General features: G+C 58.7%; 51 protein-coding genes and 1 pseudogene (1 of these 52 cut by a window edge). 27 read left to right on the forward strand and 25 right to left on the reverse strand.

Annotation, left to right across the window (positions count from 1 at the left end; genetic code table 11):
* The 4 genes from QZ268_RS06400 to QZ268_RS06415 all read right to left on the reverse strand — a co-directional run.
* Nucleotides 1-278, reverse strand: the start of a protein-coding gene (locus tag QZ268_RS06400; protein WP_295449825.1) for an ABC transporter permease subunit. 538 nt of this gene lie to the left of the window's left edge; the window shows 278 of its 816 coding nt (coding positions 1-278); it begins with the start codon at nucleotides 276-278; the stop codon falls past the left edge of the window.
* Nucleotides 275-1,156, reverse strand: coding sequence for an ABC transporter permease subunit (locus tag QZ268_RS06405; protein WP_295449828.1), 882 nt, complete (start codon nucleotides 1,154-1,156; stop codon nucleotides 275-277). Before QZ268_RS06405 ends, QZ268_RS06400 begins: the two co-directional genes overlap by 4 nt.
* On the reverse strand, nucleotides 1,156-2,283 hold the full coding sequence (locus QZ268_RS06410) for an ABC transporter ATP-binding protein (protein WP_295449831.1): 1,128 nt from the start codon (nucleotides 2,281-2,283) through the stop codon (nucleotides 1,156-1,158). The genes QZ268_RS06405 and QZ268_RS06410 overlap by 1 nt, the downstream gene beginning before the upstream one ends.
* Before the next feature lie 115 nt (nucleotides 2,284-2,398).
* On the reverse strand, nucleotides 2,399-3,484 hold the full coding sequence (locus QZ268_RS06415; RefSeq protein WP_295449834.1) for a polyamine ABC transporter substrate-binding protein: 1,086 nt from the start codon (nucleotides 3,482-3,484) through the stop codon (nucleotides 2,399-2,401).
* Between the two features lie 145 nt (nucleotides 3,485-3,629).
* Between QZ268_RS06415 and QZ268_RS06420 the strand changes: the two genes are divergently transcribed.
* From QZ268_RS06420 to QZ268_RS06450, 7 genes and pseudogenes are all read left to right on the forward strand, one after another.
* A complete protein-coding gene (locus QZ268_RS06420; protein WP_295449836.1) occupies nucleotides 3,630-4,319 on the forward strand; it encodes a GntR family transcriptional regulator in 690 nt (229 codons plus the stop codon).
* Between the two features lie 65 nt (nucleotides 4,320-4,384).
* Nucleotides 4,385-5,779, forward strand: a complete 1,395-nt coding sequence (locus QZ268_RS06425; protein WP_295449839.1) for an aspartate aminotransferase family protein — start codon at nucleotides 4,385-4,387, stop codon at nucleotides 5,777-5,779.
* 296 nt (nucleotides 5,780-6,075) lie between these two features.
* Nucleotides 6,076-7,176 carry an ABC transporter ATP-binding protein gene (locus tag QZ268_RS06430; RefSeq protein WP_295449842.1) on the forward strand — a complete coding sequence of 367 codons (1,101 nt, stop codon included), beginning with the start codon at nucleotides 6,076-6,078 and terminating at the stop codon, nucleotides 7,174-7,176.
* Nucleotides 7,177-7,263: 87 nt separating this feature from the next.
* Nucleotides 7,264-8,370: an extracellular solute-binding protein gene (locus tag QZ268_RS06435; protein ID WP_295449845.1), complete on the forward strand. Its 1,107-nt coding sequence runs from the start codon at nucleotides 7,264-7,266 to the stop codon at nucleotides 8,368-8,370.
* Nucleotides 8,371-8,459: 89 nt separating this feature from the next.
* Nucleotides 8,460-9,731 carry an ABC transporter permease gene (locus tag QZ268_RS06440; protein ID WP_295449848.1) on the forward strand — a complete coding sequence of 424 codons (1,272 nt, stop codon included), beginning with the start codon at nucleotides 8,460-8,462 and terminating at the stop codon, nucleotides 9,729-9,731.
* A gap of 15 nt (nucleotides 9,732-9,746) precedes the next feature.
* Nucleotides 9,747-10,592, forward strand: a pseudogene (locus tag QZ268_RS06445) (ABC transporter permease); the annotation flags it as partial.
* 125 nt (nucleotides 10,593-10,717) lie between these two features.
* Nucleotides 10,718-11,140, forward strand: a complete 423-nt coding sequence (locus tag QZ268_RS06450; RefSeq protein ID WP_349386908.1) for a DUF1801 domain-containing protein — start codon at nucleotides 10,718-10,720, stop codon at nucleotides 11,138-11,140.
* A gap of 26 nt (nucleotides 11,141-11,166) precedes the next feature.
* Here QZ268_RS06450 and rnr read toward each other — a convergent pair whose 3' ends face one another.
* The 4 genes from rnr to dapE form a co-directional block, all read right to left on the reverse strand.
* Nucleotides 11,167-13,458, reverse strand: coding sequence for a ribonuclease R (gene rnr, locus QZ268_RS06455; protein WP_295449854.1), 2,292 nt, complete (start codon nucleotides 13,456-13,458; stop codon nucleotides 11,167-11,169).
* 66 nt (nucleotides 13,459-13,524) lie between these two features.
* On the reverse strand, nucleotides 13,525-14,103 hold the full coding sequence (locus QZ268_RS06460; RefSeq protein ID WP_295449857.1) for a TIGR04282 family arsenosugar biosynthesis glycosyltransferase: 579 nt from the start codon (nucleotides 14,101-14,103) through the stop codon (nucleotides 13,525-13,527).
* Nucleotides 14,100-14,525 (reverse strand): GNAT family N-acetyltransferase, encoded by a 426-nt coding sequence (locus QZ268_RS06465; RefSeq protein ID WP_295449860.1) that lies wholly within the window; start codon nucleotides 14,523-14,525, stop codon nucleotides 14,100-14,102. The genes QZ268_RS06460 and QZ268_RS06465 overlap by 4 nt, the downstream gene beginning before the upstream one ends.
* Entirely contained in the window at nucleotides 14,522-15,667 is a 1,146-nt protein-coding gene (dapE, locus tag QZ268_RS06470) for a succinyl-diaminopimelate desuccinylase (protein WP_295449863.1), read from the reverse strand. The genes QZ268_RS06465 and dapE overlap by 4 nt, the downstream gene beginning before the upstream one ends.
* Before the next feature lie 378 nt (nucleotides 15,668-16,045).
* Between dapE and QZ268_RS06475 the strand changes: the two genes are divergently transcribed.
* The 3 genes from QZ268_RS06475 (at nucleotide 16,046) to QZ268_RS06485 (ending at nucleotide 19,861) form a co-directional block, all read left to right on the forward strand.
* On the forward strand, nucleotides 16,046-17,617 hold the full coding sequence (locus QZ268_RS06475) for a Hint domain-containing protein (RefSeq protein ID WP_295449866.1): 1,572 nt from the start codon (nucleotides 16,046-16,048) through the stop codon (nucleotides 17,615-17,617).
* Between the two features lie 4 nt (nucleotides 17,618-17,621).
* Nucleotides 17,622-18,692, forward strand: coding sequence for a Hint domain-containing protein (locus QZ268_RS06480; protein WP_295449868.1), 1,071 nt, complete (start codon nucleotides 17,622-17,624; stop codon nucleotides 18,690-18,692).
* 113 nt (nucleotides 18,693-18,805) lie between these two features.
* Complete coding sequence (locus QZ268_RS06485) at nucleotides 18,806-19,861, forward strand: transporter substrate-binding domain-containing protein (RefSeq protein ID WP_295449871.1); 1,056 nt, start codon at nucleotides 18,806-18,808, stop codon at nucleotides 19,859-19,861.
* Nucleotides 19,862-19,911: 50 nt separating this feature from the next.
* Here the strand turns inward: QZ268_RS06485 and QZ268_RS06490 are convergent, their stop codons facing one another.
* A complete protein-coding gene (locus QZ268_RS06490) occupies nucleotides 19,912-20,259 on the reverse strand; it encodes a hypothetical protein (protein ID WP_027242012.1) in 348 nt (115 codons plus the stop codon).
* A 118-nt stretch (nucleotides 20,260-20,377) separates the two neighbouring features.
* Between QZ268_RS06490 and QZ268_RS06495 the strand changes: the two genes are divergently transcribed.
* Complete coding sequence (locus QZ268_RS06495) at nucleotides 20,378-20,923, forward strand: HutD family protein (RefSeq protein WP_295449876.1); 546 nt, start codon at nucleotides 20,378-20,380, stop codon at nucleotides 20,921-20,923.
* A gap of 110 nt (nucleotides 20,924-21,033) precedes the next feature.
* Here the strand turns inward: QZ268_RS06495 and dapD are convergent, their stop codons facing one another.
* The 3 genes from dapD to QZ268_RS06510 all read right to left on the reverse strand — a co-directional run bounded on the left by dapD (nucleotide 21,034) and on the right by QZ268_RS06510 (nucleotide 23,550).
* Nucleotides 21,034-21,861, reverse strand: coding sequence for a 2,3,4,5-tetrahydropyridine-2,6-dicarboxylate N-succinyltransferase (dapD, locus tag QZ268_RS06500; RefSeq protein ID WP_295449879.1), 828 nt, complete (start codon nucleotides 21,859-21,861; stop codon nucleotides 21,034-21,036).
* Between the two features lie 118 nt (nucleotides 21,862-21,979).
* Entirely contained in the window at nucleotides 21,980-22,579 is a 600-nt protein-coding gene (locus QZ268_RS06505; RefSeq protein WP_295449883.1) for a GntR family transcriptional regulator, read from the reverse strand.
* Between the two features lie 38 nt (nucleotides 22,580-22,617).
* Nucleotides 22,618-23,550 carry a threonine/serine dehydratase gene (locus tag QZ268_RS06510; RefSeq protein ID WP_295449886.1) on the reverse strand — a complete coding sequence of 311 codons (933 nt, stop codon included), beginning with the start codon at nucleotides 23,548-23,550 and terminating at the stop codon, nucleotides 22,618-22,620.
* Nucleotides 23,551-23,722: 172 nt separating this feature from the next.
* Between QZ268_RS06510 and QZ268_RS06515 the strand changes: the two genes are divergently transcribed.
* Entirely contained in the window at nucleotides 23,723-24,571 is an 849-nt protein-coding gene (locus QZ268_RS06515) for a TIGR00730 family Rossman fold protein (protein WP_295449888.1), read from the forward strand.
* A 47-nt stretch (nucleotides 24,572-24,618) separates the two neighbouring features.
* On the opposite strand, the gene QZ268_RS06520 is transcribed toward QZ268_RS06515, so the two are convergent.
* The 4 genes from QZ268_RS06520 to QZ268_RS06535 all read right to left on the reverse strand — a co-directional run bounded on the left by QZ268_RS06520 (nucleotide 24,619) and on the right by QZ268_RS06535 (nucleotide 27,798).
* Nucleotides 24,619-24,840, reverse strand: coding sequence for a hypothetical protein (locus QZ268_RS06520; RefSeq protein ID WP_295449891.1), 222 nt, complete (start codon nucleotides 24,838-24,840; stop codon nucleotides 24,619-24,621).
* A 190-nt stretch (nucleotides 24,841-25,030) separates the two neighbouring features.
* Nucleotides 25,031-26,218 carry a 23S rRNA (adenine(2503)-C(2))-methyltransferase RlmN gene (gene rlmN, locus QZ268_RS06525; RefSeq protein ID WP_295449894.1) on the reverse strand — a complete coding sequence of 396 codons (1,188 nt, stop codon included), beginning with the start codon at nucleotides 26,216-26,218 and terminating at the stop codon, nucleotides 25,031-25,033.
* Between the two features lie 174 nt (nucleotides 26,219-26,392).
* A complete protein-coding gene (locus tag QZ268_RS06530) occupies nucleotides 26,393-26,950 on the reverse strand; it encodes a carboxymuconolactone decarboxylase family protein (RefSeq protein ID WP_295449896.1) in 558 nt (185 codons plus the stop codon).
* Between the two features lie 314 nt (nucleotides 26,951-27,264).
* Nucleotides 27,265-27,798: an invasion associated locus B family protein gene (locus QZ268_RS06535; protein WP_295449899.1), complete on the reverse strand. Its 534-nt coding sequence runs from the start codon at nucleotides 27,796-27,798 to the stop codon at nucleotides 27,265-27,267.
* 171 nt (nucleotides 27,799-27,969) lie between these two features.
* Here QZ268_RS06535 and QZ268_RS06540 point away from each other — a divergent pair, with 171 nt between their 5' ends.
* Nucleotides 27,970-28,968 (forward strand): asparaginase, encoded by a 999-nt coding sequence (locus QZ268_RS06540; protein ID WP_295449901.1) that lies wholly within the window; start codon nucleotides 27,970-27,972, stop codon nucleotides 28,966-28,968.
* 143 nt (nucleotides 28,969-29,111) lie between these two features.
* On the opposite strand, the gene QZ268_RS06545 is transcribed toward QZ268_RS06540, so the two are convergent.
* The 3 genes from QZ268_RS06545 to QZ268_RS06555 all read right to left on the reverse strand — a co-directional run bounded on the left by QZ268_RS06545 (nucleotide 29,112) and on the right by QZ268_RS06555 (nucleotide 31,889).
* On the reverse strand, nucleotides 29,112-29,870 hold the full coding sequence (locus tag QZ268_RS06545; RefSeq protein WP_295449904.1) for a TSUP family transporter: 759 nt from the start codon (nucleotides 29,868-29,870) through the stop codon (nucleotides 29,112-29,114).
* A 6-nt stretch (nucleotides 29,871-29,876) separates the two neighbouring features.
* Nucleotides 29,877-30,752: a phosphoserine phosphatase SerB gene (gene serB, locus QZ268_RS06550; RefSeq protein ID WP_295449907.1), complete on the reverse strand. Its 876-nt coding sequence runs from the start codon at nucleotides 30,750-30,752 to the stop codon at nucleotides 29,877-29,879.
* A gap of 93 nt (nucleotides 30,753-30,845) precedes the next feature.
* On the reverse strand, nucleotides 30,846-31,889 hold the full coding sequence (locus tag QZ268_RS06555) for an AI-2E family transporter (protein ID WP_295449911.1): 1,044 nt from the start codon (nucleotides 31,887-31,889) through the stop codon (nucleotides 30,846-30,848).
* Between the two features lie 255 nt (nucleotides 31,890-32,144).
* Here QZ268_RS06555 and QZ268_RS06560 point away from each other — a divergent pair, with 255 nt between their 5' ends.
* Complete coding sequence (locus QZ268_RS06560) at nucleotides 32,145-33,290, forward strand: phosphoserine transaminase (protein ID WP_295449913.1); 1,146 nt, start codon at nucleotides 32,145-32,147, stop codon at nucleotides 33,288-33,290.
* Nucleotides 33,291-33,405: 115 nt separating this feature from the next.
* Entirely contained in the window at nucleotides 33,406-35,001 is a 1,596-nt protein-coding gene (serA, locus tag QZ268_RS06565) for a phosphoglycerate dehydrogenase (protein WP_295449916.1), read from the forward strand.
* 43 nt (nucleotides 35,002-35,044) lie between these two features.
* Here serA and QZ268_RS06570 read toward each other — a convergent pair whose 3' ends face one another.
* Nucleotides 35,045-35,449 carry a hypothetical protein gene (locus QZ268_RS06570; RefSeq protein ID WP_295449919.1) on the reverse strand — a complete coding sequence of 135 codons (405 nt, stop codon included), beginning with the start codon at nucleotides 35,447-35,449 and terminating at the stop codon, nucleotides 35,045-35,047.
* A 73-nt stretch (nucleotides 35,450-35,522) separates the two neighbouring features.
* Here QZ268_RS06570 and QZ268_RS06575 point away from each other — a divergent pair, with 73 nt between their 5' ends.
* Nucleotides 35,523-36,467 carry a LysR family transcriptional regulator gene (locus QZ268_RS06575; protein ID WP_295449922.1) on the forward strand — a complete coding sequence of 315 codons (945 nt, stop codon included), beginning with the start codon at nucleotides 35,523-35,525 and terminating at the stop codon, nucleotides 36,465-36,467.
* A gap of 78 nt (nucleotides 36,468-36,545) precedes the next feature.
* Nucleotides 36,546-37,277, forward strand: coding sequence for a metallophosphoesterase family protein (locus QZ268_RS06580; protein WP_295449925.1), 732 nt, complete (start codon nucleotides 36,546-36,548; stop codon nucleotides 37,275-37,277).
* A 165-nt stretch (nucleotides 37,278-37,442) separates the two neighbouring features.
* Here the strand turns inward: QZ268_RS06580 and tdh are convergent, their stop codons facing one another.
* From tdh to QZ268_RS06595, 3 genes are all read right to left on the reverse strand, one after another.
* Nucleotides 37,443-38,501 carry an L-threonine 3-dehydrogenase gene (gene tdh / locus QZ268_RS06585; protein WP_295449929.1) on the reverse strand — a complete coding sequence of 353 codons (1,059 nt, stop codon included), beginning with the start codon at nucleotides 38,499-38,501 and terminating at the stop codon, nucleotides 37,443-37,445.
* Entirely contained in the window at nucleotides 38,498-39,685 is a 1,188-nt protein-coding gene (locus tag QZ268_RS06590) for a glycine C-acetyltransferase (RefSeq protein WP_295449932.1), read from the reverse strand. Before QZ268_RS06590 ends, tdh begins: the two co-directional genes overlap by 4 nt.
* 373 nt (nucleotides 39,686-40,058) lie before the next feature.
* A complete protein-coding gene (locus QZ268_RS06595; protein ID WP_295449936.1) occupies nucleotides 40,059-40,625 on the reverse strand; it encodes an XRE family transcriptional regulator in 567 nt (188 codons plus the stop codon).
* A gap of 132 nt (nucleotides 40,626-40,757) precedes the next feature.
* Here QZ268_RS06595 and QZ268_RS06600 point away from each other — a divergent pair, with 132 nt between their 5' ends.
* Nucleotides 40,758-41,933, forward strand: a complete 1,176-nt coding sequence (locus QZ268_RS06600; protein ID WP_295449938.1) for an acetyl-CoA C-acyltransferase family protein — start codon at nucleotides 40,758-40,760, stop codon at nucleotides 41,931-41,933.
* 111 nt (nucleotides 41,934-42,044) lie between these two features.
* On the opposite strand, the gene ubiB is transcribed toward QZ268_RS06600, so the two are convergent.
* Both ubiB and ubiE read right to left on the reverse strand, forming a co-directional pair.
* Nucleotides 42,045-43,574 (reverse strand): 2-polyprenylphenol 6-hydroxylase, encoded by a 1,530-nt coding sequence (gene ubiB, locus QZ268_RS06605; protein WP_295449941.1) that lies wholly within the window; start codon nucleotides 43,572-43,574, stop codon nucleotides 42,045-42,047.
* Between the two features lie 3 nt (nucleotides 43,575-43,577).
* Nucleotides 43,578-44,330 (reverse strand): bifunctional demethylmenaquinone methyltransferase/2-methoxy-6-polyprenyl-1,4-benzoquinol methylase UbiE, encoded by a 753-nt coding sequence (ubiE, locus tag QZ268_RS06610; RefSeq protein WP_295449944.1) that lies wholly within the window; start codon nucleotides 44,328-44,330, stop codon nucleotides 43,578-43,580.
* An 86-nt stretch (nucleotides 44,331-44,416) separates the two neighbouring features.
* Here ubiE and QZ268_RS06615 point away from each other — a divergent pair, with 86 nt between their 5' ends.
* The 9 genes from QZ268_RS06615 to QZ268_RS06655 form a co-directional block, all read left to right on the forward strand.
* Nucleotides 44,417-44,671, forward strand: coding sequence for a hypothetical protein (locus QZ268_RS06615; RefSeq protein ID WP_295449948.1), 255 nt, complete (start codon nucleotides 44,417-44,419; stop codon nucleotides 44,669-44,671).
* Entirely contained in the window at nucleotides 44,664-45,515 is an 852-nt protein-coding gene (mutM, locus tag QZ268_RS06620; protein WP_295449950.1) for a bifunctional DNA-formamidopyrimidine glycosylase/DNA-(apurinic or apyrimidinic site) lyase, read from the forward strand. Before QZ268_RS06615 ends, mutM begins: the two co-directional genes overlap by 8 nt.
* 63 nt (nucleotides 45,516-45,578) lie before the next feature.
* Nucleotides 45,579-46,355 carry an enoyl-CoA hydratase gene (locus tag QZ268_RS06625; protein WP_295449953.1) on the forward strand — a complete coding sequence of 259 codons (777 nt, stop codon included), beginning with the start codon at nucleotides 45,579-45,581 and terminating at the stop codon, nucleotides 46,353-46,355.
* A 271-nt stretch (nucleotides 46,356-46,626) separates the two neighbouring features.
* Nucleotides 46,627-46,890 carry a 30S ribosomal protein S20 gene (gene rpsT, locus QZ268_RS06630; protein WP_295449956.1) on the forward strand — a complete coding sequence of 88 codons (264 nt, stop codon included), beginning with the start codon at nucleotides 46,627-46,629 and terminating at the stop codon, nucleotides 46,888-46,890.
* Between the two features lie 565 nt (nucleotides 46,891-47,455).
* The gene (gene dnaA / locus QZ268_RS06635) at nucleotides 47,456-48,928 is read left to right on the forward strand and encodes a chromosomal replication initiator protein DnaA (RefSeq protein WP_295449958.1); all 1,473 of its coding nucleotides are present in this window, start codon (nucleotides 47,456-47,458) and stop codon (nucleotides 48,926-48,928) included.
* 403 nt (nucleotides 48,929-49,331) lie between these two features.
* Nucleotides 49,332-50,453, forward strand: a complete 1,122-nt coding sequence (gene dnaN / locus QZ268_RS06640) for a DNA polymerase III subunit beta (protein ID WP_295449960.1) — start codon at nucleotides 49,332-49,334, stop codon at nucleotides 50,451-50,453.
* Between the two features lie 45 nt (nucleotides 50,454-50,498).
* Complete coding sequence (gene recF, locus QZ268_RS06645; RefSeq protein WP_295449963.1) at nucleotides 50,499-51,596, forward strand: DNA replication/repair protein RecF; 1,098 nt, start codon at nucleotides 50,499-50,501, stop codon at nucleotides 51,594-51,596.
* Complete coding sequence (locus tag QZ268_RS06650; RefSeq protein ID WP_295449965.1) at nucleotides 51,593-52,213, forward strand: LysE family translocator; 621 nt, start codon at nucleotides 51,593-51,595, stop codon at nucleotides 52,211-52,213. Before recF ends, QZ268_RS06650 begins: the two co-directional genes overlap by 4 nt.
* A 144-nt stretch (nucleotides 52,214-52,357) precedes the next feature.
* On the forward strand, nucleotides 52,358-53,187 hold an 830-nt coding region (locus QZ268_RS06655; protein WP_295449969.1), incomplete at its 3' end, for an ATP-binding protein.

Genomic DNA, 53,187 nt, shown 5'->3' on the forward strand with positions numbered 1-53,187 from the left:
ATAAACCGTCCGCCACGCACCAGAACATAGGCGGCCATGGTGCCCAGAACCGTTGCGATTGTTGACGAGACCACCGCGACTTTGATCGTCACCCATGCGGCGTTGAGAAAGGCCTCGTTCTGCATCAGCTCGCCGTACCATTTGGTCGAGAACCCCGCCCAGACGGTGACCAGTTTGCTTTCGTTGAAACTGTAGATCACCAGAATCAGCATCGGCACATAGAGGAAGGCAAAGCCAAGCGTCAGCGAGACCGTATTGAACCAACTCATGCGTTTCATTGTTCGGCCTCCTGCTGTTTTTGCTGATTGCGCTGGAACAGCACGATGGGAATGATCAAGAGCAGCAACAGCACAACTGCCACTGCAGATGCCACGGGCCAGTCGCGGTTGGAGAAGAACTCTTCCCACAGGACCTTACCGATCATCAGCGTGTCAGATCCGCCCAGCAGCGATGGAATGACGAATTCGCCCAGCACCGGGATGAAGACCAGAAAACAGCCGGCGATGATGCCGTTTTTCGACAGCGGAATGGTCACCAACCAAAAGGCCGACAAGCGCGAGCAGCCCAGATCCTCGGCGGCTTCAATCAGCGATTCGTCCAGCCGTTCAAGGGCGGCATAGATTGGCAGGATCATAAAGGGCAGATAGGTGTAAACGATACCGATATAGACGGCGGTATTGGTGTTGAGGATGGTGAGCGGTTCGGAAATCACCCCGGTCCACAGCAAGAACTGATTGAGAAAGCCTTCGTTCGACAGGATACCCATCCAAGCATAAACCCGGATCAGGAAGCTGGTCCAGAACGGCAGAATCACCAACATCATCAAGGTTGCACGCCATTCTTCGGGCGCGCGTGCCATGGCATAGGCCATCGGATAGCCAACCAAGAGCGTCAGCGTGGTCGAGATCAGGGCGATCTTTAGCGAGCTGAGATAGGCTTTCCAATACAGATCATCCTGGGTCAACCAGGCGAAGTTTTCAAAATCCAGCTCGGAGAGGAAGGCCCAGATGCCGGTCGCCCAATCAAAATGAGGCGTATAGGGCGGACGGGCCAGGGCCACATCGGAAAGCGAGATCTTAAACACGATGACAAAGGGCACCAAAAACAGCGCCAAGAGCCAGAGATACGGGACAGCGATCAGGGTAAAGCGGCGCATTATTCAGCCAACAGAACGCCTGCCGTGGCGGTCCAGGACAGCCAGACAGTGTCTTCCCAAGTGAAAGCACGACGTGAAATGCGGCGGGTGTTGGCGCTTTGCGCCTTGATCACCGCGCCAGAAGGCAGTTCGACATGATAGGTGGAGATATTGCCGAGATACGCGATATCGAGGATCTTTCCCTCCACCGCATTATCGACATCATTGGGTTTGTCAGAAGTAATGGTGACTTTCTCTGGGCGTATCGCCAGATGACAGGGCTGACCGTCGGAGAAAGGGTTTGGCGATTTGACATTCAGGGGCGCTTGCCCGTCCTTCCAGGCAATTGAATAGCTGTCTTCGCCATTTGGGGTGGCGGTCCCGCCGATGATGTTCACCTCGCCGATGAAATCAGCAACATAGACCGAATTGGGCGTTTCATAGATACGGTCCGGGGTCGCGACCTGGATGATCCTGCCGTTGTCCATTACCGCGACGCGGCTGGCGACGGTCATCGCCTCTTCCTGGTCATGGGTCACAATGACAAAGGTGGTGCCGGTCTTTTCCTGAATATCCATCAGCTCAAACTGGGTGTCCTGACGCAGCTTTTTGTCTAACGCACCCAGGGGTTCATCCAGCAGCAGAAGTTTGGGCTTTTTGGCAAGTGAGCGTGCCAGAGCAACCCGCTGACGCTGACCACCCGATATTTGGTGCGGCTTGCGGCTGGCAAATTTCTCCAGCCGGGTCAGGCGCAGCATTTCGTCCACTCGGTTGCTGATCTCGGGCTTGGCCATGCCTTCGCGCTTCAGGCCAAAGGCGATGTTTTCCCAGATGCTCAGATGCGGGAACAGCGCGTAGGACTGAAACATCATATTGGTGGCGCGCTTGTTCGGAGGCACTGGCGCCATGTCTTGACCGGCCAGAAAGATCTTTCCCTCAGAGGGGGTTTCAAACCCGGCAAGCATCCGCATCATGGTGGTCTTGCCGCAGCCCGATGGGCCCAAAAGCGCAAAGAACTCTTTCTCATAGATGCCGATGGTCAGGTCGTCGATCGCCGTGAAATCACCAAATCGTTTTGTGACGTTCTGGAACTGGATCAAAGGCTTGGCCTCTGGATCGTTCCAGGGTTCGAATACAGGAATGGTCAAGCTGCGTCCCCCGCAATTTCTGAAAACGCGGGCTGCAAGCTGCGCAATCAGAGGTTTGTCGCAATTAGGCAAAGGCAGGGCGCGCTGGGCGCCCCGCCGGATCAAGCGTCTGAGATCAGGTGCCTGATTTGATTTTGGTCCACATGCGGGTCACCACACGCTGTACCTTGGGGGCATAGGGGGTGGTGGTGAAGAGATTGGCCAGTGTATCCGCATCGGGGTAGATTGCCGGATCGCCGATCACGTCTTCGGCCAGGAACTCTTGCGAGGCCATGTTGCCGTTGGCGTAATACACATAGTTCGATGCGGCCGCCATATTCTGCGGATCCATGATGAAGTTCAGGAAGGCATGCGCCGCATCCGGGTTTGGTGCATCAACTGGGATGGCCATCTGGTCAAACCACATCTGCGCGCCCTCGACGGCTGCATGATAGGCGATTTCGACGCCATTGTCGGCCTCAGCAGCGCGGTCGCGGGCCTGCAGCACGTCCCCGGACCAGCCAACAGCAACGCAGATATCGCCGTTCGCCAGACCATTGATATACTCGGACGAGTGGAATTTCTGGATATAGGGGCGAATGCCCATGAAGACGGCTTCGGCCTTGGCCAGCACCTCGGGGTCATGGCTGTTGGGGTCTTCGCCGATGTATTTCAGCGCGGCCGGGATCATTTCAGCAGGCGCATCCAGGAAGTGCACGCCGCATTCGCTCAGCTTTTCCATATTGGCGGGGTTAAAGACCAGCTCAAGCGAGTTGATCGGCGCATCCTCGCCCAGCAGTTCTTTGACTTTGCCGATGTTTACGCCGATGCCGGTGGTGCCCCACATGTAGTTGATGGAATAGGCATTGTCCGGGTCATATTGTTCGGTGCGGGTTTCCACGACATCCCACATGTTCTTGTGGTTGGGCAGCTTGGACATGTCCAGCTTTTGGAAAGACCCGGCGATAATCTGACGCTGCAGGAATGTGCCACTGGGCACCACAACGTCATACCCAGATCCACCGGCCAGCATTTTGGTTTCCAGCAGTTCATTGCTGTCAAAGACATCGTAGATCAGTTCGATACCGGTTTCAGTCTCGAACTTTTCCAGCAGTGCTTCATCAATATAGTCGGACCAGTTGTAGACGCGTACTTCGTCTGCCATGGCGACCGAGCCGAGCAAGGCGACGGCGGTGGTGGTTGTGAGCATTTTGAGTGTCATGGAAATCTCCCTGTGGGTACCGGTGTGAGCCCGGCTGAACTAGATTTGATCAAGTTTTACCTCATTCGGCAATACTGTTTATGTTTCCACCGGGCAGAACTTCGTGCAAGCTGCTCAAAATTTAGGAGGATAATCGCAAGTGTCGGTGACCAAATTAGCATCTCACGCAGACCAGGCCGCCCCGGATGATAGGCCAAAACTGCCCGCCCATGAGACCGTCTATCAAAAGATGCGCGCGCAAATTCTCTTTGGCGAGCTGGCCCCCGGGCAGGCGGTCACCATCCAGGGGCTGACCGAGTCATTGGGGGCGGGCATGACCCCGGTACGTGAGGCCATTCGCCGGTTGATTTCCGATGGGGCTTTGATGTTTCAGGGCAACCGCCGGGTCTCGGTTCCCTTGCTGCGGTCTGAGGATATAGATGAGCTAATTTTCGTAAGAAAAACAATAGAATCTGAGCTTGCACGCCGGGCTGCTCTGCGCATATCTGCCGATCAGATCGCCCGTTTGGAAGCCATTGATACCGCCCTGGATCAGGCGATTTCTGCGGGGGATGTCACCGGCTATTTGGTGCAGAACTACAGCTTCCATTCCGAACTCTATGCCTGCGCCGACGCGCCGATCATGTCGGATTTGGCAGACCGGCTGTGGCTGCGCTTTGGTCCTTCGCTGCGGGTGGTCTGCGGTCGCTTTGGAACCCAGAGTTTCCCGGACCGCCATAAGGACATCATCGAGGCCATGCGTCGGGGGGAGGCAGAAAAAGTGGCGCTGGCGATGGAAAAAGACGTCGAACAGGGCATGGAACAAGTGAGTCAGGGGCTGGTCAGCGCCAACTGATTCGATTGACAAGGAGAAATTTGATCATATTCTAGGGCCAATCTCTCATTGACGGAGTCTGCCTGATGAACGCGATCACCAATCACATGCCCACGGCCGAATTGCAGGCTTTGGATGCTGCCCACCATATGCACCCCTTTACCGCCAACGGCGAATTGGCCGAAAAGGGCAGCCGCATCATTACCCGTGCGACGGGTGTTACCCTGACCGATAGTGAGGGGAATGAGATCCTAGACGCCATGGCGGGCCTGTGGTGTGTCAACATTGGCTATGGCCGCGATGAGCTGGCCGATGTGGCTGCGCGCCAGATGCGGGAACTGCCCTATTACAACACCTTTTTTCAAACCACCCATGTGCCGGTGATTGCACTGGCCGCCAAAATTGCTGAGCTGGCACCAGGTGATTTGAACCACGTGTTTTTTGCGGGTTCAGGATCTGAGGCCAATGACACCAATATCCGTATGGTGCGGCACTATTGGGCGCTGAAGGGTAAGCCAACAAAATCGGTCATTATCAGTCGCCATAATGCCTATCACGGCTCTTCTGTGGGCAGTGGCTCGCTGGGCGGTATGAGCGGGATGCACGCGCAGGGCGGGCTGCCGATCCCGGATATTCACCACATCAACCAGCCCCATTGGTGGGCCGAAGGTGGCGACACCTCCGAGGATGATTTTGGTTTGGCACGGGCGCAGGAGCTGGAAGCCGCGATTCTGGAACTGGGCGAAGATCGGGTTGCCGCCTTTATCGCTGAACCTGTCCAGGGCGCTGGCGGTGTTATCGTGCCGCCTGCCACCTATTGGCCTGAGATCCAGCGCATCTGCGACAAATATGAAATCCTGCTGATCGCGGATGAAGTGATCTGTGGGTTTGGTCGCACCGGCAATTGGTTTGGCTCGCAAACCATGGGAATTCGTCCGGATATCATGACCATCGCCAAGGGGTTGTCGTCCGGCTATGCGCCCATCGGCGGCTCAATTGTCAGCGATGAGGTTGCAGCGGTCATTGGCTCGGATGAGTTTAACCATGGCTATACCTATTCCGGCCATCCCGTGGCCTCGGCTGTGGCGCTGGAAAACCTGCGTATTCTCGAAGAAGAGAATGTCGTTGGTCATGTTCAGGATGTTGCGGCGCCCTATTTGAAAGAGAAATGGGAAGCGCTGGCAGATCACCCGCTGGTAGGCGAAGCCAAGATCGTCGGCATGATGGGGTCGATTGCGCTGGTTCCGAACAAAGACAGCCGGGCGGGCTTTGCGGCCGAGGCGGGAACTGTTGGGTTTATCTGCCGCGAGCGCTGCTTTGCCAATAACCTTGTTATGCGGCATGTGGGCGATCGGATGATTATTTCACCACCACTGGTGATCACCCCTGAGGAGATTGATGTCCTGATCGCGCGGGCCCGGAGCTCGCTGGATGAGTGTTATGCAATTCTGCAGGAAAAGGATCTGCTGCACAGCGCCTGACCCTGCGCGGCAAAGAACAACCTGGCCAAAGCACCACAGGCCTTGCACCCCATCAGGTGCGAGGCCTTTCTGTTTATGGTGAACAAGAGTTCCCCAGTGTTAGCGGAAACTGCACAAATCTGTCGCAAATCTGTCGTTGGGGGGCGCTGTGAGTCCAAAGTGTCTATCGTTGCGGCCTAAGCTGGTCTGATAATTATTAATGGATGATGCGGTTGCATCCCCCGGCAAGGGTATGCTTACATCACGTCAGAAGCGCAGAACCAATCTGCCGATTATAAAAAAACGGGGAGCCTGCTTTGGCTGATGCGTCTAATACTGACGCGTTCGTAGAATTCGAACGCGTGCAAAAGAGCTACGATGGTGAAAATCTTGTCGTAAAAGACCTGAACCTCATTATGCCCAGAGGTGAGTTCCTCACCATGTTGGGCCCCTCGGGTTCCGGTAAAACCACCTGCTTGATGATGTTGGCTGGATTTGAGACGGCAACCCACGGCGATATTCGCCTTGGTGGCACCTCGATCAACAACATCCCGCCGCATAAACGTGGCATCGGCATGGTGTTTCAGAATTATGCCCTGTTCCCGCACATGACCATTGCCGAAAACCTCTCCTTCCCGCTGGAAGTCCGCAAGATGGGCAAATCCGAGCGTGAGGAAAAGGTAAAGCGCGCGTTGGATATGGTGGAAATGGGCAGCTTTGGTGGCCGTCGTCCTTCGCAGCTTTCTGGTGGACAGCAGCAGCGTATCGCCCTGGCGCGGGCGCTGGTGTTTGAACCCGAGCTGGTTTTGATGGATGAACCGCTTGGCGCGCTGGACAAACAGCTGCGGGAAAAGATGCAGTTTGAAATCACCCACCTGGCGCACCGCCTGGGCATTACTGTGGTCTATGTGACCCATGACCAGACCGAAGCCCTGACGATGTCGGACCGGGTTGCGGTGTTTGAAGATGGCCGCATTCAGCAGCTGGCGCCGCCAGACAAGCTGTATGAAGAACCGCAGAACAGCTTTGTTGCGCAGTTCATCGGCGAAAACAACACGCTCGAAGGCACCGTCAAAGAGATCAACAACGGTGTCGCGCTGGTGCAGCTGGACGGTGGTGAGCTGATCGACTGTCGGCCCGTCAACGTCAGCAAGCCGGGCGAGCGGACGCGTGTTTCGATTCGCCCAGAGCGCGTTGAATACAACAAGGATCGTCTTGCCGAAGGGGTCCATACCCTGAAGGCAGAAGTGCTTGAATTCATCTACATGGGTGACATCTTTCGCACCCGCCTGCGCGTTGCAGGCAACGATGAATTTGTGATCAAGACACGGAATGCGCCTGATCAGGTCCGTCTTAAACCCGGTCAGCAGATCGAAATTGGCTGGTTGCCCGACGACTGCCACGCCTTGGACGCCTGATCCATACCGTACACAAGCACAACTCCCGGCGAGTATGACCGGGAGGGTAAATATTAACGAACGAAATACAACAAGGAGTGACTTCTCATGAAGATGACAAAACTGTCAGCATTGGCTATGACCACGGCGCTGATCGCGCCGGCGGCCTTTGCCGAAAACATGGCAAACGAACTGACCCTGGTATCCTGGGGCGGTGCCTATCAGGACAGCCAGAACAAAGCCTATGTTGAGCCCTACCTGGCGGCAAACGATGGCGTTAGCGCCGTCTGGGACGAAAGCTCGGCTGAAGCGGTTGCCAAGCTGCGCGCCATGAACGAAGCCGGCAATGTGACCTGGGATCTGGTCGACGTTGTTGCGTCTGACGCCATGCGCCTGTGTGACGAAGGTCTCGCTGCAGAGCTGGACCACGACGCAGATCTGGCCGCGGCTCCCGATGGCACACCTGCCTCGGAAGACTTTGGCGACCTGCTGGTTTCTGACTGCTTTGTGCCTCAGATCGTTTATTCGACCACCTTTGGCTACCGCACCGACCTGGTTGGCGCCGAGGCACCTACCTCTGTTTGCGACATCTTTGACCTGGCGAAATTCCCAGGCAAACGCTCGCTGCAGAAGCGCCCAATCGACAACATGGAATGGGCTCTGTATTGCGACGGCGTTGCCAAGGACGACATCTATGACGTGCTGGGCACCGACGAAGGTGTAACACAGGCCCTGGCCAAGCTCGACACCATCAAGGACAGCGTTGTCTGGTGGTCTGCTGGTGCGGAAACACCACAGCTGTTGGCCGATGGCGAAGTGATCATGGGCTCGACCTACAACGGTCGTCTGTTCTCGGCGATTGCCGAGCAGGATCAGCCAATTGGTATGCTCTGGGACATGCAGTCCTTTGACCTGGACGGCTGGATCGTTCCCGCCGGTCTGCCAGCGGACCGCAAAGCCCGCGCAATGGACTTCCTGAAGTTCGCCACCGACACTCAGCGTCTTGCTGATCAGGCGGCGTATATCTCTTACGGTCCTGCACGTGCCTCCTCGGCACCGCTGGTTGGTAAGCACGCAGTGCTGGGCATCGAAATGGCGCCTCACATGCCAACAGATCCTGCCAACTCTGGCAATGTGCACACCTATGACTATGAGTGGTGGGCAGACAACCGTGATGATCTGGACGCAAAATTCCAGGCCTGGTTGCTCCAATAATCTGACCTCGTTGTGATAACGGGAAAGGGCCCGGCATTGTCTGGGCCCTTTCTCCACCAATCAAAAAAGACCCGACGGGGATCCCCACCATGAGTGACACCACCCAAAATGGCCCTGTGCTGGCCGCTGATGGCACGCCGCTAAAGCGTAGCCTCGCGAAGGCACTGCGGCTGCAGAAGCTCAGGGCTTTGATGCTGATTGCACCGCTGCTCCTGTTTATCCTTGTGACCTTCATCCTGCCTGTTGGCGATATGCTGTACCGTTCGGTAGACAACCGAATCGTTCAGGAAATCCTGCCCAAAACGGTGACAGCGCTCGAATCCTGGGATCCCGCCTCATCGGAATTGCCAGACGAAGCGGTTTTTGCCGCGCTGGCGGTGGATCTAAAGGCCGCGGCAGAGATCAAGGTGCACACAAAAGTGGCAAAGCGCCTGAACTACGAGAACCCAGGCCTGTCCTCGGTGTTTCGTAAATCCGGCCGCAAGATCAGAAAATGGGATGTTGAAAACGAAGGCCCCTACAAGGAGCGCCTGATCGAACTCAACGATGGCTGGGCTGATATCGAGCTGTGGCGCACCATCAAGACATATTCCGGGACCCATACCGTGGGGTATTTCCTCAATGCGGTAGACATGAAACTGGGCGCTGATGGTGCCGAGATCCGTCCCGAGACAGAACGCATTTACAACACCATGTTGATCCGAACCATGCGGATGTCGCTGATCATCACCTTCAGCTGCATTATGCTGGGCTATCCGGTTGCTTGGCTGCTGGCCAATATCACCACCCGCAATGCCAACATGTTGCTGATCCTGGTGCTGCTGCCATTCTGGACCTCGCTGCTGGTACGGACATCATCCTGGAAAATCCTGCTGCAGCAACAAGGTGTTATCAATGACGTGCTGGTCTGGATAGGGCTGGTTGGTGATGACAATCGACTTGTGTTGATCAACAACGAACTGGGCACCATCATTGCGATGACCCATATCCTGCTGCCCTTTATGATCCTGCCGATGTATTCGGTGATGCAGACGATCCAGCCCACCTATCTGCGGGCGGCCAAGTCGCTGGGCGCCACCAACTGGACAGCCTTCTGGCGGGTTTATTTCCCTCAGTCCATTCCAGGCATTGGCGCGGGGTCGATCCTCGTCTTCATCCTGGCGGTTGGCTACTACATCACGCCTGCCCTGGTGGGTGGTACCAAAGGGACCTTCATCTCCAACCTGATTGCCTATCATATCTCGACATCGGGCAACTGGGGTCTGGGCGCGGCACTGGGCGCGATCCTTCTGGCGGTGGTGCTGCTGCTGTACTGGGTCTATGACAAGATTGTCGGCATCGACAACGTGAAGCTGGGGTAACCGACAATGAGTGCACTTCCTCCATATGCGACCACTGGCCAACGGGTCTGGTACTATTCCTTCCGGGTAATCTGCGGGCTTATCTTCTTCTTTCTGATTGCTCCGATCGTGGTGATCATCCCGCTGAGCTTTAACGCGCAGGACTTCTTTACCTTCACGCCGGAAATGTTGCGGCTGGATCCTGAAGGGTTTTCGCTGAAACACTATCGCGATTTCTTTGGCAACGATTCTTGGCAAAGCGCGATGTGGAACTCGCTGAAGATTGCCCCCATGGCTACGCTTGTCTCTGTGACCTTCGGAACCTTGGCGGCGATCGGCCTCAGCCAACCCCATGTGCCGTTCCGTCGGGCCATCATGGCGATTCTGATTTCGCCAATGATCGTACCGCTGATCATTTCCGCTGCGGGCATGTATTTCTTCTACAGCCGTATTGGCCTGCAGGGGACATATCTCGGGGTGGTTTTGGCCCACGCGGCCTTGGGTATTCCCTTTGTGATCATCACCGTGACGGCAACGCTGGTGGGTTTTGACCGCTCGCTGACCCGTGCGGCGGCAAATATGGGCGCGGATCCGGTGACCACCTTCTTCCGCATTCAGATGCCTTTGATCTTGCCTGGTGTGATTTCTGGCGGCCTGTTTGCCTTCATCACCTCATTTGACGAGGTCGTGGTGGTTCTCTTTGTCGGCTCGGCTGGTCAGAAAACCCTGCCCTGGCAGATGTTCATCGGCCTGCGTGAGCAGATCTCCCCCACCATTCTGGCGGTGGCGACGATCCTGGTCGCGATCTCTATCGTGTTGCTTGCAACCGTGGAAATGCTGCGGCGACGTTCGGAACGTCTGCGGGGCATGAGCCCAAGCTAAACGCAGCAATTAAAACAATAGTATTAAGGAGGCCCCAGCGATCTTGGGCCTCCTTTTCTATTGGGGTTTCGTGACTTGGGCCAAAGCGCCTATGCTGATCAAACAGATCCAAAACGCGAACTGAGATGATGAAATACCCTTTTTCAAGCCCAGAAGTCGAAGCGGCATATCGCCTGCCGGACGAGACCGCCCGTGAGGGGCTCTTGCTGCTGCGCGACATGATTTTTGACATTGCTCGGGCTCGGCCAGAGATTGGGCAGATCGAAGAATCGCTGCGCTGGGGCCAACCGGCCTATCTGACACCGCAGACCAAGGCCGGAACAACACTCCGCCTGGGCGTGCCAAAATCCGCAGGGTTTGCTCTGTTTGTGCATTGCCAAAGCCGCCTGATACCCGAGTATCTGACAGCCTATCCGATGTGGGATCGGGTGGATGGAACCCGCGCAGTTCTGTTTGATCAGGTCACAGATATAGATCCGCTGCGCCATGGTTGGCTAATCGAACAGGCTCTGACCTATCGGCTGCGCAAAAAGACGGCAGCAAAATAGCAGGTCCCAAGGTCAGCGGCCCAGGGTCAGCGGCGTTTGCGGTCTACCTTGCGTTTGACTTTTGCCGCCTTGTGTTTGGACCTGCTGCTTTTGCGTTTTGCAGTATGCCCTGCGGGGCTGCGTCGACGACCGCCGCCCTTTCCGCCCCCGCCTGCATAGCCGCCTCTGGGCAGGGCTTCCTCTTCGATTGACAACAGTTCCAGCTCAAGCCCGCCAGTGACTGGCGCCGCCTGTGTCAGGCGAACGGTGACGCGCTGGCCAATCGAGATGGTGAATCCGGTATCGGCCCCCATCAAGGTGCCGGCCTCGGCGTCAAAGTGAAAGAACTCCCGCCCAATGGTGCGGACCGGCACCAGGCCATCGGCGCCGGTCTCATCCATTTTCACAAAGGCACCAAAGCGGGCGATGCCGCTGATCCGACCGGTGAACTCACTGCCGACCCGTTCGGACAGATAAGCGGCCAGGTAGCGGTCGGTGGTGTCGCGTTCCGCAATCATCGAGCGACGCTCGGTTTCGGAAATATGAGTGGCGGTTTCTTCCAGGCGGTCGATCTCTGCCGGTTGCAGGCCATCGTCGCCCCAGCCATGGGCGGAGATCAGCGAGCGATGCACAATCAGGTCAGCGTAGCGCCGAATGGGCGAGGTGAAATGCGCGTAGTTGCGCAGGGCCAGGCCAAAATGGCCAAAGTTTTCAGGTGTGTAATAGGCTTGCTGCATCGACCGCAGGGTCGAGATATTGATCAGCTCGGCGTCATCGGTGCCCGCCGCGCCATTGAGCAAGGCATTCAGGTGCTTGGTCTGCAAGACCTGGCCCTTGGCCAACGGAAAGCCAGCAGCCATGGCCGTTTCCCGCAGGGACTCCAGCTTTTCTGGGGCCGGTTCTTCGTGCACCCGGAACAGCAGCGGTGAGCGCTTTTTGATCAGGGTCTCGGCGGCGGCCACATTTGCGAGGATCATGAATTCCTCAATCAACTTATGCGCGTCCAACCGGTCACGAAAGGCCACCGAGGTGACCTGACCATTGTCGTTCAGCACAATTTTGCGTTCAGGCAGGTCCAGATCCAGCGGCTCGCGCCGGGCACGGGCCTTTTTCAGCGCAGTGTAGGCGGCATAAAGCGGTTTGATCACCAGCTCCAAAAAGCGCTCGGTGCGCTCCGTCACCTGACCATCCATGGCGTCCTGGACCTCGGCGTAATGCAGCGAGGCAGCAGACCGCATCAGCCCGCGCGCAAAGCGGTGCGAGATCTTGTTGCCATCGGCATCGATTTGCATGCGCACTGCTAGACAGGGGCGCGGTACGCCCTCGTGCAGCGAGCACAGATCGCCCGACAGCCGGTCAGGCAGCATCGGCACCACGCGGTCCGGGAAATACGAGGAATTGCCGCGTTTGCGCGCCTCGCGATCCAGCTCGCCGCCGGTTTTGACATAGGCGGCAACATCGGCGATGGCGACCCAGATGATATGGCCACCGGGGTTCTGAGGATCGGTATCCGCTTCGGCGTAGCAGGCGTCATCGTGGTCGCGGGCATCGGCCGGGTCGATGGTGATCAGCGGCATGTCACGCAGATCTTCGCGCCCCGATAGCCCCATGGGTTTGGCGGCATCTGCCTCGGCCACCACCGCATTGGGAAAATCATCGGGAATACCATGCTGATGAATGGCAATCAGCGACACCGCCTTGGGGGCAGAGGGATCGCCCAGCCGGTTGATCACGCGGGCGCGGGGCAGGCCCATGCGGCCCTTGGGGCCAGCCTGCTCGGCCTCGACCAGCTCACCATCACGGGCGCCCTGCATGGCGTCCTCAAGCACGATCCATTCATTGGAGGAGGACTTTTCAATCGGCACAATGCGGCCGCCCTCAGCGCCCTTACGGAAGATGCCGATAACCCGTTTGGGGTTCACGCCAATGCGGCGGATGATGCGGGCCTCGTAGTGATGATCGGATCCATCCACCTTACTCAACCGGGCCAGAATGCGGTCACCCTGTCCCAGGGCAGGGCCTGCGGGCGTGGTTACCACCAGCACGATCGGTTCTACCCCTTCGCCGTGCCACTCCAGCGGTTGGGCATAAAGATCGCCATTCTCGTCCGGCGCCTTGACCAGCAGCACCGTCACCGGGGGCAATTGCTCGGGGTCGCGATAGGTTTTGTTGCGCTTTTGCAAATGCCCTTCGGCCTCCAGCTCCTTCAGCAGGCGCTTGAGATCAATCCGGTCGGCGCCCTTGATGCCAAAAGCCTTGGCAATGTCGCGTTTCGATGTCTGGGTCGGGTGGGCGCTGATCCAATCGAGGATCTCGGCCTTGGAGGGAATACGGGTCATATACCCCGCCTAGCATGGCTGGGAGGAGAGGTCATGGGCAAAAGCGCTGCGTCAGATGCAAGCCTGCTATCGGTGGTCGGGCAGATCCGCCGCAGTGTCGACATCCCTAAGCTGATCAGTGAGCGCAATGCGATAGCCGGGCAGGCTGCGCAAGCTGTCCGCCAGCGCCTGTTCGCTGGACCAGCGCACATTGCGAAACAGGCTGCGGGGCAGACGTTTGGGGTGCTTGGCCCCGACCAGCCAATAGCCGCCATCCAGTGCGGGGCCAAAGACTGCGTCATGACCCCCGAGCGCAGCATAGGCGCGGGCAATATGGGCGCGGGTCACGCCGGGGATATCGGCGCCAATCAGGCAGACCGGTCCGGGACCAAATTTGCGCAGCATTGCCCCCATGCGCTGTCCCAGATCCCCCCGCCCCTGCGGCTGACGGGCCACATCGCCAGGCCAGACGCGTGAGGAGACGGCCAGATCTGGCGCAACGGCCAGAACGAGCTCCCAGCGGGGATCACGCAGGCGGCGGATCAGCCGGGCAGATTGATGGCGAAACCACCAGGTGGCGGCAATTTTGCCAATGTCACGCCCAAGCCGGGTTTTGACCCGGCCGGGGCGTGGCTCTTTCACCATGATGATCAGAACCGGCCTCACGCCAGCTCCAACACCATATCGCGGTGATCAATGCCAGCATCATCATAGATGGGTCCAAAGGCCTGAAAGCCGAGTTTTGTGTAGAACCCCAGCGCGTGGATCTGGGCGCCGAGTTTGACGCGGGCGATGCCGGGTGTCTTTTTTGCAATTTCGATGGCTGCGCGGATAATATCCGCCCCGAGGCCAGTGCCACGAGCGCTTTGCAGCACACAGACCCGACCGACCTTTGCCACATCACCCTGAAACAGGATGCGCGCGGTGCCAACCGGGGTGCTGCCGTCCTGTGCCAACAGATGGGTTGCGACTGCGTCAAACGCGTCCTGTTCTTCCGCGACTGGCACGCCTTGTTCTTTGACAAAAACGGTGTGGCGCAGGGCAAGGCAGGTGGCAAAATCCCGGGTCTCGGCGATTGTGATGCTCATGCAAAATAGTCTTTCAGGATACGGGCATAGATGGATTTCAGCTGGGTGATCTGTTCAACCGGCACACATTCATCAACCTGATGCATCGTCTTTCCGACCAGGCCAAACTCAACCACCGGGCAGTGATGTTTGACAAAGCGCGCATCCGAGGTGCCGCCGGTGGTTGACAGCTCGGGTTTGATCCCCGTCTCGGCCTCCACGGCACTTGCAACCAGATCCGAAAGAGCACCGGGCGGGGTGAGAAAGCTCTCACCGGAGATTTTTATCTTCATCTCGATTGAGACGCCAAATTCTGCCGTGACCCGGTCCACCTCGCTCTGCAACCAGCTGCTGAGACTGGCGCCACTGTGGCTGTTGTTGAAGCGGATGTTTACCGTTGCGCGGCTTTGGGCCGGGATCACATTGGTCGCGGGGTTGCCGGTGTCGATGGTCACAACCGCCAGGGTCGAGGCATCAAAATGATCGGTGCCCTGATCCAATTGGTGGCTGGCCAGGCGGTCCACCAGCCGGGCCATGGCGTTGAGCGGGTTATTGGCACGGTGGGGATAGGCGGAGTGCCCCTGCTTGCCGGTCACGGTGAACCAGGCGGACATCGAACCGCGGCGGCCCACCTTGATCATCTCGCCCATGGTTGTGGGGCAGGTGGGTTCACCAACCAGACAGACGTCCATCTTTTCCCCGGTTGCCGCCATATGGTCGAGCAAGGCAGTGGTGCCGTCGATGGCATCGCCTTCCTCATCGCCGGTGATGGTCAGGATCACCGCGCCGTCGGGTGGGGTGTCGGTGACAAAATCAATGGCAGCGGCGGCAAAGGCCGCAACGCCAGATTTCATGTCGGTTGCCCCCCGGCCATACATCACCCCGTCTTTTATCTCAGCGCCAAAGGGCGGCATGGTCCAGGCGGCCTCATCCCCCAGGGGCACCACATCGGTATGGCCATTAAAGCCAAAGCTGCGCCCATGGCCCTTGTCCCCCCAGCGGGCAAAGAGGTTGGAAATGCCACCACGATCCACCCTTGTGCAGGTAAACCCAGCTTGCGACAGCAGCTCTTGCAACATCTGCAGCGCGCCACCTTCTACAGGGGTTACAGAGGGGCAGCGGATCAAATCCGCAGTCAGACGAACCGGGTCGATGGGGGCCATGTGGGTGCTCCTGTGCGGCGTGCGGGGGCACGCCCAAAATAAGGTTTTGAGTGATTTAACGCGCTTTTGGAGCCCGTGCAAACAGAGCCAGATCACGCTGGAAGGCGCAGCCCAACGCCGTCGCGGCCTGTCTGGGGCCTTGTGGCGCAAAAGCTGCGCCCTGATCTAGGGAAAACTTACTAGCTGACACCTCGTAAAAGTGCGTGGTATAGAACAGTTAATAAAAAAGACCAGAGGCAGGTCACCAGCGAGCGGAACCACAAAAATGTGGATTTTGCCAATATATAAAGGGCCAAAAAGGTCCAGGCAGCGCAGCGGATCTTTCGCTGTGGCGTGACGGGTGAGTTGTCTCTCCAATTGAGGATTGGAGCAAGGCAAATGGCGACAGCATCAGAGCTGGGATACGATACAGGTGCGTCTGCGACCGAGATGGCCGAAACGATTTTTGGCGACGGTGTCACCGTGGTCAGTGCCGATTACAGCGGCGACAGCCGATCATCGGCGATCTATTCAAACGGGGACGCCTTGGCCCCCGGCGCCACCCCCGGGGATAGCGGCGTGATCCTGTCAACGGGACGGGCCAGCAGCTACACCAACTCTAGAGGTGATCCCAACCGGGCGACTGACACCTCGCGCAATACCAGTGGCGAAAACAACAACTCGGATTTCAATGCTGCGGCTGGTGCCAGAACCTATGACGCCTCCTACCTGGATGTGAGCTTTATTCCCGACGCTTCGGTCATGACCGTGGAGTTTGTGTTTTCCTCCGAAGAGTTCCCGGAATATCAGGGCTCGATCTATCAGGATGTGGTGGCCGTGTGGGTCAATGGCTCGGTGGTCGAAATGGACGTCGGCGGTGGCGCCGCAAATCCGGGCAATGTCAGTGCCTCGATCAATGAAAATCTCTACCTTGATAACACCGGTGATGACTTCAACACCGAGATGGACGGCCTGACCATCACCATGACGTTGACCATGTATGTCAATCCCGGCGAGGTAAATGACATCCGCTTTGGCATCGCGGATGTGGGAGACAGCAGCTACGATAGTAATCTGTTGATCGCAGCTGACTCGGTGCAGACCGATCTGGTGGCGCTGACCGATGAGGTCCATGTGGCAGCGGATGGCAGCAAGGTTGTCGATGTGCTGGCCAATGACGTCAGCCCCTCGGGCGGGGTGTTGACGGTCACCCATGTCAACGGGGTGGAGGTCTCCGCTGGGTCTGTGGTGACGCTGCCGACGGGGCAGCAGGTCGAGGTGAATGCAGATGGCACCCTGACGCTTCACGGTGACGGGGATATTGAAGATTTCAACTTTACTTATACCGCCAGCAATGGGGACAACAGCGATACCGGCTTTGTAAAAGCCAGCTCGATTCCGTGCTTTGTGGCCGGGACGTTGATCCGCACCCCGGAGGGGGACGTGCCGGTTGAGACCCTGCAGCCCGGCGATCTGGTGACAACCAGAGACCAGGGGCCGCAACCGTTGCGTTGGATCGGATCCCGCAGTGTCCGTGCTGAGGGCGAGTTTGCGCCGATCCTCATCCGTGCGGGCAGCTTTGGCACCCACCGCGACCTGATGGTTTCGCCGCAACACCGCATTTTGCTGCGTGACGCCTATGCAGAGCTGTTGTTCGGTGAGGGCGAGGTGCTGGTTGCAGCAAAGGATCTGCTGAATGGTGGCAGTATTTCCCGCCAGTTTGGCGGTGACGTCACCTATGTGCATCTGTTGTTTGACCAGCATCAGGTGATCTATTCTGAAGGGCTGACAACCGAAAGCTTTTTACCCGGCCCGCAAACGGCTGAGCTGTTTGAACAGCCGGTCCTGCAAGAGATCTATGCGCTGTTCCCCGAACTCGACCCGGAAACCGGCTGTGGCTATGGCGCGTCTGCCCGGCCTGGGTTGAAGGGATTTGAGGGCAGGCTGCTTGCGGCAGTGCAGGCCGCCTGATCTGATGTGCTGGCTGGGCATCATCGATTTTGCGCGAGGGTGTTCGGACCTGTCCGGGCTGGTTCAGGCCCTGCGGGCTGAGGGTGGTGGCGACGCCTTGATGCTGCGCGGCACCCTGGTGGTTGAAATGTCGATCCCAGACAGTCCCCGACTTGAGCCCCTGTTGCAATTTTCCCAGGATGGCGACTGGCCGATCTCCCTGGCGATCCAGGCAGTGCCGGGCGGCGGCGTCAGCCTGATCTTGCAGCAGAGCGGCCGTCTCTCCCATGCGGCGCTCAATCCCAGCGGGGCAGGGCACACCGGACAGGTCAGGCTGACCTATGCCTGGGACAGTCTGGCAGGATACGCGCGCCTTGCCCTGGAATGCGCCGACAGTGATCGGGTACAGATCGCCTTGCTGCCGCCGCCATGCCCCTGGCGCTATCAGGATCTTAAAACTCTGGTCTCCCCGGGACCGTTGCGCTTCACCTCGGCGGCGCTGACCTATTTGGCAGTGTCCAACGCGCTGGAGCCCGTAGGACCGATGCCAGGTCTTGCTCCAGAGACGCCGGTGGCGACACCGCAGGGGTATCGCCCGGTTGACACCCTGCAGCGCGGCGATCTGGTCCTCAGCGAGTCCGGTGACAGCCTGCCGGTTTTGCATGTCTTGCGCCGCGAAGTGCCAGCCATGGGGATTTTTCGCCCGGTTGTCCTGCGAGCTCCTTTCTTTGGATTGCAGCAGGCGATTCAGGTTTCGGCCTCGCAACGGCTGGTGCTGAGCGGCAGTGAGGTGGAATATCTGTTTGGACGGCCCGCAGTTCTGGTACCGACGCGCCATTTAATGGGGACATCGGTGGCAACAGCTGTGGCAGTACCGGATCACTTCAGGGGCAAGGGGATGACCATCTGTTATACGCAGCTGATCTTGCCGGATCACGCGCCGTTGCTGGCTGCGGGCGCGGTTCTTGAAAGCCTGTACCTGGGCAGCCTGCGGCGTGATGCAACGCGTCTCAAAGCCAGCCAGTTGGCGGCAGTGGATCGCACCACGCTGCCGGAACATGGCCCCCCCCAGGTATCCGGTTCTGGGTGCTTTTGATGCTGCGGTTCTTGCAGAACGACGGGTGGCCTGAGGGGTTCAAGCTTGCTTGAACCTGTTGAACCACCTAAGACTTATTCAAAAAGTGACGTATCCTGTTCTGAGGTATTGATTTGCGCGCTCTTCGCTTTATCCTCCCGTTTCTGCTCCTTCTTTGGGGAAATGCGCTGGCGGCGCAGGTGGTCGATGTCAATACGGTGACCCGTCCACCCTTTTCAATGATTGAAAACGGGCGTGAGACCGGCTTTGCCATCGAGCTACTGCAGGAAATTGCCCACCGTCAGGGCTGGGACCTTGCCGTTCACCGCAAGGACACCTTTGCCGAGATGCTGACGGGGGTTCGCGACGCAGAGGTGGATCTGGCTGCGGCAAATATCTCGATTACCTCGGCCCGTGAAGCAGAAATGGATTTCAGTCAGCCGGTGTTTGAAAGCGGGCTACAGATTCTGGTGCAGGCTGCGGACGTGCGGGAACCATCGTTGATGAAAGCGCTGCTGTCCTGGGATCTGGCCCTGGCGATCGGGCTGGCGTTTTTGTTGCTTCTGGTTGGCGGCATGTTCATGTGGGCCCTGGAGCGTCGTGCCCAACCCTATTTTGACCGTCCCCTGAAAGAAGCCTGGTTTCCGTCTTTTTGGTGGGCGCTCAATCTGGTGGTAAACGGCGGCTTTGAAGAACGGGTGCCGCGCACTGCTATTGGGCGGATGTTTGGCGTGATGCTGGTGCTGTCTTCCCTGTTTATCGTGTCGATCTTCGTTGCCAAAATCACTGCGGTGATGACGGTTGACGCCATCAGCGGTTCGATCTCCTCTGTAAATGACCTTTACGGCAAACGCACCGGCACCATTGAGGGGTCCACCGCCGCTGGTTTCTTGCAGCGCCGTGACATCGACTATCAGGGCTTTGAAACCCTGGATGAGATGCTGGCGGCCTTTGAGGCAGGGGATATTCGTGTCGTGGTTTTTGATGCACCAGTTCTGAACTATTATGTGCAGCATGGCGGCAGCGAATATGGCCGCACCATCGGATCAGTCTTCCTGCGTGAATACTACGGTTTTGTTTTCCCACAGGGATCTGAATTGACCGAGCAGGCCAACCGGAGCCTGTTGGAAATGCAGGAAGATGGCAGCTATGAAGCGCTGTATCGCAGCTGGTTTGGTCGATTGAACTAACGGTATCCCCGGCCAGAGCCTATCTCTGGCTTTTTCGCTTTGCGTAGCCGCTAGTGGAAAACGGGTTCTTCGCCCTCAAAGAAGGGGGTCATCTGGGCCACGATCACGGCGTTTTCTTCCAGCGCACGCTGCATCAGCGCATGTTCTTCCTCACCAATCTCGTGGCCTTCTTCCTGACGTTCGGCAAGGGTGCCATAGCCGGTGACATCCAGCGGTGCAGTGTCGGCCTGTTTCAGGATGGCGACAGTCTCGCGGACGGCCTCTGCCTCATCCACGCCAGAGGCATAGATCATCAGGGCTGCCCCGGTTGCGCCTTCGGGCAGACCATCGCCTTCTTTGCGACCGATCTGAACCAGGAGCGTATAGACCTGTTGGCGGGATATCTTCTTTTTTTCCATATCGTCGCCATAGCCCTGTCGGCGCCTTGGGGTCAATCGAATTCAGATTGTTCAGGCTTGCGGCAGGCCTGCAAAGGTTTCAAACCTATAAAACCCGTGGTCAGCTACAGGAGATCCCATGCGGTTTTCGCTTTCACAGATTTCGCCCCAGGTTTGGAAAAACGGTGGTGGCTCTACGCGGGAACTGGCCCGCGAAGACACCGCCAAGGGGCACATGATCTGGCGCGCCAGCCTGGCGCGGATCGACCGGGACGGGGCGTTTTCTAATTTCCCCGGCCTGTCGCGTATTCATTGCATCGTTTCAGGCGCTGGGTTGCAGCTGTCCAACGCCGATGTGCAGCTAGTGGCGGACCCCCTAAAGCCGTTGCATTTTGATGGCGGGCTGGATCTCACCGCGCGGCTGAGGCAGGGCGCCTGCGAGGCCTTTAACCTGATCTATGACCCAGACCGCATGAGCGCCGAGATGAAAATCTGCGACGCGGGCCGACACCACTTTGACGATGGAACCCAACTGATTTTTGTTCTGGAGGGTTCCCTGCGGCTGGAGACTTCTGCAGGTGTTGAGCAGCTCAGCAGCGGCGAGGGATGGCAGGGTGTCGCTGGTGGTTTCGTGGATATTGCGCAGGATGGTAGGGCGGTGCTGCTGCGCTTGGGACACCTTTAGACAGGTCAGTAGGTAGTCACAAATGTCCGACTAAAATAGCCGCTCAAAACAAAATGCGCGCCCCCTTGGGATCAAGGAGACGCGCAGCATGGAACCTCAGCGCGGCGGGATCAGTCGCGCAGCAATTCGTTGATACCGGTTTTTGAACGGGTCTGTGCATCGACGCGTTTGACGATCACCGCACAATACAGGCTGACGTTGTTCTTTGATGGCATCGAGCCAGAGACAACCACCGAATAGGGCGGCACTTCGCCATACATCACTTCGCCGGTCTCGCGGTCGACGATCTTGGTCGACTTGCCGATATAGACGCCCATGCCCAGGACCGAGCCTTCGCGCACGATGCAGCCTTCGACCACCTCGGAACGGGCACCGATAAAGCAGTTGTCCTCGATGATGGTGGGGCCGGCCTGCATGGGTTCCAGCACGCCGCCAATGCCAACGCCACCCGACAGGTGTACGTTTTTACCGATCTGGGCGCAGGAGCCAACGGTGGCCCAGGTGTCAACCATGGTGCCTTCGTCCACATAGGCGCCGAGGTTCACAAACGAGGGCATCAGTACCACGCCGGGGGCGACATAGGCGCTTTTGCGCACGATGCAGTTGGGAACGGCGCGGAAACCGGCCTCTTTCCACTCGGCATCGCCCCAGCCCATGAATTTGCTGTCGACCTTGTCCCACCAGCTGGACCCCTGCGGACCCCCGGACTGCATTTCCATATCCTTGATACGGAAGCCCAGCAGTACGGCCTTTTTGGCCCACTGGTTGACGTGCCAGTCGCCGCTGTCCAGTTTTTCGGCAACCCGCAGCGACCCGGAGTCCAGCGCCTGCAATGTGGCCTCGATGGCTTCGCGCTGTTCACCTGTGGTGGCGGGGGTGATGCTGTCACGGGCCTCCCAGGCGGCTTCGATCGCGGTTTCCAGCTGAGCGTTGGACATTGGGGGGTACTCCGGCATGTGTGTAAAATTAGGATTCGCAGCTTTCTAACGGCAATCTGCGCGCAGGTCATGCCCGGATTACGGCCAAAATGACGCCCTACCCGGCGTTTTGACCTCTTTAGCGTACCCGGCGCAGGTGGCGGCGCAGGATTTCGCAGGCGGCAGGGGCATCCTGGCGCTGCATCGCCTGCACAATGGCGGCGTGATCCTGATCTATGCGGGGGCGCCACTGGTGCCGCCAATTGGCAAACAGATGCCGCGCCGAGGCAATGTGCAGATCATCAATCGAGGCCAGCAACCGGGGCATCTGGCAGGGGGTCAGAATGATGCGGTGGAAAGCCCGGTTGCAGCGCTCCCAAGTGGCCATGTCCTCTGCTTCGTCGCAGGCCAGGCGGGCCGCCTCTGCGGCATCCAGATCCGCCTTGGTGATCCGGGCAAACCCATGGGTGAGCGCCAGGATTTCCAGAGCAACCCGCATTTCGATCACTTCGCGGATCTCACTGGGGTTCAACGCGCTGACACGGGTGCCACGTCGGGGTTCGGAAATCGCCAGCCCGTGGGCTTCGAGCCGCAACAGTGCCTCGCGCACCGGCACGTGGCTGGTGTCAAATTCGCGGGCAATATGGTCCTGTCGCAGCTTTTCCCCCGCCTTCAGCGCGCCGGTAACGATCTGCTCGCTCAGGGCCTGATAGATTGTATCTGCGATTGTTGCGGTCATGACAGGTCGATAGGGCGGCTGCGATGGTGGTGCAAGGCTCAGGCCAGCGGATCCGGGGCAATATTGCCGCCACAGAGCAACACCGCCACTCTTTCGCCCGCGGCGGGCTGATAGGCGCCCGAAATCAGCGCTGCCAGGGCGGTGGCGCCGGCGGGTTCGACCAGCAGCCGGCGCTCGCGCCACAGGGCGGTCTGGGCCGCGGTGATAGCCGCATCCGTGACGGTGAGCGAGGTCAGGTGCCCGGCCTGGCGCTGCTGCTGTGCCAGATCAAAACAGATCGAACCGATCCGCCGCGCCCCCAGCGCATTTGCGGCGACGCCGGAAACCTCTACATCCACTGGCGCCCCAGCCGCCAGGGCCGCATGCAGGGCACAGGAGGTTTCGGGTTCCACCGCGATGATCTTTTTGGCGCCCTGGAACCAGGCCATGGCGCCGGCGATCAATCCACCGCCGCCAACTGCGATGATTACCGTATCAGCCGCCAGACCCTGGTCCTGCCATTCGGCAAAACAGGTGCCCTGACCTGCGACGGTGCCGGGGGCATCATAGGCATGCACCTGTCCGGCGCCGGTGTCCTGCTCATAGGCCTGGGCCTGTTCCAGCGCATTGGCATAGGCGCCAGAGACCACCTGCAGATCAGCACCGGTGTTGCGGATCAGGGCGATCTTGGCGGGGCCTGCCATTTCCGGCACATAGATCCGCGCCTTGTGGCCCAGCTTATGGGCGGCATAGCCGACGGCGGCACCGTGATTGCCCCCGGATGCGGCGACCAGACCGGCGGCTGGCACATCCTGGCTCAGCAATGTGTTAAAGGCACCGCGCGCCTTGAAACTGCCGGTGTGCTGCATGTGCTCCAGCTTCATCTCGATGGGATAGCCCAGGCCAAACCCCAGCGTCTGCATTACCGGTGTGATCTGAATATGGCCTGCGATGCGGCCAGCGGCGGCTTTGATTTCGGTGGTCCAGTCCATGTGCAGTCTCCCCTGGCTGTGCGGGCCAGACCTTAGCGATTGTCGAAGGTGATACAAGCCTTTGCAGTGGGCTACCAATTCTGTTCAAACTGCGACCAGCGAGGCTGGTGCCTGTCACCCCAGGGAGGCTAAGCTGAACCGCAATAGTTCAAATAGGATTGCCTGATACACCATGAGTGATGATCGCCATAGCCGCTTCCCGGATGCCCATTCAGACCGAGATCGCGCCGAACATGTAGAACTGACACCGCAGTCCGCCTCGCGGGCCTATAGTTTGGCCTTTGCGGATGAAGAGTTCCTGTGCCGCGAGGAGCTGCGCCCGGTCCGCCTTCAGTTGGAACTGCTCAAAGCGCAGCTGATGCTGGACGAACAGGGCATTGACAGCACTATCGTCATGTTTGGCGGCGCCCGCATTCCCAGCCCGGCCAACAAGGAAAGCGCCCGGACACAGACGTTGGCGGATCTGTCTCATTTCTACGATGAAGCGCGCGACTTTGCGCGCATGATGACCGAGAGCTCAATGAAGACCGGCGGGCGCAAGAATGTGATCGTCACGGGCGGTGGCCCGGGAGTGATGGAAGCAGGCAATCGCGGTGCGCTGGATGCGGGGGGGAAATCGGTGGGTCTGTCCATCGTGCTGCCCCACGAGCAGGCTCCCAATGGCTATGTCACACCCGAGCTGAGCTTCAACTTTCACTATTTTGCCATCCGCAAGATGCATTTCCTGATGCGGGCGGCGGCGATCACCGTGTTTCCGGGTGGCTTTGGCACCCTGGATGAGCTGTTTGAAAGCCTGACCCTGATTCAGACGGGCCGGATGGAGCGGGTGCCGTTTATTTTGTTTGGTCGGGCCTTTTGGGAGAAGATCATAAACTGGGATGCGCTGGCGGATGCCGGCACGATTTCTGAGCAGGATCTTGAGCTGTTTAAATTTGTCGAAACCGCCGAAGAGGCGGCCGAGATCATTCATAACTGGTCGCCCGAACCTGCCCGCGACAGCCTGCCTGGTCGCGAGCGTTAGGGTCCAATCATGGTCGGTGTTTCCCTCGATCGGAGGGAGGCGCCGGACTAGGCGAATTCTGCTGGCAGAACGCCAATCTCGATGCCCTTGGGCAGGCTGGTCACGATCCGGGCGCCATCGACATCTTTGATCGCATAGCCATAGCCGCGCAGGCGGAACTGCCATTCGCGGGGGCTCAGCGCTTTTTCGCGCTCTTCGCGGATCAGGTCGAGCACATAGGGCTCAAGATTGCTGTTGGCGGCCTGCGGTACCTGTGTTTCCAGTTTCATGCTCAGTCCTCATGGATTCTTTTGATTGTTCCTGAGGGTGAAACTGTCGGTCGGCTGTGGCCGGAATATATCCGGTTTGAGGAAAGAATGTGGCAGGGCGGCAGTGTCGCCGGAAGGCCACATAAAAACGCCTCGGGCGTAAGACCCCGAGGCGTCAGTGTATCAGGACTGCGCGGGGCAGGTTCGGCGTTTAGGATTTTACGCCTGTCTCTGCCTCGATCTGCTTACGGCTTTTGCGGGCGCGTTCGGTTGCGGATTTCAGCTGACCACAGGCGGCCATGATGTCTTCGCCGCGGGGTTTGCGGATCGGCGAGGCATAGCCAGCATCGTGGATGATATCGGAAAAGGCGTGAATGCGATTGCCAGAGGAACGTTTGTAGGGCGCGCCGGGCCATTCATTAAACGGAATGAGATTGATCTTGGCCGGAATGCCTTCGATCAGCTTGACCAGACGGTGGGCGTCTTCCTTGCTGTCGTTTACATGATCCAGCATCACATATTCAAAAGTGATGCGTTCGGAATTTGCCAGCCGGGGATAGGCGCGCAGGGCCTCCAGCAGAGTCTCAATGTTCCAGCGTTTGTTGATCGGCACCAGCTTGTCGCGGACCTCATCCGTCGTGGCGTGGAACGACACCGCCAGTAGGCAGCCGATTTCCTCCGCTGTGCGGGCGATTTCCGGCACCACGCCTGATGTCGACAGGGTGATGCGGCGACGGCTGAGCTGGATGCCTTCGGGATCCATGGCGATCTTCATCGCGTCGCGGACATTGTCAAAGTTATACAAGGGCTCGCCCATGCCCATCAGCACGATGTTTGACAGCAGGCGGGCCTCTTCGGTGTTGCGGGTGCCGGGCACGGGCCATTCGTCCAGATCGTCGCGCGCCATCATCACCTGACCGATGATTTCGGCGGCTGTCAGGTTGCGCACCAGTTTCTGGGTGCCAGTGTGACAAAAGGAGCAGGTCAGGGTGCAGCCCACCTGGCTGGAAATGCACAGGGTGCCGCGATCGGTTTCGGGGATATAGACCACCTCAACCTCGTGACCGCCGACAATGCGCACCAGATATTTGCGGGTACCATCCTCAGAGACCTGTTTGCTGACCACCTCGGGGATGGCGATCTCAAACCCGTCTTCCAGCTGAGCGCGCAGAGCCTTGGAGAGATTGGTCATCTCGGCAAAATCACGTTTGCCCCACTGGTAGATCCACTGCCAGATCTGGCCGACTCGCATTTTTGCCTGCTTTTCAGGGATGCCAATATCAATCAGCGCCTGGCGCATTTTCTCGCGGGTCATGCCGACGAGATTGGTCTTGCCGCCCTCGGGCAGCTTGCGGGGCAGGGTCAGAACGTCTTGGGTGATCGGCGCGTTGGCGGTCATGGCAGCGTGACTCTAAATCAGGAGGGTGGATGCGGCTCTATATAGGAATTTGTTCAAAGATCAAAAGGAATCCGATGTCGGTTTCGGCACTGGGGCAAAGCTGCAGGCGGCAAAAAGGCCGCCCAGCGGGTGCGGGGCGGCCTGATCTTAGCGCTGAATTTGATATTTCAGGCCCTATTCTGTGGCCGGTTCCCAGGCAAAGACCTGAAACGGCGCGTCCACTGGGGTGTCAAACAGCGAGTTGGTGAAATTCGACAGGATTTTCTGGGCATAGATCACCAGGAGGTCCATCATCGCCTTGTTGTCGTATCCGGCCTTGATGAAACGCGAGGTTGCGGCCTCGCTCGGGTGACCATGTGTTTCACGGATGGCCAGCGCAAAGCTGCGCAAGGCTTCCAGTCGGTCGCTTGGCAGTGGGGTTTCATCGCGCAATGCATCAATGATTGCAGTGTCGATTTTCTCGGCCTGCGCGATCATCGTATGGGCTGGCACGCAGTAGTGACATTGGTTGGCAACATTGATTGTCAGCCAGACGACTGTGCGTTCTTCCGGGCTGAAGCCGGAGGCCTCTGCCAGTCGGTGGAGCTGAAAATACCCTTCCAGCAGGGAGGGGCTTTCGGCCATGACGGCATAGAGGTTTGGAACCATGCCATAGGTCTTGATGGCCTCTTCCAGCCGGGGTTTTGCGGCCTCTGGGGCGGTTTCAAGGGTATGGAGTGTGGCGGTGACCATGTCGTTAATCCTCTTGATTGGGTTTGCGATAGCTAGGGGCGCAGCCAAAAAAGGATAACTGGCAGTAATCAACAAAGGTATGTGCAGCATAGAACCAACTTCCCGAATATGTGTTTTGGCGTGAATGTTCTGTGGGTTAGCGTGATCTAATCGGCGCACGACAAGGTTTCCCCAGGGCGGGCGCAGCGCGCCTTGGGACGCACTGCGTTTGGTCGGTCGGTTGTGGGGGTACGGGTGGAGCGAAAGCATAGAAAAAGCCCGGTCAAAGGACCGGGCTGAAACGGAAAAGATAGATCTTTAAAGATGTGCAGCGGTTAGCTGCCGCAGCGCTTTTCGGCGTCTTCAATGGCTGCGGTAAACCCAAGCAGCGAGAAGGTGTCCTTGGTCTGGGTGCCCCGCGCTGAGCGCGCCGTCAGCACCGCACCAGCGCCACGTTTCATGGCGGTGATGATCTTGGCATCATCTGCCGCCGTCGCAGGCCAGGCCCATTCGCCCTCGGTGAAAAGTTCAAACTCGCTGTCGCCAATTGTCATGTTGACCGTCGATCCGGGCGCAAAGGGGTAGCCACCGGTAAAGGTCACCTGACCATTGCCGCCATTGTCGGGGCGGAAAAAGACAAAGAGCTGAATTTCACTGCGGCGCACGGCGACCACGCGGCCATCGCGGGTATTGACGGTTTCTTTGGGGGCAGACACGCCCCAGCATTCTTTTGGGCTGTCACCCTGAAAGACGCTCCAATCCACATTGGCACCGACGCGATTGTCGGTGGTGGTTTGCTGCGCGGTTGCAGTTGTGGCCATAGCGGCCAGACACAGGCCCGCGATCACACGGGCGAGTTTCGATGCCATTTGTCCCGACTCCAAGACTGTCTCTACCTCAATTTCTGTGAGAGCGAGCAGCGTTTAGACCGCCGTCTCTACCAGATGCTCTCGCTTGCCATACACAAGCACACTAACGTAACAAGCGCTACGGGCGAAAGTGCGTTTGGCAGGAATTCGCCAAGAAAAGAGGCTGAAACGATGACAAAACCAGTTCCAATGGCAGAAGTTTGGCGCGGATCCCTACTGGAGAGCCTGCATCTGGGCCATGCGGTGATCTGCGATGACAGCGGTCAGATTGTGCGCAGTTGGGGCGATGCGGATGCGGTGATCTACCCGCGCAGCTCGGCAAAGATGATCCAGGCGCTGCCGCTGGTTACCTCTGGGGCGGCCGCCAAATATGGGCTCAGCTCAGAACAGTTGGCACTATCCTGTGCCTCCCATAATGGCGCCCATATCCATACCGACCGGGTGAATTCCTGGTTGGCGCAGCTGGAGCTGGGCGATGATGATTTCCGCTGCGGGCCGCAAGAGCCGGATGATATTCCGGCCCGCAACGCGTTGATCAAGACAGACACCAGCCCCTGCCAGGTGCATAATAACTGTTCCGGTAAACACGCCGGGTTTTTGACCCTGAATCAGCACCTGGGTGCTGGGCCGGACTATGTCGAGATTGACCACCCGGTGCAGCAGGCCTGCCTCACGGCTTTTGAAGAAGTTACGGGCATGGAGAGCCCCACCTATGGCATTGACGGCTGCTCGGCGCCAAATTTTGCCACCACGGTGCATGGACTGGCACGGGCGATGTCGTGGTTTGCCTCGGCTGCGGATCGCTCTGATCGGGCGTCGGATGCGGCGGCGCAGCTGGTTTCAGCGATGGCGACCCATCCGGATCTGGTGGCGGGAGAAACCCGCGCCTGCACCAACCTGATGCGGGCCATGGGCGGCAAGGTTGCGGTGAAAACCGGAGCCGAAGCGGTGTTTGTTGCCATCATTCCCGAAAAGAAACTGGGCGTTGCGGTGAAGATCACCGATGGCGCCACCCGCGCCAGCGAATGTGTCATTGCCTCCATCCTGGTGGGGCTGGGAGTGTTGGAGGCGGACCACCCGGAGACCCGTAAATATGTCAATGCGCCCCTGTTGAACCGGCGCGGCATTCATTGTGGCTCGGTGCGCCCCAGTGCCGAGATGCTGTTCTAGCCTGAGCCACCTGCCAGGGGTCTGAAAATAAAGGGGGGGCTCCCGCCCGTCGGCGTTTCGGGGCCGAAACGCCTCCCGTTGGGCCCGGCGCCGCGCTGTCGCGCGGCGCGGCAGCGCCTGGAACCGGGGGCGCGGCGATGGGGTTAGAGCATGTCCCAGATCAGTTTGATCGCCAAGGCAACCGAGGTAAGCACCAGCAGGGGTTTGATCAGGCCCGCGCCTTTGGTCTGGGCCAGAGTGGCGCCAGCCTGTGCACCGGCAATCTGCGCAACGCCCATGCACAACCCGGTGATCCACCAGGGCGTTGCCACCAGGGCAAAGGCGCAAAGCGCCCCGGCATTTGAGGCCAGGTTCAGCAGTTTGGTATGGGCAGTTGCCTTGAGGATACCGTAGCCCGCAAGCGAGACAAAGGCGAGCATATAGAAGCTGCCAGCCCCCGGTCCCAGCAGCCCGTCATAGGCCCCACAGAGCGGCACCATGGTCAGGGCAAAGGTCGCGGGTCCAAGGCGGCGGGTACGATCCTGATCGCCAAGCCCCTTTTTGAAGGCAAAAAACAGAGCAATGCCGATCAGCAAAACCGGCAGGATCATCCGGATCCAACCGGTGGGCAAGATGGTGATCAACAGGGCGCCAAGGATGGAAGCCACAAAGGCAATCAGCGCTGACCCCGCCTGATCCCGCAGTTTCACATGGCCGCCTTTGGCATAGGCGCGAGCGGCCGTGGCGGCGCCAAATAGGCCCTGGATCTTGTTGGTGGCCAGCGCCGTGACCGGATTGGCACCGGCCAGCAGCAGCACAGGCACGGTGATCAGGCCACCGCCCCCCGCAACCGCGTCGATAAACCCGGCAAAAAATCCCGCTGCCATCAGCAACAGCAGGGTCTCAATACCCACTTCCAGCATCTGGAATTATCCTTTGAAATCGGCGCGGGCATAGCCCTGAATGTACAACAGTGCGGTCAGATCACCATGGTTGATGCGGATCTCACACTGGGCCGCGACCGAAGGTTTAGCGTGCAGCGCCACGCCGGACCCGGCGCGCAGCAACATGCCCAGATCATTGGCGCCATCGCCCACAGCAATCACATCCGCCTCGCTGATCGAAAGCTTGGCGGTGATCTGCTCGAGTGCTTCCACTTTTGCTTCGCGACCGAGGATTGGCAGGCCTGGCTTGCCGGTGAGTTTTCCATCCGCCACCAGCAATGTGTTGGCGCGGTTCTCATCAAAGCCGAGCTCAGCCGCGATACGGGCGGTGAAGGCGGTAAAACCACCAGAGACCAGGGCGGCATAGGCGCCTTCGGCTTTCATCGTGGCCAGCAAGGCCGGACCACCGGGCATCAGGGTGATGCGGGTGTCCAGAACCTGGCCTATCACCGCTTCGGGCAGGTCTTTCAGCAGAGCGACCCGTTCCGTCAGGGCGCCATCAAAATCAAGCTCTCCGTTCATGGCGCGGGCGGTGATGTCTTTCACACGGGCGCCAACGCCGGCCTCTTCGGCCAGCTCGTCGATGCATTCTTGCTCGATCATGGTCGAATCCATGTCGGCCAGCAGCATCTTTTTGCGTCGGTTGGCGGCGGGCTGCACAACCAGATCCACGCCAAGCGCCTGCAGGTCTTCCCAGACTTTCCATTGATTGTCTGGCCGGGCTTCAAGCGGGAATTCTGCTGCGATATCAGGGGCAAGCCAGAGGGCTTCGCCGCCGCCCCAGGCATTGCGCAGGGAGTCGACCAGGGCCGGGTCCAGGCAGGGTGTGGAAGGGTTGCAAAGCAGCGTGGCAATATACATGAGACAGTTCCATCTGGCGCGTGGGTCGCGCTCTCATAGCCTCCGGAGCCGTTGGGAGCCAGCCCCCAAACTTTTCACCCGGCGGGATTGCCGTCAGAGCTCACCCTTTTCGGACATCATCACAGCGATCCAGCGGGAGTGGGGTATTTCCGCCAAGATGATCATTACCATGGCGGTGAGGGGGACCGCCAGAATGGCCCCGGTCATGCCCCAGAGGGCGCTCCAGATGGCCAGGGCCAGCAACACGGTAAACGGGCTGAGGTTGACAGAGCGGCCAAGGAGCCTTGGTTCGAAATAGTAGGCGACCAGAATCTGCGGGATCATCAGCAGCACCAGCGACAGGCCCGCATGTGCAAAGGAGGTGAACTGGATCAGGCTCATGGTGACGGGAAAGACCACAGCAATGACAGAGCCAATATAGGGAATATAGTTCAGCAGGCCGATGATGATGGCCCAGAATGCCGGATGCGCAATGCCCAGCAGTTTCAGCAGGGCAAAGGACACCAGCGCAAGCACGACGTTGACCAGAGTCTTTGCCGCCAGATAGCTGCCGATCTTTTCGTTGATCTTGCGGACCAGTTCCATGGTATGTTCAGACTGCGCATGATCGCTCAGCGCTCGGCGAGTTTTGTCGGGGAGACTGTCCAGCTCTGCCAGGATGAAGATGGCGTACAGGGCCGCCGCAATGATGAGCGAGCCGCCATTTCTGATGGTGGCCAAGGCCGCCGGCATCAACGTGGTGGCATCGACCATATCCAGCAGATGCTCCCCCAGATTGCCCCAGTTGGGTTCCTGTTTGATACCGACAGCGGTCAGGAACTTGCTTTGCAGAGCGTCAAAATTCGCGGCGTATTGCGGCAGCGCCGCCGACAGTGAGGTGGCACTGGCAGTGATAAAGGAGGTCAGGATCAGAAAGCCCAGCGTGATGAGCACCAGAGCCAGCAAACGGCGTAACCGGCGGGGCAGTCGCCCAATGAGCGGCACCGGCACCAGGGCATCGGCAGCGGTGGTGAGGATATAGACCGCAATGATGCCGACCAGCACTGGTAGCAGGATTTCCTGACCCGCGACCAGCAGCCATCCCACCATTAGGATCAAGGCAAGGGAATAGGTCACCAGCGCGAGTCTGCTTGTCATTGAATACCTCGAATCATCAGGTCTCGTCGGGGCCTGAAATAAGCAAAACCATAGGCATCTGCCTTGGGAATACCACCAAACCCGGCAAGACTTTGGTAGGGAAGTTTCCTAAAGGCGTCAAAGCCTGTCGCAAAATTCCACCAAAGCGGCGTTTGCTGGCAATTTTTATGGTTGCACCTCAGGTCACTGCGCCCTAGCTCTGGCGGCGGGACACCCTTCCCCAACGAAGGGCAGATATCTGTAAGGATAGCATCTATGGCTACTCAGCAACCGGCGACGCGGCCGGGTAATCCGCGTTTTTCTTCTGGCCCCTGCGCCAAACCCCCTACATTTGAATTGTCCAAACTGGCCGACGCCCCTCTGGGTCGCAGCCATCGCGCCAGCGTCGGCAAGGCCAAGCTGAAGGATGCCATCGAGGGCACCCGCGAAATTTTGGGCATCCCCGCAGATTATCGTATTGGTATTGTTCCCGCGTCTGACACCGGCGCGGTCGAAATGGCCCTGTGGTCGCTTTTGGGCGAACGCAAGGTGGAGATGCTGGCCTGGGAAAGCTTTGGCGCGGGCTGGGTCACCGATGTGGTGAAGCAGCTGAAAATCGACGCCGAAGTGAAAACCGCCGACTATGGCCAGATTGTCGATCTTGCCTCGGTGGATTGCAGCAACGATGTGGTCTTTACCTGGAACGGCACCACCGCCGGTGTGCGGGTTCCCAACGCCGACTGGATTGCCGATGACCGCGCTGGTCTGACCATCTGCGACGCCACCAGCGCCGCCTTTGCGATGGATCTGCCCTGGGACAGGCTGGATGTGACCACCTTCTCCTGGCAGAAGGTTCTGGGCGGCGAAGCGGCTCATGGTGTGATCGTGCTGTCGCCCCGCGCTGTGGAACGGCTGGAAAGCTACACCCCGGCCTGGCCCCTGCCCAAGATCTTCCGCATGACCAAAGGCGGCAAGCTGATTGAGGGTATCTTTACCGGTGCCACCATCAACACCCCGTCGATGCTGGCGGTTGAGGACTATCTGTTTGCGCTGGATTGGGCGCGTTCGGTTGGCGGCCTGAAGGGCCTCATCTCCCGTGCTGACGCCAATGCGCAGGCCGTGTTTGACTTCTGCAACGCCAACGGCTGGATCGCCAATCTGGCCGAGGATGATGCGACACGCTCCAATACCTCGGTCTGCCTGAAGTTCACCGATGACCGCATTCAGGATGGTGCTGCCTTTGCCAAGGCCGTGGCCAAACGTCTGGAAGCGGAAAACATCGCGTTGGACATTGGTGCCTACCGCGACGCGCCTGCGGGTCTGCGGATCTGGTGTGGTGGCACGGTGGAAACCGCCGACATCCAGGCCATGTTGCCCTGGCTCGCCTGGGCCTTTGAGGCAGAGATCGCCGCACAGGCCTGATTTCAGGACTGATCTTGTCGCCCGGCGGAGACGCCGGGCAGCGCCCGACGCTCCCCTAAGCCAAATCCCCATTCAGGCCGCATTCGGCCCCCGATATTCAAAGGACCGCACCAACATGGCTCCCAAGGTACTCATCTCCGACAAACTCTCCGAAGCCGCCGTACAGATCTTTCGCGATCGCGGCATCGACGTGGATTTCCAGCCTGACCTGGGCAAAGACAAAGACAAGCTCGCCGAAGTCATTGGCCAGTATGATGGTCTGGCGATCCGCTCGGCGACCAAGGTGACGGACAAGATCCTCGCCAATGCCACAAACCTCAAGGTCATCGCCCGCGCCGGCATCGGCACCGACAACATCGACAAGGAGGCCGCGTCGAAAAAAGGTGTGATCGTGATGAACACGCCCTTTGGCAACATGATCACCACCGCGGAACACGCGATTGCGATGATGTTTGCCGTGGCGCGTCAGATCCCCGAGGCCTCCACCTCGACCCATGCAGGCAAATGGGAAAAGTCCAAATTCATGGGCACTGAGCTTACCAATAAAACCCTGGGCGTTATCGGCGCCGGCAACATTGGTGGCATCGTGTGCGATCGCGCCCGTGGCCTCAAGATGAAGGTCGTGGCCTATGATCCCTTCCTGGGTCAGGAAAAGGCCGACAAGATGGGCGTCGAAAAGGTCGAGCTGGACGAGCTGCTTGCCCGCGCCGATTTCATCACCCTGCACGTGCCCTTTACCGATGCCACAGCAAATATCCTGAGTCGCGAAAACCTGGCCAAGACCAAAAAAGGCGTGCGCATCATCAACTGCGCCCGTGGTGGTCTGGTGGACGAAGAGGCCCTGGCCGAAGCCCTGAAATCGGGCCATGTCGCTGGTGCCGCCTTTGACGTGTTCTCGCAAGAGCCCGCCAAGGAAAACGCCCTGTTCAACCTGCCCAACGTGGTCTGCACGCCGCATCTGGGCGCGGCAACAACCGAGGCGCAGGAAAACGTCGCTCTGCAGGTGGCAGAGCAGATGTCCAACTACCTGCTGACCGGCGCCGTTGAAAATGCGCTCAACATGCCAAGCGTCACCGCCGAAGAGGCCAAGGTCATGGGCCCCTGGATCAAACTGGCCGAGCACCTGGGCGCCTTTGTGGGTCAGATGACCGATGAGCCGATCAAGGCGATCAACATTCTATATGATGGTGTCGCCGCCGAGATGAACCTGGACGCGCTGAACTGCGCGGTTGTGGCGGGCATCATGAAAAAGGTGAACCCGGATGTGAACATGGTCTCCGCCCCCGTGGTGGCCAAGGAACGTGGCATCCAGATCTCGACCACCAATCAGGACAAAACCGGCGCCTTTGATGGCTATATCAAGGTGACAGCCGTCACGGATAAGCGCGAACGCTCGGTTGCAGGCACCGTGTTCTCCGATGGCAAACCCCGGTTTATCCAGATCAAAGGCATCAACATCGACGCTGAAGTAGGCGCGCATATGCTCTACACTACCAACAACGACGTGCCGGGCATCATTGGTGCGCTGGGCCAGACCATGGGTGAACACGGCGTCAATATCGCCAACTTTACCCTGGGCCGGTCTGAGGCCGGTGGCGAAGCCATCGCGCTGCTTTATGTGGATGACATCGTCCCCGCCGACGCCCGCGCGAAGCTGGCCGAAAGCGATCTGTTCAACCAGATCAAACCGCTGCAGTTCGACGTCGCCTGATTAGGGCGATACCGCTCTTGAAGTAATAAATGCTCCCGTCTTATCAGGCGGGGGCATTTTTTCTTGTCGCTGTATCGTGTTGTGCTGGATTCGGTTTTATCACTACCCAGGCAAAAACCAGCATCGACGCCAGAAAAACCAAAGATCCGATTTTGGCGAGTGTTTCGTTGAGCTCCAGAATGGCCAAGGCGATACCCGGCACTAGGATCAGCAGGGCGATAAGCGTGAGAGCGAAATGCGTCTTTGCCAACCCTGTCACGGCGGCACGTGGCATCAGGTGATAGTAAAAAGCAAAGAGAGCGCAGCTTACCCACCCCAAGAGATTAAGATGGCCGTGGGCTGGCGATAACAGGTGGTTCTGGCTGGCTGCCATGACAATGCCCCAGACTATGCCACCTAGGGCAGAGAAAATCGCCATGATCATGAAGCTACGGCTTAATCCTGTCATTGGGTGTTTCCTTTCCTTTGTCCGCAGATGAAGTCTGCCAAGTGTTCAGGAATTTTGGAAATTTATTGTTTGTATGATATATATAGATCGCATGAATTTGTCCGGATTCGATCTTAACCTTCTCAAAGTGCTGAATGCCCTGTTGCACACGGGATCGACGACGGGTGCTGCAAAAGAAGTTGACCTATCGCAGCCTGCGGTTTCGGCCGGGTTAAAACGCCTGCGGCACGCGTTGCAAGATCCGCTTTTTGTGCGCCAGGGGCGTATGCTTGCGCCAACTGAATTCGCCCAGAACCTGAAAGTACCTCTGCGTGAGGTGCTTGACCGTACCGAGGGAATCCTATCGGGGAGCAACTCATTCTCCCCCAAGACAACCGAAGCAGTCTTTCGGCTGTTGGGAAGTGATTTCTACGCTGAACTCTTATTGCCGCCGTTGGCCTGCCTGCTGGCAAAAGAGGCACCGGGTATCAAGGTGCAGCTGGTTGATTCCAGATTGGACCAAGATATCGAGGCTTTGGAAAATCGAGGTTTGGACATGGCCCTGGTTCCGCAAACTATGTTTCCCAAATGGGTCGAGACGCGTGATCTCTTGTCCTCGCAGTTTCTGGTGATTGCCCGGCAGGGGCACGCTGCCCTGTCCCGAAGGGGGACAGTACCGGGTGGTGTTATGCCCCTGGATCTGTACTGCGGGCTCAATCATGTTCTTTTCTCAGCTGCCGGGAAACTGCAGGGTCAGGGCGATCAGGCCCTTGCTGCACTTGAACAGCGGCGAAACGTTGTGATGACTTTGCCCGGATTTTCAGGTGTTTGTAACGTGGTATCCCAAAGTGATCTGTTGGCTTTGGTGCCGGAACAGTTTGCGCGACGCGTGGCCCCCAAGCTTGGCTTGGATATCTATCAGCCACCGTTTCATGTAGAGCCGGTGCAAAGCGTTCTGGCCTGGCATACGCGTCTGTCCACTGCGCCGGCTCATCGTTGGCTCAGAGATCATATCAAGGCGTTGCTTGAGGCTGTGTAGTTATTTTAAGTGTTTATTCTTGTTATTTTAGGGCAGCAAGGCTGCGATCATAATAGATACTATATGTAAGGGTATTGAATGCTGAATCAGATTTACGCGATTGGTGATATTCACGGCCAGCTGGAGATGCTGGAACAGGCGCTGGCGCGGATCGAGGCGGATGGCGGGCCGGAGGCGCGGGTGGTGTTCCTCGGCGATTACGTCGATCGCGGGCCGGACTCGCGCGGGGTGATCGAGCTGTTGTCGCAGGGGCTGGCGGCGGGGCGCAACTGGGTCTGCCTGCTGGGCAATCACGACCGGATGTTTTCCATGTTCATGGAGGATTACCCGCGCAATGACGACCGGCTGCTGGTGGGTTACCACTGGCTGCATGATCGCATTGGCGGGGTCGAGACGCTGCAGTCCTATGGGGTCGAGGTGCCGGAACGCACCCGAATATATGACGTCCATAGCGCTGCGCGACAGGCGGTGCCGGATCACCACCGTGCCTTTCTGAATGCGTTGCCGGATTTTCACCAGGAGGGCGAGCTGCTGTTTGTCCATGCCGGCATTCGCCCCGGAGTGGCACTGGAAGACCAAATCCAGAATGACAAAATCTGGATTCGAGAGGAGTTTCTGGAATATCAAGGCGCCCATCCCTGGTTGGTGGTGCATGGGCATACGCAGATCCCCGTAGCGGAACATCGTGGCAATCGGGTCAACCTTGATTCCGGCGCCGGCTTTGGCCGTCCGCTCACGGCCGCCGTGTTTGAAGGGCGGGACTGCTGGGTGCTGGATGCGGAGGGGCGCAGTCCCTTGTTGGCCCCCTAAAAGCGCCCGCAGATCCGAAAAAAGACAATTGTGCGTAATTTGCACATATTCAGTAAAGAAATTCCGTGTATGCTGACAGTGTGATCGGCGGTTCGGTAATGAGTTCCCTTTGGGCGTAAAGCCCGCGTTGTCTGTGTTGCCGTCGATTACCCGTTTTTGCTAGGCTTAGGGCTGATTAATCTGGTTCCAGTCCAGGACCACCTTGCCGCTATCTCCCGATTTCATCGCCGCGAATCCCTTGGCAAACTCATCGACACCAAACCGATGGGTGATGACGGCGCTCACATCCAATCCGTTTTGCAACATGGCGATCATCTTGTACCAGGTTTCAAAGATCTCGCGGCCATAGACACCCTTCAGCGTCAGCGCCTTGAACACGATGCGGCTCCAGTCGACGGGAGATTTGCCCGGCGGGATGCCAAGCAGGGCGATGCGTCCGCCCATCACCAGGGCTTCGACCATCTGATCCAGCGCCGCCTGGTTGCCCGACATCTCTAGCCCCATATCAAACCCCTGGCGCATGCCAAGTTCGGCAATGACGTCCTGCAGATCTTCGCGGGCCACATTGACCGGGCGCACATTGGCCACTTTGGCGGCCAGTTCCAGCCGCCCCGGGTTCACATCGGTGATCGCCACATGGCGGGCGCCAGCGTGGCGGGCCACAGCAGCGGCCATGATGCCAATGGGGCCGGCGCCGGTGATCAGCACGTCTTCTCCCACCAGATCAAAGCTGAGCGCCGTATGCACCGCATTGCCTAATGGATCGAGAATCGCGCCGATGTCATCCGAAATGTCATCGGGCAGGGGCACAACATTAAAGGCCGGCAGCGCCAGATACTGGGCAAAGGCGCCCTGTTCGTTCACGCCGATACCGCGGGTTTCGGGATCCAGATGAAACTTTCCGGCGCGGCTTTGCCGGGAATGATGGCCAATCAAATGCCCCTCGCCTGAGCAGCGCTGGCCAATCGCCAGATCGGTGACATTGCGTCCCAGCTCGACGATTTCACCGGCAAATTCATGCCCGGTGATCAGCGGCACGGGCACCGTCTTTTGCGCCCAGGCGTCCCAGTTCCAGATATGCACATCGGTGCCACAGATGCCGGTTTTGTTGATCTTGATCAGCACCTCATCCGGGCCAATCTCTGGCACCGGTCCCTGCACCATCCACAGGCCTTCTTTGGGATGGGATTTTTCCAGCGCTTTCATCGTGTTTGGACGGGTCATTTCAGGATCCCCAAGTCTTTGCCCACCTTGCCAAAGGCCGTCAGCGCGCGGGTGAGTTCGTCCCGTGTCAGGGCGGCGTTCATCTGGGTGCGAATACGGGCCTGGCCGCGCGGCACCACGGGAAAGAAAAATCCCGAGACATAGACACCCTCGTCAAACAGGGCTGCCGCCATGTCCTGTGCCAGCTGCGCCTCGCCCAGCATCACCGGCACGATGGGGTGTTCACCGGGCAAGAGGTCAAACCCCAGATCGGTGAGGCCTTGGCGCCAGAAGCGGGTATTTTCAAACAGCTGCGCGCGCATATCGGCGCCTTTTTCAACCAGCGAGATGGCTTCCAGCCCGGCAGCAACGATAGAAGGCGGCAGCGAATTGGAGAACAAATAGGGCCGCGCCCGCTGCCGCAGCAGGTCGATCACTGGCTGCGGCCCGGCGATATAACCGCCAATGGCCCCTCCCAATGCTTTGCCCAAAGTCCCGGTGACGATGTCCACATCGACGCCAAAGTGATCCGGTGTGCCAGCGCCCTTTGGCCCCATGAACCCGGTAGCGTGGCAGTCATCCACCATCACCACGGCGTCATATTTATCCGCCAGGGCGCGGATTTCCGGCAGCTTGGCCAGATAACCATCCATCGAGAACACCCCGTCGGTGGCGATCATGATATGGCGGGCATCATCCGCGCGGGCCTGTTTCAGCCAGGCCTCCAGATCATTCATATCACTGTTGAGATAGCGATAGCGCTTGGCCTTGCACAAGCGCACCCCATCGATGATCGAGGCATGGTTCAGACTGTCCGAGATAATGGCATCCTCTGGTCCCAACAGCGGCTCGAACAGCCCGCCATTGGCGTCAAAACAGGCGGCAAACAGAATGGCGTCATCCTTGTTCAGGAACTTTGCCAGGCGTTGCTCCAGTTCTCGGTGGATGTCTTGCGTGCCGCAGATGAACCGGACCGAGGCCATGCCAAAGCCCTTGCCCTCCATCACGCCGCGCGCCGCTTGGATCAGATCAGGGTGATCTGCGAGACCCAGGTAGTTATTGGCGCAGAGGTTGATGACCTCCTTGTCCCCCACCGTGATCTCGCCCCCCTGTGGGGAGGTGATCATTCGTTCCCGCTTGTAGAGGCCATCGGCCTCAATCTGGGTGAGCGTCTCAGAGATATCGTTCAGAAATGCAGTGCTCATAGCGGGAAACTCCTTATCCGTGGAATCGCATCTACCATAGCGGAAAAGATTCCCAAATAGAAGATTTCACTATCCCGGAAAAAAATCCGCAAAGGTGGATTTTTGCGCGAAGGATCCTGCCCGACTCTGGGTGGGCGTGAAACTACAAATCAAAGGTCGTGCTAGGCGGCACCTCCAAGCGGCGCCCGGCCTGCTCCCGGAGGGCACGCTTGTTCAAATTGTTAGAGGGGTGCCAAATACTGCACCGCTCATAATTCGATAAAAGAGAAAGCTGAAGAATACGAAGACAATCGCCAGTTTGAGCCTCCTGCTTCAACAAGCGCTAAATCACTCTTGCTGAACTCGGCTTCGTTATTCAGCTAGAGCAGGTCACTCATGCGTTCTTCACAATCAGAAAAACCCGTGCTGCCCCATTGGGTGCGGTGATCGCATGGCCCACGTCGGCAGCGTAGCGGGCGGTGTCGCCAGCCTGTAGGCTATCCTTGGCACTGCCGGATGTGACCTCGATCTCGCCGTCCAGAACCGTCAGCTGTTCCATCGCGCCGCGGGTATGGGGCTGGCTGGTCAGGGCGCCGCCTTTGTCGAACCGAATGTCATAGACCTCATGCCCGCCGGCCTCTTCCGGCGGCGACAGGATGCGGATGCGGCAGCCTTCGCCGATGTTTTCGATCTTGGGCACATCAACGGCGCGCAAGACCTCGATGTGGTCCTGCTGGTCGCCGGATTCCAACAGGCCGGCAAAATCCACCTGCAGCGCCCGGGTGAGGTTCCACAGCGTCGCAATGGTGGGGGAGCTTTCGCCGCGTTCGATCTGGCTGACCATCGAGCGGCTGACACCCGAGAGGTTGGCCACCGCCTCAAGGCTGAGCCCCTGGGCGCGGCGGGCCTCTTTCAGGCGGGCGGGCAGCAGGGTCAGGATATCGTCTGGGTTTTCCGTCATAACAGATGTCCTGCGGGTCCTGAGGCAATTTGTCAATGACGGGACGTTCAGTTGTGGCCCAGGCCCGTCAGGGGCAGACAGCGCATGCTGCATCTGCATAATGCGCGCAACTGACTCGTGAGGAGAGAGATCATGACTGATATCGTCATTCTGGATGGTGCCCGCACCGCAATTGGTACCTTTGGTGGCGCGCTTGCCAATACCGCGCCTATTGATCTGGCGACAGTGGCTTCAAAGGCCGCGATGGAGCGCTCTGGCGTTGACCCGGAACAGATCGGCCATGTGGTATTTGGTCATGTGATCAACACCGAGCCGCGGGATATGTACCTGTCGCGGGTGGCGGCGATGCAGGCGGGTGTGCCCCATGGCACGCCAGCGATGAATGTGAACCGGCTCTGTGGTTCGGGGGCGCAGGCGCTGGTTTCGGGTATTCAGTCGCTGATGCTGGGGGATGCAGATTACGCCCTGGCTGGTGGTGCGGAAAACATGTCGCGCAGCCCCTTTATCATGCAGCAGCAGCGTTGGGGCGCCAAGATGGGCGATGTGAAATCGCTGGATATGATGCTGGGGGCGCTGAACTGTCCCTTTGGCACCGGCCACATGGGGGTAACCGCAGAGAATGTCGCGGATGAGCACGATATTACCCGCGAACAAATGGACGAATTTGCCCTCGCCAGCCAGACCCGTGCGGCGGCAGCGATTGAGGCTGGCTATTTCAAAAGCCAGATCGTGCCTGTCGAGGTTAAGGTAAAGCGCGATATGGTGCCTTTTGAAGTGGATGAGCACCCCAAAGGCAGCACGATGGAAGCGCTGGCCGGGCTGGGGGCGGTGTTCCAGAAGGACGGTCGCGTCACAGCGGGCAACGCCAGCGGCATCAATGATGGCGCGGCCGCCCTGGTGATGGCACGGGCAGAGGCGGCCGAAAAGGCAGGCCTGAAGCCCAAGGCGCGGGTTCTGGGCTATGCCCATGCGGGGGTACGGCCCGAGGTGATGGGCATTGGCCCGGTGCCGGCGGTGCAAAACCTGCTGGCCAAAACCGGACTCAAGGTCTCTGATTTTGACGTCATTGAAAGCAATGAGGCCTTTGCCTCGCAGGCGCTGGCGGTGAACAAGGAGCTGGGCCTGGATCCGGCGAAGGTGAACCCCAATGGCGGTGCCATTGCCCTGGGTCACCCGGTTGGGGCCACAGGCGCGTTGATCACCGTGAAGGCGCTTTATGAGCTGGAACGGATTGGTGGATCCAAAGCGCTGATCACCATGTGTATTGGCGGCGGTCAGGGAATTGCCCTGGCGATTGAACGTCTGTGACATTGAGACGGGGTAGGGGGGCTTTGCCCCTCTGGCCCTTTGGGCCATTCACCCCAAGGTATTTTGGCTAAGATGAAAGGGGGGCGCCGTGCTTGCGGCGCCCGTTCTTGTTCAGCTCAGCAACTGACTGATGAGGAGCGTCAGCAGGATCCCAGCGGTCGCGCCAGCTGCAGTGGGGATTTGCCAGGTGCGATTCTTTTTATCGCCACTGGGCTGTTGGGATTGGGCGATCAGCGCCTGTTCCATCAGGGCGGGCAGGCGCGGGCCAAAGCGGGCCATGACCTTGGCGGTTTTCATCAGATCCGAGGCAATGGCGCGGGGGCCGATGCTTTTCTTGATGTAATCCTCGACCACGGGCTGAGCCACTTCCCAGATGTTGATCCTGGGATCCAGCGAGCGGGCGACGCCTTCGACCACCACCATGGTGCGTTGCAGTAGGATCAGCTCGGTCCGGGTTTCCATGCCGAACCGTTCGGTGACCTCGAACAGGTAGTTCAGCAGGTTGCCCATAGAGATCTGGCTGGCATCCATGCCAAAGATTGGCTCACCCACGGCGCGAATGGCGCGGGCGAATTCATCGACATCGCGATCTGCGGGCACATAGCCGGCCTCGAAATGTACCTCGGCGACGCGTTTGTAATCACGTTTGATAAAGCCAAAGAGGATCTCGGCGTAGACCCGGCGGGTGTATTCGTCGATATGGCCCATGATGCCAAAATCATAGGCAATGATATTACCATTGGCGGCGACCTTGAGGTTGCCCTGGTGCATGTCGGCGTGAAAATAGCCGTCGCGCAGGGCGTGGCGCAGGAACAGCGACAACACCCGTTCCCCGAGCGCATGGCGATCATGGCCCGCAGCGTCCAGGGCGGCATTGTCGCCCAAAGCCACCCCATCGGCCCAGTCCAGGGTCATCACCCGGCGGGCTGACGCTTCCCAACGGATACGGGGCAGTTGGAAGCCTTCGTCGGCGCTGGTGTTGGCGGCAAATTCGGAGGCGGCTGAGCTTTCAAGCCGCAGGTCCAGCTCACCCTGTACCACCCCGTCAAAATGTTCGATCACATCCATCGGGCGCAGTCGGCGGGCGCCGGGGGCAAAGAGGTCAACAATGCGGGCGGCAAAGTAGAAGGCATCGACGTCTTTGTTGAAGGCGCGTTCAATGCCGGGGCGCAGGACTTTGACCGCGACGTCTTCGCCTGTTTCGGTCAGCCGGGCGCGATGCACCTGCGCGATGGAGGCGGCGGCAATTGGCTCGCTGAATTCGGAAAACACCTCGGCCAGAGGGCGGCCAAGCGCGCGCTCGACCTCGGCCATGGCTGCCGCGCGGGAGAAGGGCGGCAGCTGGTCCTGTAACACCCGCAATTGCTGGGCCATATCTTCACCCACCACATCCGGGCGGGTCGAAAGCACCTGACCAAATTTGATATAGGCGGGCCCCAGCGCTGTCAGGGCGCGTGTTGCAGGGGGCATGTTTGGATCGCCCTTGTAGCCAAGCCACTGAAAGGGCCAGCCCAGGGTGTAGGCCAGGGCGCGCAGGGGGGCGGGCGCGTCAAAGGCGTCCAGCACCACGTCCATGGCGCCAGTGCGCACCATGGTGGCGCCGGTGCGGATCAGGCGGATGATATTATGAGGGCCGCGCATGGTTCAGATTTTCCAGCCGGAATGCAGCGCCGCGATTCCCAGCGACAGGTTGCGGTATTTGGCATTGGCAAAGCCTGCGGTTTTCACCATCTGCAGGAAGGTCTCCTGATCCGGGAAATTGCGGATCGATTCCACCAGATACTGATAGCTGTCGTAGTCATCTGCGATGAGCTTACCCATGCGGGGGATGACGTTGAAACTATAGAGATCATAGAGTTTCTGCATGCCGTCGTTGGGCAGCTGGCTGAACTCCAGCACCATCAGGCGACCACCGGGTTTCAGCACCCGGTAGGCTTCATTCAGGGCCTCCTGCGGGCGGGTGACGTTTCGGATGCCAAAGGAGATGGTGTAGACGTCGAATGTATTGTCCTTAAACGGCAGGGCCATGGCGTCGCCGGTGACCCAATCGAGGCTCTCGGCCATCTGTTCGGCCTCGGCGCGCTTGCGGCCCTCTTCCAGCATTGGCGCGGTGAGATCCAGCACGGTGGAATGGCCGTGGCCGGCGCGCTTCAGGAAGCGAAAGGAGATATCACCCGTACCACCGGCCACATCCAGCAGGCGCTGGCCCGGGCGCGGCGCCAGCCAATCCATCATCGCGTCTTTCCAAACCCGGTGAATCCCGAGGCTCATCACGTCATTCATGATGTCATATTTGGAGGCCACGGAATTGAAGACGCCCTGCACCCGGCCCGCCTTTTCGTGTTCGGGGACGGTTTCAAAGCCAAAATGAGTGGTGCTGTCTGATCTGTCTGCCATGGGGACTTGCCTCTGCCGATACCGCCCCCTCTTATAGAGACCAAGGCCGAGAAGACAATTGGGCGAATATGCAGCAGGGGGCGGGGATGAAGAGATTAGCCAATGCGGCGACTGGCCTGGATCTTTCATTCATTTGGGCCACGGCTTTGGTTTATTTGCGCTGTCATGGATGGTTGGATGCGGTGTCTGAACTGATCTTTGTGCTGCTGGCTGCTGTACCGGTTATATTTTCGGTTTCAAAGCAGCGCTATAAGAGGTTCGGCGTTGCCAGAATTTCCAAATATTGCGAAGGCTATGGAGAGATTATGGAACTTGCCGAAAGTAAGCTGAACAATGCCTGAACTGCCCGAAGTTGAAACCGTGATGCGGGGATTGCAGCCCTCGATGGAGGGCGCGGTGATTGCGCAGGCGCAGGTGAATCGGCCTGATCTGCGCTGGCCCTTTCCGGAGCGGATGGCAGAGCGGCTGACGGGGGCGCGGGTTGTGGCGCTGCGGCGGCGGTCCAAATACATCCTGGCGGAACTGGACCGGGGTGAGACCCTGCTGGTGCATTTGGGTATGTCGGGGCGGATGACGGTGTCGGGTGATCCCTTGGGGCAGTTTGTGCATGATCACCCGCAGGCGGCCAAACATGACCATGTGGTCTTTGATATGGAAAACGGCGCGCGGGTGACGTTCAATGATCCGCGCCGCTTTGGCGCTATGGATCTGATCGACACAGCTGGCCTGGCTGAGCACAAGCTGCTGCGGGTGCTGGGGCCAGAGCCGCTGGGCAATGATTTCCACGAAGATCACCTGATTGCTGCCTTCAAAGGTAAGAACTCCCCGGTGAAATCGGCACTGCTGGATCAGGGAATCATCGCGGGTCTGGGCAATATCTACGTCTGTGAGGCGCTTTTTCGTGCTCAAATTTCACCCAAACGCAAAGCGGGGCAACTCGCCGCAGCCCGTGTTGCGGCGCTGGTCCCGATCATCCGGCAGGTGCTGGAGGAGGCCATCATAGCCGGGGGGTCTTCGCTAAAAGATTTCCGCCAAGCCAATGGGAAGCTTGGATATTTTCAGCACAGCTTTGATGTCTATGGCCGCGAGGCAGAACCCTGCAAACGACAGGGGTGTGGCGGGACTATTGCCAGAATCACCCAGTCGGGGCGATCCTCTTTCTACTGTGGCAAGTGTCAAAGATAGCTTGAATGCGATGTTTGTCGTGGTAATGACTCGGTTCTGAACGGAACAACGAAAGCAATAATTATGGCCTATGAGACGATCAACGTCGATGTGCAGGACCACGTTTGTCTAATCAAACTGCATCGCCCCGAGGCGTTGAACGCACTCAATGCAGCGCTCGTGAGCGAGCTTTGCACTGCTTTGGAAGAAGCCGACGCCAGCGACAAGGTGCGCTGCATTGTGCTGACCGGATCGGAAAAGGCATTTGCCGCCGGTGCTGACATCAAAGAGATGTCGGAGATGAGCTTTACCGATGTCTATACCAACAACCTGTTTGCGCAGGTGAATGATCGCATCGTGGCGATTCGCAAACCCATCATCGCAGCCGTTGCAGGCTATGCGCTGGGCGGTGGCTGCGAGCTGGCGATGCTGTGCGATTTTGTCATTGCGGCGGAAACCGCAAAGTTTGGCCAGCCAGAGATCAACCTTGGCGTTGTGGCCGGCATTGGCGGCACCCAGCGTCTGACGCGGTTTGTTGGCAAATCCAAATCCATGGACATGAATCTCACCGGTCGTTTCATGGGCGCCGAAGAAGCCGAGCGCGCCGGTCTGGTGTCGCGGGTGGTGCCTGCCAAAAAGCTGATCGAAGAGGCCATGGGCGCGGCACATAAGATTGCCGAAAAATCCCTGCTCACCGCGATGGCAGTCAAGGAAACGGTCAATCGCAGCTACGAGCTGCCGCTGAGCGAAGGCATGTTGTTTGAACGCCGGGTGTTCCACTCGATGTTTGCAACCGAAGACCAGAAAGAGGGCATGGCGGCCTTTTTGGAAAAACGCGAAGCCCAGTTCCGCGATAAGTAACCGGTTGGGGCCAGTCCTCCTGGTCTGCTCCCAAGGTCGGGGCGGTTCTTTGGGATTGGCCCCGGCAGTTTTGCGGTGGTTTGGCTGCCCCCGTGAGGCGTTCACATAGGTATTTGGCAATGTGCTTGCATATTGCAGCCCATCCCATTAAAGACCGCAGCCATACATGCGCGTGCAGCCCGCTTGGCTAGAATCACTCCGAGATCCGATCCGGGTTTGGCTGGCCTGCGCCGACATATAAACACGAACCCGAAGATAAGGTCACAGAGACATGGCAAATACCCCCCAAGCAAAAAAACGCGCACGTCAGAACGAAAAGCGTTTTGCAGTAAACAAAGCCCGCCGTTCGCGCATCCGCACATTCCTGCGTAAAGTTGAAGAAGCTATCGAAGCTGGCAACAAAGAAGATGCAGCCGCCGCTCTGCGTCTGGCCGCTCCTGAGCTGATGCGTGGCGTGACCAAAGGCGTCTACCACAAGAACACCGCTTCGCGGAAAGTGTCCCGCCTGACCGCACGGGTCAAAGCGCTGGGTTGATTCCCAACCGGGAATTTCCTGCAAGCCGGAAATTGAAAAAACTGAAGGCGTCGCATTTTTGCGGCGCCTTTTGATTTTCTCCTTATCCCACGGAGACCTTCTGCAGCTGCGAGAGATTCTTTGTCAGCAAAGCATGAGTCAACATCATAGTTTCATTGCCGCTGCCCCCCGCAAATTGCTACCACATATACAGCGATTCACTCGCTGGGGGACAGGCTGCTCACGGTAATCTTGACGGGCATCAAGGTTACTAGAAGGCGTAGAAGTTCACGGGAGGCCAGTTTGGCTTCTTAATGATTCTACGCCCTGCTGTATTGGATTTTCAATCAGCAGCCTTGTCTCACTTGTGTGCAGAAACGGTTTATAGTTTCGGGATCAGGGCCGCTGTGTGTTTGTGGCTTTTGTTGAACAATCCGTTGCCCCACAGGGGAGTGTGGTCAGGAAACCCCTGTCCGCAGGCGCAGAAGTTATGGGTGAAACGCAGCTCTGAAATGGGCGAAAAAGAATGATAGGCGAAAGATAAACAGGCCGCTGCTTGTTTTTGGGGATGCATGAGGCGCAGCACATGACGGAAGAAAAATGGGGACAGCTCAGAACACGGCTTTTGAAGACTGTCGGCCAAAATAACTTTACGACCTGGATCGAACCGTTGGAGTTCAATTCAGTTGACGATGGTGTGGCGGTGTTTCACGTGCCAACCAATTTTATGGGCAACTACGTTAGCCAGAACTTTGCCGATCTCATTCTGCATGAGTTCAGCATCTCTGGCGAACCGGTTCAACGCCTGGCGTTTCGGGTTGCTGCCAATTCACCTGCACGCCCCGTGCGTCAGGTCGAACAACCCGCAGAGCCTTTTGCTGAAATGCAGGGCGGCTCTGGCCAGGAGAACAATGAGTCTCAGTGGCACCAGGAGCCTGCGCGTTCTGCAAATACTGGTTCTGCAAATACTGGCGCGTCTTTGTCTGCCAAAGCAGCTGCCGCAGCGCCAATGGACACATTGCAGGCGGCGCCGCTTGATCCACGGTTTACCTTTGACAACTTTGTCGTTGGCAAACCAAACGAGCTGGCCCATGCCGCAGCGCGCCGGGTTGCCGAAGGCGGCCCCGTGACCTTCAATCCGCTGGTGCTGTATGGCGGTGTCGGGCTGGGTAAAACGCACCTGATGCATGCGATTGCCTGGGAAATCAGCGCCCAGAATCCTGGTCTGAACGTGCTGTACCTGTCGGCTGAACAGTTCATGTATCGCTTTGTGCAGGCTCTGCGCGAACGCAAGATGATGGATTTTAAGCACCTGTTTCGTTCGGTTGATGTGCTGATGGTGGATGATGTGCAATTCATCGCTGGCAAGGATTCCACTCAGGAAGAATTCTTCCATACCTTCAACGCTCTGGTGGATCAGAACAAACAGATCATTATCTCAGCCGACCGCGCCCCGGGGGAGATCAAGGATCTGGAAGACCGGGTGAAATCGCGTCTGCAATGTGGCCTGGTGGTGGATCTGCACCCAACAGACTATGAGCTGCGTCTGGGCATTCTGCAAACCAAGGTGCAGCTGCAGCAAAAGACCTATCCGGATCTGGAAATTGCCGATGGGGTGCTGGAGTTTCTGGCGCATCGGATTTCCACCAACGTACGTGTTCTCGAAGGCGCGCTGACCCGGCTGTTTGCTTTTGCATCGCTGGTGGGGCGCGAGATCGACATGGATCTGACCCAGGATTGCCTGGCGGATGTTTTGCGCGCCTCTGAGCGCAAGATCACCGTCGAGGAAATCCAGCGCAAGGTGTCAGAGTATTACAACATCCGGATGTCGGATATCATCGGCCCCAAACGTCTGCGCTCTTACGCGCGGCCGCGGCAGGTGGCGATGTATCTGTGCAAAAAGCTCACCAGCCGCAGCCTGCCAGAGATTGGCCGCCGCTTTGGGGGTCGGGACCATACAACGGTCATGCATGGGGTGCGCCGCATCGAAGAGCTGAAGTCAACTGACGGTCAGATCGCCGAAGATGTGGAAATGCTGCGCCGCGCGCTTGAATCCTAATCTGCCGACCCGGCTATGATTAAAAGAGACGGTCCCGGATTTCCGGGGCCGTTTTTTGTTTGACGCCCAGTCTGTCGGCCAGTCTGCGGCCCGGTCTGTTGTTCGGCGTCTTGTCCTGTGCAGCCGCCTGTGTGTCAGCCTGTGTGTCAGCCCGTACAGCTGCCTGCGTTTCGCCTGTGGACCGGGTTCAATCGCAACGATTCTGTGGCTTTCAGGCTGTTGTGGGATCTCACCTCTTGACGCTGCCGGGAATCCCTTAGAAAACTCAATAAAAGCCTTGTGCATGAGGGGCAAACCGCTACTTTGCTTGTCCCGACCCTTGCTCTGTCAGGGCCCGGGGCGGGAGCCCGCAGGGACAGCGAAACAGCTTTGACGAGACGGGCGCGACGAAGAGGAAAGCGACATGAAGATCAGCATCGAACGCGGCACACTGCTGAAGGCGGTTGCGCAGGCCCAGTCAGTGGTGGAGCGTCGCAATACCATTCCGATCCTGGCAAATGTCCTGATCGAGGCCGAAGGCGAAGTGGCCCAGTTCCGCGCCACCGACCTGGATATCGAAGTTGTCGACAAGGCCCCGGCGCAGGTTGAACGCGCAGGTGCCACCACCGTCGCTGCCACAACCCTGCATGAAATTGTGCGCAAGCTGCCGGATGGCGCCTTGGTGACGCTCACGGCGGATGCGGCAACTGGCCGCCTGACGGTTGAGGCCGGGCGCTCGAACTTCTCGCTGGCCACCCTGCCACGGGAAGATTTCCCGGTTATGGCCAGTTCTGAATACCACTCGAACTTCACCGCCAATGCGGCGATGCTGCGTCGGCTTTTTGATAAATCCAAATTTGCCATCTCCACCGAAGAGACCCGCTATTATCTTAATGGCGTCTATATGCATGTCTCGGATGCGGCGGAGGGCGGCAAGGTGTTGCGCTGCGTGGCCACCGATGGTCACCGTCTGGCGCGGATTGATGCGCCGCTGCCAATGGGCGCCGAGGACATGCCGGGCGTGATCGTGCCGCGCAAAACCGTCGGCGAGATGCGCAAGCTGCTGGATGATGACGACATGGATATTGCGGTCTCCGTCTCCGAGACCAAAGTCCGCTTTGCTACCCCCAATATCACCCTGACTTCCAAGGTCATTGATGGCACTTTCCCGGATTACACCCGGGTCATTCCGGTCGGCAATACCCGCCGGCTTGAGGTGGACGCGGATGAATTTGCCCGCGCGGTGGACCGGGTTGCAACGGTTTCGTCTGAGCGGTCGCGCGCGGTGAAGCTGCAGCTGGAAGAAGATCGCCTGATCCTGTCGGTCAATGCGCCCGACAGCGGTGCCGCCGAAGAAGAGCTGGCGGTGGCCTATGCGGATGAGCGCCTGGAGATTGGCTTTAATGCCAAGTATCTGCTGGAAATCGCCAATCAGGTTGATCGTGAGAACGCGGTGTTTATGTTCAATTCCTCTGGCGATCCGACCCTGATGCGCGAAGGCAGCGACGAAAGCGCGGTTTATGTTGTCATGCCGATGCGCGTATAATTGGTGGTTTGCGGCTGCGCCGTGTAGCAAAAGGCGCGCCCATTCATGTTGGCCTTAACTGAATTGACTTTGTCCCACTTCCGCTCGCATCTGCGGGCGGAACTGCATTTGGACGGCCGCCCCGTGGCCATTCACGGCAATAACGGTGCAGGCAAGACCAATATCCTCGAGGCTGTTTCGCTGTTTTCTCCGGGGCGTGGCCTGCGGCGGTCCAGTGCCGCCGAAATGGTGCGCCGTCCCGAAGGGCTGGGCTGGAAGCTGAAAGCGGTCTTGCAAGCGCCGGATCAGGCCTATGAGATAGAGACCTGGTCGGACGAGGGTTCTGCGCGCCAAGTGCGGATCGACAACAAGGCGTCGAACCAGATTGCCCTGGGGCAGATCTGTCGGGTGGTCTGGCTGGTGCCGGTGATGGACCGTCTGTGGGTCGAGGCCGCCGAGGGGCGTCGCCGGTTTCTGGACCGCATAGCGCTGAGTTTTGATCCCAACCATGCTGAGGCGACACTGACCTATGAAAAGGCCATGCGCGAGCGCAACAAGCTGTTGAAGGATCAGGTTCGCGATGCGGCCTGGTACCGGGTGGTTGAGGCCCAGATGGGCGCAGCTGGACATCGGATTCACAGCGCGCGGTGCGCTGCGGTGCAGCGGCTGGCGGCGGCGCAGGCCACCGCCGAGACGGCCTTTCCCACGGCGCAACTGGAGCTGGTGCAGTCCGAGGGCGAGATGCCGACAAGCGAAGCGGATCTGGTTCAGGCTCTGGCTGAAGGGCGGATGCGGGACATGGCGGTTGGCCGGACCCTGGTTGGGCCGCACCGAAGTGATCTGATTGGCACCTATGCGCGCAAGGGGATTGCAGCCAAGGAATGTTCCACCGGGGAGCAGAAGGCACTTTTGGTCTCGTTGATTTTGGCCAATGCCCGCGCCCTGGCCGCCAGCGAGGGGGCGCCGCCAATCCTGCTGCTGGACGAGGTTGCAGCGCATCTGGATGCCGATCGGCGCGCCGCATTATATGATGAAATCTGCGCGCTTGGGGCGCAGGCCTGGATGACAGGCACCGGGCCGGAGCTGTTTGCAGAGCTGGGAAGCCGCGCTCAGACTTTTGAAATCGGTGAGGTGGACGGGGCATCGCAGGTGGTCAGCGAATGAGCCTGTCTGTCTGGGATCTGCTGCTCTATGCGGGTGCCCTGTTTGTGCTGTTTCTGACGCCGGGGCCGGTGTGGCTGGCGCTGATGGCGCGGGCGGTCTCTGGTGGGTTTCAGGCGGCCTGGCCCCTGGCTGTGGGCGTGGCCATTGGAGATCTGATCTGGCCGTTGGTGGCGATTGGCGGCATGTCTTGGCTGGCCAGCAGCCTGGGCGAGGTGATGCTGGTGCTGCGTTGGGGGGCCTGCCTGATGTTTGTCATCATGGGCTGTCTGGTGATCCGCGGGGCGGGGCGAAAGGTTGCCGAGAACCGAGCCTTGACCCGGCCGGGTGCCTGGGCCGGATTTGTGGCGGGGGTTGCTGTGATCATGGGAAACCCCAAGGCAATCCTGTTCTACATGGGGCTGTTGCCCGGCTTTTTTGACCTTGGCGCGCTTGGCTGGGTCGATGTTGTGGTGATCATTTGCCTGTCCTTTGCGGTGCCGCTGTTGGGCAACTTGGCGATGGCGGCCTTGGTGCATTCCCTGCGGGCGGTGATTGCCTCGCCAGAGGCCATGCGGCGGCTCAACCTGACCTCGGGCGCATTGCTGATCGGGGTTGGGCTGCTGCTGCCCTTTACCTGATTTCACCCACGATTTTCGGCGAACTGACAGCGGGTCGGCGGCTTTGTTCTCGTCCCTGTTCGGGGCTAAGAAAAAGCCCCATCGTGGGTGACATTAGGGGCCAAGTTGCGTATAAAATCAGAAAGTTAAAACAGGAAGTCGCGAATGTCTGATAACGAACAGAACCCAGCCGAATATGGTGCCGATTCCATTAAGGTTCTCAAAGGGTTGGAGGCAGTTCGCAAACGTCCTGGCATGTATATCGGTGACACCGATGACGGCTCTGGTCTGCACCATATGGTCTATGAGGTGGTGGACAACGGAATTGATGAGGCCCTGGCCAATCATGCCGATCACGTTCGGGTCACAATTCATGCGGACAGTTCCGTTTCCGTCTATGACAACGGGCGCGGGATTCCAGTGGGCATCCACGAAGAAGAAGGCGTTTCAGCGGCTGAGGTCATCATGACTCAGCTGCACGCCGGCGGCAAATTTGACAGCAACTCCTATAAGGTGTCCGGCGGTCTGCACGGGGTGGGTGTTTCGGTTGTAAACGCCCTGTCCGACTGGCTGGAACTGCGGATCTGGCGCGAAGGCAAAGAACACGTCGCGCGGTTTGAACATGGCGATACTGCTGAGCATCTGAAGGTTGTGCAGGACTGTGGCGATCGAACCGGCACCGAAGTGCGATTTATGGCCTCGACCGACACGTTTTCGAACCTGGAATACTCGTTTGAGACGCTGGAAAAGCGCCTGCGCGAGCTGGCCTTCCTGAACTCGGGCGTGCGCATCGTGCTGGAGGACGAGCGCCCCGCCGAGGCGCTCAAGACCGAGCTGCACTACGACGGCGGCGTCAAGGAATTTGTCAAATACCTCGACCGGTCCAAGCAGCCGATGATCTCCGAGCCGATCTTCATCTCGGGCGAGCGCGACAATATCGGGGTCGAGGTCGCGATGTGGTGGAACGACAGCTACCACGAGACGGTGCTGCCCTT

The organism is uncultured Pseudophaeobacter sp., assembly GCA_905479575.1.
Taxonomy (GTDB): Bacteria; Pseudomonadota; Alphaproteobacteria; order Rhodobacterales; family Rhodobacteraceae; genus Pseudophaeobacter.

What these genes read in the sequence shown, in the direction of transcription:
- QZ268_RS06405 (WP_295449828.1), bottom strand. Translation starts at nt 1,156, where the DNA reads ATGCGCCGCTTTACCCTGATCGCTGTCCCGTATCTCTGGCTCTTGGCG.
- QZ268_RS06415 (WP_295449834.1), bottom strand. Translation starts at nt 3,484, where the DNA reads ATGACACTCAAAATGCTCACAACCACCACCGCCGTCGCCTTGCTCGGC.
- QZ268_RS06425 (WP_295449839.1), top strand. Translation starts at nt 4,385, where the DNA reads ATGAACGCGATCACCAATCACATGCCCACGGCCGAATTGCAGGCTTTG.
- QZ268_RS06435 (WP_295449845.1), top strand. Translation starts at nt 7,264, where the DNA reads ATGAAGATGACAAAACTGTCAGCATTGGCTATGACCACGGCGCTGATC.
- QZ268_RS06440 (WP_295449848.1), top strand. Translation starts at nt 8,460, where the DNA reads ATGAGTGACACCACCCAAAATGGCCCTGTGCTGGCCGCTGATGGCACG.
- QZ268_RS06450 (WP_349386908.1), top strand. Translation starts at nt 10,718, where the DNA reads ATGATGAAATACCCTTTTTCAAGCCCAGAAGTCGAAGCGGCATATCGC.
- rnr (WP_295449854.1), bottom strand. Translation starts at nt 13,458, where the DNA reads ATGACCCGTATTCCCTCCAAGGCCGAGATCCTCGATTGGATCAGCGCC.
- QZ268_RS06465 (WP_295449860.1), bottom strand. Translation starts at nt 14,525, where the DNA reads ATGAGCATCACAATCGCCGAGACCCGGGATTTTGCCACCTGCCTTGCC.
- dapE (WP_295449863.1), bottom strand. Translation starts at nt 15,667, where the DNA reads ATGGCCCCCATCGACCCGGTTCGTCTGACTGCGGATTTGATCCGCTGC.
- QZ268_RS06475 (WP_295449866.1), top strand. Translation starts at nt 16,046, where the DNA reads ATGGCGACAGCATCAGAGCTGGGATACGATACAGGTGCGTCTGCGACC.
- QZ268_RS06480 (WP_295449868.1), top strand. Translation starts at nt 17,622, where the DNA reads ATGTGCTGGCTGGGCATCATCGATTTTGCGCGAGGGTGTTCGGACCTG.
- QZ268_RS06490 (WP_027242012.1), bottom strand. Translation starts at nt 20,259, where the DNA reads ATGGAAAAAAAGAAGATATCCCGCCAACAGGTCTATACGCTCCTGGTT.
- QZ268_RS06495 (WP_295449876.1), top strand. Translation starts at nt 20,378, where the DNA reads ATGCGGTTTTCGCTTTCACAGATTTCGCCCCAGGTTTGGAAAAACGGT.
- dapD (WP_295449879.1), bottom strand. Translation starts at nt 21,861, where the DNA reads ATGTCCAACGCTCAGCTGGAAACCGCGATCGAAGCCGCCTGGGAGGCC.
- QZ268_RS06505 (WP_295449883.1), bottom strand. Translation starts at nt 22,579, where the DNA reads ATGACCGCAACAATCGCAGATACAATCTATCAGGCCCTGAGCGAGCAG.
- QZ268_RS06510 (WP_295449886.1), bottom strand. Translation starts at nt 23,550, where the DNA reads ATGGACTGGACCACCGAAATCAAAGCCGCCGCTGGCCGCATCGCAGGC.
- QZ268_RS06515 (WP_295449888.1), top strand. Translation starts at nt 23,723, where the DNA reads ATGAGTGATGATCGCCATAGCCGCTTCCCGGATGCCCATTCAGACCGA.
- QZ268_RS06520 (WP_295449891.1), bottom strand. Translation starts at nt 24,840, where the DNA reads ATGAAACTGGAAACACAGGTACCGCAGGCCGCCAACAGCAATCTTGAG.
- rlmN (WP_295449894.1), bottom strand. Translation starts at nt 26,218, where the DNA reads ATGACCGCCAACGCGCCGATCACCCAAGACGTTCTGACCCTGCCCCGC.
- QZ268_RS06530 (WP_295449896.1), bottom strand. Translation starts at nt 26,950, where the DNA reads ATGGTCACCGCCACACTCCATACCCTTGAAACCGCCCCAGAGGCCGCA.
- QZ268_RS06535 (WP_295449899.1), bottom strand. Translation starts at nt 27,798, where the DNA reads ATGGCATCGAAACTCGCCCGTGTGATCGCGGGCCTGTGTCTGGCCGCT.
- QZ268_RS06540 (WP_295449901.1), top strand. Translation starts at nt 27,970, where the DNA reads ATGACAAAACCAGTTCCAATGGCAGAAGTTTGGCGCGGATCCCTACTG.
- QZ268_RS06545 (WP_295449904.1), bottom strand. Translation starts at nt 29,870, where the DNA reads ATGCTGGAAGTGGGTATTGAGACCCTGCTGTTGCTGATGGCAGCGGGA.
- serB (WP_295449907.1), bottom strand. Translation starts at nt 30,752, where the DNA reads ATGTATATTGCCACGCTGCTTTGCAACCCTTCCACACCCTGCCTGGAC.
- QZ268_RS06555 (WP_295449911.1), bottom strand. Translation starts at nt 31,889, where the DNA reads ATGACAAGCAGACTCGCGCTGGTGACCTATTCCCTTGCCTTGATCCTA.
- QZ268_RS06560 (WP_295449913.1), top strand. Translation starts at nt 32,145, where the DNA reads ATGGCTACTCAGCAACCGGCGACGCGGCCGGGTAATCCGCGTTTTTCT.
- serA (WP_295449916.1), top strand. Translation starts at nt 33,406, where the DNA reads ATGGCTCCCAAGGTACTCATCTCCGACAAACTCTCCGAAGCCGCCGTA.
- QZ268_RS06570 (WP_295449919.1), bottom strand. Translation starts at nt 35,449, where the DNA reads ATGACAGGATTAAGCCGTAGCTTCATGATCATGGCGATTTTCTCTGCC.
- QZ268_RS06575 (WP_295449922.1), top strand. Translation starts at nt 35,523, where the DNA reads ATGATATATATAGATCGCATGAATTTGTCCGGATTCGATCTTAACCTT.
- QZ268_RS06580 (WP_295449925.1), top strand. Translation starts at nt 36,546, where the DNA reads ATGCTGAATCAGATTTACGCGATTGGTGATATTCACGGCCAGCTGGAG.
- tdh (WP_295449929.1), bottom strand. Translation starts at nt 38,501, where the DNA reads ATGACCCGTCCAAACACGATGAAAGCGCTGGAAAAATCCCATCCCAAA.
- QZ268_RS06590 (WP_295449932.1), bottom strand. Translation starts at nt 39,685, where the DNA reads ATGAGCACTGCATTTCTGAACGATATCTCTGAGACGCTCACCCAGATT.
- QZ268_RS06595 (WP_295449936.1), bottom strand. Translation starts at nt 40,625, where the DNA reads ATGACGGAAAACCCAGACGATATCCTGACCCTGCTGCCCGCCCGCCTG.
- QZ268_RS06600 (WP_295449938.1), top strand. Translation starts at nt 40,758, where the DNA reads ATGACTGATATCGTCATTCTGGATGGTGCCCGCACCGCAATTGGTACC.
- ubiB (WP_295449941.1), bottom strand. Translation starts at nt 43,574, where the DNA reads ATGCGCGGCCCTCATAATATCATCCGCCTGATCCGCACCGGCGCCACC.
- ubiE (WP_295449944.1), bottom strand. Translation starts at nt 44,330, where the DNA reads ATGGCAGACAGATCAGACAGCACCACTCATTTTGGCTTTGAAACCGTC.
- QZ268_RS06615 (WP_295449948.1), top strand. Translation starts at nt 44,417, where the DNA reads ATGAAGAGATTAGCCAATGCGGCGACTGGCCTGGATCTTTCATTCATT.
- mutM (WP_295449950.1), top strand. Translation starts at nt 44,664, where the DNA reads ATGCCTGAACTGCCCGAAGTTGAAACCGTGATGCGGGGATTGCAGCCC.
- QZ268_RS06625 (WP_295449953.1), top strand. Translation starts at nt 45,579, where the DNA reads ATGGCCTATGAGACGATCAACGTCGATGTGCAGGACCACGTTTGTCTA.
- rpsT (WP_295449956.1), top strand. Translation starts at nt 46,627, where the DNA reads ATGGCAAATACCCCCCAAGCAAAAAAACGCGCACGTCAGAACGAAAAG.
- dnaA (WP_295449958.1), top strand. Translation starts at nt 47,456, where the DNA reads ATGACGGAAGAAAAATGGGGACAGCTCAGAACACGGCTTTTGAAGACT.
- dnaN (WP_295449960.1), top strand. Translation starts at nt 49,332, where the DNA reads ATGAAGATCAGCATCGAACGCGGCACACTGCTGAAGGCGGTTGCGCAG.
- recF (WP_295449963.1), top strand. Translation starts at nt 50,499, where the DNA reads ATGTTGGCCTTAACTGAATTGACTTTGTCCCACTTCCGCTCGCATCTG.
- QZ268_RS06650 (WP_295449965.1), top strand. Translation starts at nt 51,593, where the DNA reads ATGAGCCTGTCTGTCTGGGATCTGCTGCTCTATGCGGGTGCCCTGTTT.